38 protein-coding genes, 1 tRNA gene and 2 rRNA genes (2 of these 41 cut by a window edge) are annotated in these 57671 nt (G+C 57.0%); 20 read left to right on the top strand and 21 right to left on the bottom strand.

All coding sequences use genetic code 11. The features are described 5' to 3' along the window. The 4 genes from JYB85_RS01470 to JYB85_RS01455 all read right to left on the bottom strand — a co-directional run. Nucleotides 1-1130 carry the beginning of an alpha-1,6-glucosidase domain-containing protein gene (locus JYB85_RS01470; RefSeq protein ID WP_207380749.1) on the bottom strand. It extends 3208 nt beyond the left edge of the window, so only the first 1130 of its 4338 coding nucleotides appear in the window; it begins with the start codon at nucleotides 1128-1130; its stop codon lies off the left edge, out of view. Between the two features lie 52 nt (nucleotides 1131-1182). Further along, the gene (locus JYB85_RS01465) at nucleotides 1183-4110 is read right to left on the bottom strand and encodes a TonB-dependent receptor (protein ID WP_207380748.1); all 2928 of its coding nucleotides are present in this window, start codon (nucleotides 4108-4110) and stop codon (nucleotides 1183-1185) included. 259 nt (nucleotides 4111-4369) lie between these two features. Continuing rightward, on the bottom strand, nucleotides 4370-5059 hold the full coding sequence (gene yjjG / locus JYB85_RS01460; protein WP_207380747.1) for a pyrimidine 5'-nucleotidase: 690 nt from the start codon (nucleotides 5057-5059) through the stop codon (nucleotides 4370-4372). Nucleotides 5060-5124: 65 nt separating this feature from the next. After that, nucleotides 5125-6558 (bottom strand): alanine/glycine:cation symporter family protein, encoded by a 1434-nt coding sequence (locus JYB85_RS01455; protein ID WP_207380746.1) that lies wholly within the window; start codon nucleotides 6556-6558, stop codon nucleotides 5125-5127. Between the two features lie 333 nt (nucleotides 6559-6891). Here JYB85_RS01455 and JYB85_RS01450 point away from each other — a divergent pair, with 333 nt between their 5' ends. From JYB85_RS01450 to JYB85_RS01440, 3 genes are all read left to right on the top strand, one after another. After that, nucleotides 6892-7506 (top strand): paraquat-inducible protein A, encoded by a 615-nt coding sequence (locus JYB85_RS01450; RefSeq protein WP_207380745.1) that lies wholly within the window; start codon nucleotides 6892-6894, stop codon nucleotides 7504-7506. A gap of 349 nt (nucleotides 7507-7855) precedes the next feature. After that, a complete protein-coding gene (locus tag JYB85_RS01445; protein WP_207380744.1) occupies nucleotides 7856-8653 on the top strand; it encodes a TraB/GumN family protein in 798 nt (265 codons plus the stop codon). A gap of 155 nt (nucleotides 8654-8808) precedes the next feature. Next, nucleotides 8809-9585 (top strand): HNH endonuclease, encoded by a 777-nt coding sequence (locus tag JYB85_RS01440; protein WP_207380743.1) that lies wholly within the window; start codon nucleotides 8809-8811, stop codon nucleotides 9583-9585. 62 nt (nucleotides 9586-9647) lie between these two features. On the opposite strand, the gene JYB85_RS01435 is transcribed toward JYB85_RS01440, so the two are convergent. Further along, a complete protein-coding gene (locus JYB85_RS01435) occupies nucleotides 9648-10151 on the bottom strand; it encodes a lactoylglutathione lyase family protein (protein ID WP_207380742.1) in 504 nt (167 codons plus the stop codon). Nucleotides 10152-10384: 233 nt separating this feature from the next. Here JYB85_RS01435 and JYB85_RS01430 point away from each other — a divergent pair, with 233 nt between their 5' ends. The 3 genes from JYB85_RS01430 to JYB85_RS01420 all read left to right on the top strand — a co-directional run bounded on the left by JYB85_RS01430 (nucleotide 10385) and on the right by JYB85_RS01420 (nucleotide 14703). After that, the gene (locus JYB85_RS01430) at nucleotides 10385-11353 is read left to right on the top strand and encodes a LysR family transcriptional regulator (protein ID WP_207380741.1); all 969 of its coding nucleotides are present in this window, start codon (nucleotides 10385-10387) and stop codon (nucleotides 11351-11353) included. Nucleotides 11354-11359: 6 nt separating this feature from the next. Continuing rightward, nucleotides 11360-12022: a sulfotransferase family protein gene (locus JYB85_RS01425; RefSeq protein WP_207380740.1), complete on the top strand. Its 663-nt coding sequence runs from the start codon at nucleotides 11360-11362 to the stop codon at nucleotides 12020-12022. A 329-nt stretch (nucleotides 12023-12351) separates the two neighbouring features. Beyond that, on the top strand, nucleotides 12352-14703 hold the full coding sequence (locus tag JYB85_RS01420; RefSeq protein ID WP_207380739.1) for a hypothetical protein: 2352 nt from the start codon (nucleotides 12352-12354) through the stop codon (nucleotides 14701-14703). A gap of 151 nt (nucleotides 14704-14854) precedes the next feature. Here JYB85_RS01420 and JYB85_RS01415 read toward each other — a convergent pair whose 3' ends face one another. From JYB85_RS01415 to JYB85_RS01395, 5 genes are all read right to left on the bottom strand, one after another. Beyond that, the gene (locus JYB85_RS01415) at nucleotides 14855-16270 is read right to left on the bottom strand and encodes an MFS transporter (RefSeq protein WP_207380738.1); all 1416 of its coding nucleotides are present in this window, start codon (nucleotides 16268-16270) and stop codon (nucleotides 14855-14857) included. A gap of 107 nt (nucleotides 16271-16377) precedes the next feature. Then, a complete protein-coding gene (gene lgt, locus JYB85_RS01410; protein ID WP_207380737.1) occupies nucleotides 16378-17136 on the bottom strand; it encodes a prolipoprotein diacylglyceryl transferase in 759 nt (252 codons plus the stop codon). Between the two features lie 79 nt (nucleotides 17137-17215). Continuing rightward, complete coding sequence (locus JYB85_RS01405; RefSeq protein WP_207380736.1) at nucleotides 17216-18334, bottom strand: phosphotransferase enzyme family protein; 1119 nt, start codon at nucleotides 18332-18334, stop codon at nucleotides 17216-17218. Beyond that, nucleotides 18327-19193, bottom strand: a complete 867-nt coding sequence (locus JYB85_RS01400; RefSeq protein WP_207380735.1) for an NTP transferase domain-containing protein — start codon at nucleotides 19191-19193, stop codon at nucleotides 18327-18329. The genes JYB85_RS01405 and JYB85_RS01400 overlap by 8 nt, the downstream gene beginning before the upstream one ends. A 265-nt stretch (nucleotides 19194-19458) precedes the next feature. Then, on the bottom strand, nucleotides 19459-25920 hold the full coding sequence (locus JYB85_RS01395; RefSeq protein ID WP_207380734.1) for an Ig-like domain-containing protein: 6462 nt from the start codon (nucleotides 25918-25920) through the stop codon (nucleotides 19459-19461). Nucleotides 25921-26325: 405 nt separating this feature from the next. On the opposite strand from JYB85_RS01395, the gene JYB85_RS01390 reads away from it, so the two are divergent. The 5 genes from JYB85_RS01390 (at nucleotide 26326) to JYB85_RS01370 (ending at nucleotide 33912) form a co-directional block, all read left to right on the top strand. After that, the gene (locus JYB85_RS01390) at nucleotides 26326-29448 is read left to right on the top strand and encodes an ATP-binding protein (RefSeq protein ID WP_207380733.1); all 3123 of its coding nucleotides are present in this window, start codon (nucleotides 26326-26328) and stop codon (nucleotides 29446-29448) included. 28 nt (nucleotides 29449-29476) lie between these two features. Further along, nucleotides 29477-30148, top strand: coding sequence for a response regulator (locus JYB85_RS01385; protein ID WP_207380732.1), 672 nt, complete (start codon nucleotides 29477-29479; stop codon nucleotides 30146-30148). 93 nt (nucleotides 30149-30241) lie between these two features. Beyond that, nucleotides 30242-30517 carry a histidine kinase dimerization/phospho-acceptor domain-containing protein gene (locus tag JYB85_RS01380; RefSeq protein ID WP_207380731.1) on the top strand — a complete coding sequence of 92 codons (276 nt, stop codon included), beginning with the start codon at nucleotides 30242-30244 and terminating at the stop codon, nucleotides 30515-30517. Between the two features lies 1 nt (nucleotide 30518). Then, on the top strand, nucleotides 30519-31109 hold the full coding sequence (locus JYB85_RS01375) for an ECF-type sigma factor (protein WP_207380730.1): 591 nt from the start codon (nucleotides 30519-30521) through the stop codon (nucleotides 31107-31109). Then, nucleotides 31102-33912, top strand: a complete 2811-nt coding sequence (locus tag JYB85_RS01370; RefSeq protein ID WP_207380729.1) for a serine/threonine-protein kinase — start codon at nucleotides 31102-31104, stop codon at nucleotides 33910-33912. The genes JYB85_RS01375 and JYB85_RS01370 overlap by 8 nt, the downstream gene beginning before the upstream one ends. A 57-nt stretch (nucleotides 33913-33969) precedes the next feature. Here the strand turns inward: JYB85_RS01370 and JYB85_RS01365 are convergent, their stop codons facing one another. Further along, nucleotides 33970-35157 carry a hypothetical protein gene (locus JYB85_RS01365; RefSeq protein ID WP_207380728.1) on the bottom strand — a complete coding sequence of 396 codons (1188 nt, stop codon included), beginning with the start codon at nucleotides 35155-35157 and terminating at the stop codon, nucleotides 33970-33972. A gap of 187 nt (nucleotides 35158-35344) precedes the next feature. On the opposite strand from JYB85_RS01365, the gene gmk reads away from it, so the two are divergent. The 5 genes from gmk (at nucleotide 35345) to trmH (ending at nucleotide 39624) form a co-directional block, all read left to right on the top strand. Next, nucleotides 35345-35968, top strand: a complete 624-nt coding sequence (gmk, locus tag JYB85_RS01360; protein ID WP_207325201.1) for a guanylate kinase — start codon at nucleotides 35345-35347, stop codon at nucleotides 35966-35968. 59 nt (nucleotides 35969-36027) lie between these two features. Next, entirely contained in the window at nucleotides 36028-36306 is a 279-nt protein-coding gene (gene rpoZ / locus JYB85_RS01355) for a DNA-directed RNA polymerase subunit omega (protein ID WP_207321667.1), read from the top strand. A gap of 28 nt (nucleotides 36307-36334) precedes the next feature. Continuing rightward, a complete protein-coding gene (gene spoT / locus JYB85_RS01350) occupies nucleotides 36335-38437 on the top strand; it encodes a bifunctional GTP diphosphokinase/guanosine-3',5'-bis pyrophosphate 3'-pyrophosphohydrolase (RefSeq protein WP_207380727.1) in 2103 nt (700 codons plus the stop codon). Nucleotides 38438-38484: 47 nt separating this feature from the next. Next, entirely contained in the window at nucleotides 38485-38868 is a 384-nt protein-coding gene (locus tag JYB85_RS01345) for a RidA family protein (RefSeq protein ID WP_207321665.1), read from the top strand. Nucleotides 38869-38934: 66 nt separating this feature from the next. Further along, complete coding sequence (gene trmH, locus JYB85_RS01340; protein ID WP_207380726.1) at nucleotides 38935-39624, top strand: tRNA (guanosine(18)-2'-O)-methyltransferase TrmH; 690 nt, start codon at nucleotides 38935-38937, stop codon at nucleotides 39622-39624. 73 nt (nucleotides 39625-39697) lie between these two features. Here the strand turns inward: trmH and JYB85_RS01335 are convergent, their stop codons facing one another. Further along, nucleotides 39698-42145 (bottom strand): PKD domain-containing protein, encoded by a 2448-nt coding sequence (locus JYB85_RS01335; RefSeq protein WP_207380725.1) that lies wholly within the window; start codon nucleotides 42143-42145, stop codon nucleotides 39698-39700. Nucleotides 42146-42472: 327 nt separating this feature from the next. On the opposite strand from JYB85_RS01335, the gene JYB85_RS01330 reads away from it, so the two are divergent. After that, nucleotides 42473-44128, top strand: a complete 1656-nt coding sequence (locus JYB85_RS01330) for an AMP-binding protein (protein ID WP_207380724.1) — start codon at nucleotides 42473-42475, stop codon at nucleotides 44126-44128. Between the two features lie 79 nt (nucleotides 44129-44207). Here JYB85_RS01330 and argH read toward each other — a convergent pair whose 3' ends face one another. The 5 genes from argH to argC all read right to left on the bottom strand — a co-directional run bounded on the left by argH (nucleotide 44208) and on the right by argC (nucleotide 49623). Then, nucleotides 44208-45575: an argininosuccinate lyase gene (argH, locus tag JYB85_RS01325; RefSeq protein ID WP_207380723.1), complete on the bottom strand. Its 1368-nt coding sequence runs from the start codon at nucleotides 45573-45575 to the stop codon at nucleotides 44208-44210. Nucleotides 45576-45647: 72 nt separating this feature from the next. Then, the gene (locus JYB85_RS01320) at nucleotides 45648-46871 is read right to left on the bottom strand and encodes an argininosuccinate synthase (protein ID WP_207380722.1); all 1224 of its coding nucleotides are present in this window, start codon (nucleotides 46869-46871) and stop codon (nucleotides 45648-45650) included. A 25-nt stretch (nucleotides 46872-46896) separates the two neighbouring features. After that, nucleotides 46897-47802, bottom strand: coding sequence for an ornithine carbamoyltransferase (locus JYB85_RS01315; RefSeq protein ID WP_207380721.1), 906 nt, complete (start codon nucleotides 47800-47802; stop codon nucleotides 46897-46899). A gap of 22 nt (nucleotides 47803-47824) precedes the next feature. After that, complete coding sequence (argB, locus tag JYB85_RS01310; RefSeq protein ID WP_207380720.1) at nucleotides 47825-48604, bottom strand: acetylglutamate kinase; 780 nt, start codon at nucleotides 48602-48604, stop codon at nucleotides 47825-47827. Nucleotides 48605-48642: 38 nt separating this feature from the next. Further along, nucleotides 48643-49623 (bottom strand): N-acetyl-gamma-glutamyl-phosphate reductase, encoded by a 981-nt coding sequence (argC, locus tag JYB85_RS01305; protein ID WP_207380719.1) that lies wholly within the window; start codon nucleotides 49621-49623, stop codon nucleotides 48643-48645. 267 nt (nucleotides 49624-49890) lie between these two features. Here argC and argE point away from each other — a divergent pair, with 267 nt between their 5' ends. The 3 genes from argE to JYB85_RS01290 all read left to right on the top strand — a co-directional run bounded on the left by argE (nucleotide 49891) and on the right by JYB85_RS01290 (nucleotide 54365). Continuing rightward, nucleotides 49891-51042, top strand: a complete 1152-nt coding sequence (gene argE, locus JYB85_RS01300; RefSeq protein WP_207380718.1) for an acetylornithine deacetylase — start codon at nucleotides 49891-49893, stop codon at nucleotides 51040-51042. 153 nt (nucleotides 51043-51195) lie between these two features. Next, entirely contained in the window at nucleotides 51196-53832 is a 2637-nt protein-coding gene (gene ppc, locus JYB85_RS01295; RefSeq protein ID WP_207381943.1) for a phosphoenolpyruvate carboxylase, read from the top strand. Next, entirely contained in the window at nucleotides 53829-54365 is a 537-nt protein-coding gene (locus tag JYB85_RS01290; protein ID WP_207380717.1) for a DUF1439 domain-containing protein, read from the top strand. Before ppc ends, JYB85_RS01290 begins: the two co-directional genes overlap by 4 nt. 82 nt (nucleotides 54366-54447) lie before the next feature. Here the strand turns inward: JYB85_RS01290 and JYB85_RS01285 are convergent, their stop codons facing one another. The 4 genes from JYB85_RS01285 to JYB85_RS01270 all read right to left on the bottom strand — a co-directional run. Beyond that, nucleotides 54448-55722 carry a CinA family nicotinamide mononucleotide deamidase-related protein gene (locus JYB85_RS01285; protein ID WP_207380716.1) on the bottom strand — a complete coding sequence of 425 codons (1275 nt, stop codon included), beginning with the start codon at nucleotides 55720-55722 and terminating at the stop codon, nucleotides 54448-54450. A gap of 502 nt (nucleotides 55723-56224) precedes the next feature. Continuing rightward, a tRNA-Asp gene (locus JYB85_RS01280) sits at nucleotides 56225-56301 on the bottom strand. A gap of 23 nt (nucleotides 56302-56324) precedes the next feature. Continuing rightward, a 5S ribosomal RNA gene (gene rrf, locus JYB85_RS01275) occupies nucleotides 56325-56440 on the bottom strand. A gap of 130 nt (nucleotides 56441-56570) precedes the next feature. Then, nucleotides 56571-57671, bottom strand: a 23S ribosomal RNA gene (locus JYB85_RS01270) (it continues 1792 nt past the right edge of the window).

Genomic DNA, 57671 nt, shown 5'->3' with positions numbered 1-57671 from the left:
AGGGTCACGGCCTGAGCCGTGGGCGCCCACAGCCTCGCGGTAACCGCATCGCCATCGTAGCTGATCCCCAGGCTCGCCTCATTGGCATCAGCATCTCCCGAGGTATAGAGGTCATCCAGGGCCCGCGCATTTTGCACATAGGTGGCGGCCAGAGGTTTACCGTCAGCATCCAGACCGGCCAGCACCAGTTGCTCCTTCACCAAGGCTCTGGCCTCAGTGTCAGACAGGTTGAGCCGATAGGCCGGCCAGTTTGCCAGCTGGGGCACCAGGGCCTTTTGCGCGTCACTGAGCTCCGTCTGGGTCAGCAACAGCCGGGCGCCACTGATGTTACCGCTCTCATCGACACCAATATCGGCGCCGGGTGAGTGCAGCAGCACAAACTGATTTATACCCTCGGGGCTTTCATTCCACACCAGAGTGTCTTTATCCAGCCAGTGGGCGCTGGCACCCGAGATAGAAAAGCCCACATCCAAAATCGGGAAATCATAGACATCACTCACACCGTGAATGGTGAAATTGACCCGATCGAACCTGGCCTCGGCTGCGGTAGGATCCTCAAAAGGCTTGAGGTTCATCTTAAGATCCCCATCACCCAGGGCCTTACCGCTACCTTCGGTGCCAATGTGCACTATGAAGTTGGCGCAATCGCTGTGCCCTTCCTTGAGATTAAGGATCCAGTAGGCGCCGTAGTTGGGATCGATTCCGTCGAACTCGTGTCCATTGGCCCAGTCGCTGGTATCAAACGGCGCGGCATAGGCGTCACAGGTGTCGTTATTCCAGGTGTGCAGCTTGTAGCCCGGGTAATTGGGATTGGCACTGCTGTTGTCTTTATCCTTGATGCGATTGTAATAGAGCACGGCCTGGTTTTTACCGGCAAAGACCACTGGGTCCGGCAACTCGGGGTTGTAACCTACTATGCAGTTTTCATTTTTTGCATCGGGAAAAGTGGGCGCCTTGCAGACCTTGGGTGGCGGCGCCACACACTGGGTGCCACTGGCGTCGGGTACCATGGGCACATCGCAGGTCAGCAGTACCTGACCGGGTTCGGATGAATCGCTGCCACAGCCCCATAGCAGGCTGGCGCCGAGCACCAGCGCAGACAGTCGGGCAAGATTGGAGATACTCAACATGAGTTTTCCCTCGGTAAAATTGAGTTTATGACCTTTTCGAACGGCCTTGGGATTACATGGCATAGGTCACCCCCAGGAAGAGTTGGCGACCGAAGTACTGCAGGGTGCCTGTCTTGGCCTCTGTGCCGAAATAACTCTTGGTGGGCTCGTCGGTAAGGTTGTTGACCTGGAACAGCACCCCGAGATTGTCATTAATCTGGTAGGAGGCCTGGTAATCGAGCACGGTTTCAGCATCGAAATTCACCACCTGGCTGTTGACGGCCACCTGCTCGGACACGAAGGACGAGCGGTAGCGGGCGCTGACACGGGTCTCAAAACCTTCATAGCCATAGAACAGGGTCAGGTTGGCGACGTGTTTCGACAGACCTTCCAGGGTTTGCGGCACACTGTTGCCTCCAAGATCGGTGAACTTCTGCACCTCGCTCTCGGAATAGGAGTAGCTGGCGTTGAGACCGAGTCCGCTAAATGGACTGGGCAAGGAGGCAAACACCTGGGTGTAGGCCAGTTCCAGACCGCGGATATAGCCGCCTTCGGTATTGTTTACCGCCGTAGTATAGGTGCCGTTGGTGGTGGCGATTTGCTCTCCACTCGGACTCACTATGTAATCGGGCACGTTGAAGCCATTGGCGCGAAAATCAAAGCCAACGATGTCAAATTCGTCGATAAAGGAATCTATGTTCTTGTAGAACAGCGCCGCCACCAGAGCCCCTTCCTCGAAGTAGTGCTCGTAGGACAGGTCATACTGGGTGGCATAAAAGGGCTTCAGGAAGGGGTTGTTGGTGCTGGAGCCGTTAATTATACCATCGTTATTGGTAGTGGCGCTGGCATCCCCCGCCAGGCGGTTGATGGGCGGCCGTGCCATCACCTTGGCGGCGGCAAAACGCAGTTGGCTGTCGTCGGTAAGCTTGAGACTCAGGTTCAGGGATGGCAGGTAGTCGGTATAGGTAACTCCAACCACGGTTGGGGCATAGAACTTGTTGATTATACCAACCTCATCGACAATGTACTGTGCGCCCTGGGCAGGATCACCACCGACGTTCTGCAACAGGGTGGCCGACTGATCCGTATCCACCCGGCGCAGGCCTATGTTGCCCGTCAGCGGCAAACCGCCGATTTCGGTGTCGATATTGAACATCAGGTAGCTCGCCAACACCTTTTCGTACACCTCGCCGCTTTGCTGCACCGACCAGGCATAGTTAGTGGTGTAACCCATGGGATCGATGACACCAATGGCATTACCCCAGGTCTGCACCGGCTGCGGGGTTCCTTCGGGGAACCAGGCACTGAGGGCCTGATCGAGATCGATCGCCAGATAGGAGGGGAAATAGCTGAAGTCACCACTCCAGTCCACCACTGTGACCATGTCCTCTGTCAGTTGCAGCGGCGGCTGGGTGCCGGAGAAGCCACCGTCGTTGCCGAATTCAAATACAGAGCGGTCATTGCTGTAGGTCCTGTCGGACCAACGCACGCCAAACTCCACCGACGCCAGCCAGTCGCTGTCGAGATCGTACTTGAAGTCCAGACGATAGGCTTTGACTTCATCTTCGTTTTCATAGGGATAAATGCCGTACTTGCTCACCATCACCCGGTTGATATCGGAGAAGGCATCGGCCTGGTTAAAGCCCAGATCCGGCAGGTCGAGGCCGTTGAGCTGATAGCTGATGGAGACGTTTTCATCGAACATCGGCTTGTCCGCATTGGCATCCACGGCCACGTTTGACCACAGCAGGCCGTTGCGGAAATCACTCTTGGCCGACGAATAGGACACATCCGCCGCCACATTCAGCCTGTCGGTCACTTGCCAGTCGGCGTTGACCCCGAAGCTGTTGACCTGATCGAAGTCCTGGTTGTCATCGTTGACCAGTTCCACCCGGGTATAGCTGCTTGAGGTACGATTGAAGGTGCCGCCGATGACCGCATTGCCGTCGAGCACCGGGTTGGCCACGACAGCATTGGAACCGCCGAGTTTGACCCTAAAACCGCGGGCGAAGGCCTCGCTGTCAAAGCGCGACAGGAAGGCATCGGCCTTGAGCTTGAAATTGCTGACCGGCGCCCACTCTATGGCGCCCATGTAGCCGTTACGCACCTCAAGCCCACCCAGATGCTGCAACTCAAAGCCTTCGCTGATGTACTCCTCGTCGAGCCCGTCTATCGGACCATTGGTGTCGTCGGCCAGGCCGTCCACATCCTTGCTGTCGTTGTAGGCCAGACCGATAAACTGGGTGGCCACGCTTGGCTGCTCCAGCCTGGCATAGCCCAGGGCCACACCCAGGGTTTCATCGAGGAACTTGCCCTGATAGGAAAAGCTCAGTCTGTGGCCGAATTCCTCGGCGCCATATACTTCGCTGGCCCTGTCGTTGTACATGCCACGGACGTTGACCGTGACATTCAGCTCTTTATCCGCCGCCAGTGGGCTGGCGGTAGCCAGCTCCACCGTGCCCGCCAGACCGCCTTCTATCAGCGATGCCTTGGGCGACTTGTACACGGCGGCGGAGCTGATCAACTCCGAAGGGTATTGATCGAATTCGATGCTGCGGGAGCCACTGGTGGACACCTGCTCACGACCATTGAGGGTGGAAAACACAAAACCGCCGGACATGCCGCGGATATTGATTTCCGCCGCCTGACCGCCGGTGCGCACCGCCGAGATCCCCGGCAGGCGGGTCAGAGCATCAGCCATCGACACGTCGGGCAATGCGCCCAGGTCATCGGCGGACAACTGCTCGGAAACGGTATCGCCAAAGCGTTTGGCATTGAGTGAATCGATAAGGCTGCGGCGGTAACCTGTGACTTCTATGTGTTCCAGGTCTTCCTGATTGATCTTGGTCTGATTGGCGGCCTCCTGCTCTGTTGAGTCAGAAGTTTGCTGTGGCTCTGTCTGCTGCGGCTCAGCAGCAAAAGCCGCCGAATGCAGCATTGCCCCCGGCAGGCCGGCAGCCGCCAACGCCAGAGTCAGGACACTGGGTTTGAGCTTGAACATGGTTTTTCTCCCTGGTCTTGCGACACTTGTTGTTGCCAACACCCGCCTGTACAGCAGACACCAAGGAGCATTGGATCATGTGGGCCCCATACTAAGCCTGGTCAAATTATCAGCTCAATCTTATGCATACGTATTCACAACAATAACTTAACAATTGCAACAATCAGCAAGGTCAGGGGGCAGAAGAAAAACCGCAGGAAAAACAAAGCCGCGAGCGCTGAAACGAATCGCCGCGGCTGGGGGGATAAAGGGGATCGACTCAGGCCAACAAACGGGCCAGCTCGCTGTGACAACGGATTTCCAGGTGCGGCTGGATACCGGGATCAATAGCCTTGGCACCCGGGTTGTACCAGCAGGTCTGCATGCCGGCATTGAGACCACCCAGGATGTCGCTTGCCAGGGTGTCGCCCACCATCAGCACCCTGGCGGGATCGGGATTACCCATGGCATCCAGGGCGTGGTCGAAGATGGCCTTGTCGGGCTTGGCGACACCCACTTCTTCGGAGATCACCAGCACTTCGAAGTGTTCGGCAAAGCCGGTGCGCGCCAGGCGAATGCGCTGCAACTCGGTAAAACCATTGGTGATGATCCCCAAACGATAGCGACCGCGCAGGCCATTGAGGAGTTCGGGAACACCGGGCAGCGGCGCGCAAATGTCGGCCATGGCCGCTAAAAAGCCCGAGTTCAGCTCAGCCGGGGCCACACCCAGGCGCTCACCCCAGAGGGCAAAACGGCTTTCCTGCAGAGTTTTGGCATTGATGCGGCCGTCCTGATACTCGACCCACAGGGGCTTGTTCACTCGCTGGTATTCTTCAAATTCGACGGCACCAAAATCCACCCCAAACCCTGCAAACAGCTGTCTGAGTCCGGCAAAGGCATCGAAATGAAACAAGGTTTCGTCGGCGTCAAACAGCACCCAGTCAAATCCGACCTGATCACAATACGACATTCACACTCCCGTTGAATAAAGTGAAGGCAGTCGATTGTACGCCAACTCACCCTGTCCCCCAAAACTCAACGGCGATTGGCGGGCACATCCTTAGCTCCAGCCGCAGCGTTGGCAACACGCAGGCGGCCGAAATAGTCCTTCGCCGCCGCCCTGACCCTGGGTGCCAACAACAGCGCCGCCGTCATGGTGGGAATGGCCATCAGACCATAGGCACCGTCGATGATATTGACTATGTCGCTGAGGTTATTGGTGGCGGCAAACAAAATCGCCAACAGGTACAGGTACAGATACCAATGCTCGCGCTTGGCGCCGAACAGGAAGGCAAAACACTGGCTGCCGTAAAAGGCCTGGGTGAAGATGGTGGTAATGGCAAAAAAGCTCACGCACACCAGCATCAGATAGGGCCCGACGCCGGGCATGGTTTCAGCAAAGGCGGCGCTCGACAGGCTGATGCCGTTGGCACCGCCGCTCTCCCACACACCGGAAATCAGGATGATCAGCGCCGTGGCCGTGCACACCAGCAGGGTGTCTATGGCCGGGCCCAACATGGCCACCAGCCCTTCCTTCACCGGCTCCGAGGTTTTGGCATTGCCGTGCACCATCACCTCGGTACCTAGGCCCGCCTCGTTGGAAAAGGCGGCGCGCTTAACGCCGGTCAGCATGGTGCCCAGCAATCCACCGGCCACAGACTGCACCGAAAAGGCATCGGTTACAATCCGTGCCAGTTGCATGGGTACATCACCCAGGTGAGTGAGGATCACATACAGGGCGCAGCCGACATAGAGCAGGATCATCAGCGGCACCACCCGGGTCGCCACGGCGGCGATGCGCTTTATCCCACCGAGGATCACCAGGGCCACCAGCACCATGATTGCCAGCCCAAGGCTGAATTCCATCCAGAAATGTTCGCCGCTGCCCACCGCCACACCCGTGCTGCCGGGAGCCAGAAACAGGTATTCCTTGAGGATCTGCACCAGCTGGTTGGTATTGAACAGCGGGAAATTGCCCACCAGGCCCACGGAGCAAAAGAACACCGCCAGCGGTTTCCATTTGCTGCCAAGCCCCTGGGTAATGATGTACATGGGGCCGCCGCGCACCCGTCCGGTTTCATCCTTGCCGCGATACATGATGGCCAGGGTACAGGTAAAGAACTTGGTGGCCATGCCTACCAGGGCGCTGACCCACATCCAGAAAATCGCCCCTGGACCGCCGGCCACTATGGCAATCGCCACGCCGCCGATATTGCCCATGCCCACGGTCCCCGCCATGGCGCTGGATAGTGCCCCCGCGTGGCTGATATTGCCCACCGCATTGGCCTCGGGGTACTTGCCCCGCAGGATATCTATGGCATGTTTCAGGTATCGAAACGGCACCAAGCCGGAGTAGATCAGAAAGAACAAGCCCCCGCCCACCAGCAACACCAGCATGTGTGGCCCCCAGGCAAAGGCAGAAAAATCGGCAGTGGCTTGGGCAAAGGAATAAGACGTCTCTGAACTCATGTGTTGAATCTATGTTAACGGCCATTGAGCTAACTTATCAGTCGCAGGCCCCGATAGAAAGCATGAGCGCCATGCATGAGCAGAATGCATGGAATGAGTGGGAAGCGAGAATGTGTGAATGAGTGGGAAGGGGGAATGGTAAAGCTGCGAGTGAACCTTGTGAGTGAATCATGTGAGTGAATGATGTGAGCGAATACTGGGTGGGGAGAGTGCAAACAGGCGGCATTCAGCAGCCCACCGTGCTAAAGTCGCGCCATTCAGGCGCCGTTCATGCCCCATTAATACACTGGGCATTTCCCTGGTACGGCGGTGACCATACATTCAGGAGACTCCATGACAAAGCGTAACCTTTGGCCCCAACTGCTGGTCATTCTTATCGCCCTCACCCTGCTGATCCCTGGCCTGACCCTGCCAATGCTTAGCCTCGATGGCCAGGCTGATAAGGCCAAGTTTGCCGACACCACCATAGGCATGATGACAGAAGACAGAGAGGTGCGCGGCATTCTCGGCTCCGTATCCGCCCTGCTGGGCTTCAATCGTGTTGAGGGACAGGTGGAAATCTACCAAAAGACCCGCAGCATCTGGGGCACAATCCAGGATCTGGCCGACCACGGCAACCTGCTGGTCGCAGTGCTGATAGCCACCTTCTCCGTCATCATCCCCGGCCTCAAGTTGCTGTGCCAGCTGGGGCTACTGGCACTCAAACCGGCAGACCGGCTCGCCCGCAGCCTGCATCAATTTATTGGCCTTATCGGCAAATGGAGCATGGCCGACGTGTTCGTGGTGGCCATTATAGTCAGCTACCTCGCCGGCAACGCCAAGGGCCAGATGGGCGAGCTCATCACAATGCATGCCCAGCTGGAACCCGGTTTCTGGTGCTTCACCGGCTACTGCCTGTTTTCCATCGCATCAAATGTGATGATGGGGAGGAGGTTACAAGCGGCGTAAAGATATGCGGCAGGGTTAGCCCCTGCCCTAACTGTCGGAAACTTGGATCCTGATGGCATCCGGCGACGGGATTTCCAGATAGTGCTGCCCTCAGACTCAGAAAAGTTGTGCAATTGTGAAAAAGTTACCTGGCCCATCTGTGACTTAGTAAGAAGATTCGTTTATTCCTCACCGATTTAATTTTGGGTGGCTTTAGTCATAGGGACAGAGTATTACGCTACAAGAGTGTGATCCCTGTCCGGTCTTTTTGTCCTCTTATTTAATCACTGTCCACACGTAAGCGATTAGACTGACGACAATTATTCCGCCAGCTGATAGCGTTAGTTCTTTACCGTCAGGATATTTAACTATGCCCAGCCTCTTGCATGTGCTCTCACTTTTCATCTCGTTAATAGTGTTAATATCAACAGCCAAGGCTCAATCTCAAGATGACTGCTCACCCCTGCCAAACGATGTGGCTGAGCTGGTTGACACAAACGACGGAATACTTCTGGTTGGCGAGTTACATGGCACCACGGAATCACCTGGCCGGTTTTTGGATTTGATATGCCACGCAAGCAAAAAGTCTTCTTCAAAGACAATCGTTGCTATCGAATATTTGCCGGGGCAAATTCAGCTGACCGGCGATAATCAACAGCTAAAACAGAGCGTTGAGCAACTCGACAGCTGGCAACAGCAACACGATGGAAAAACTAGTGAGGCCATGTTCTTCCTGCTGACCCTACTAAACCAATTGGTTGCAGAGCATCGTATTGAGGTTGCCTTTTTTGATGCCAGCACCAACGACAGAGAACTTGCCATGGCGCAAAACCTGATGGCATTAAAACGTCCCAACACCCAAGTCATCGCGCTGACGGGTAACAGACACAATAAGATACAACACGGAAATGACTGGGATCCTGACTCAAAGAACATGGGAGCCTACATGCGCGAGTATGGCGCAAACGTCACCAGCCTAAACCTTCTCCATGGTGGCGGCAGTGCTTGGGTCTGTATGGAACAATGTAAAAGCCACAACTTCCCCCCTCCAAAAATCCCTCACACAAAAATCCTGTTCGAAGCCTCAGCTGCCAACGGCTACCAATATCATTGGGCTATCGGACCGATAAGTGCATCAAAACCATATATAGCCACACCTCAACTATGACGGAAAGCGCCCAAGGGGGATTTGGCCTATGGTCATTGAGACCGGCATCACCTCATCGATAGCGAGCTAAATCTAAACGTACCAATCAGTTAGCAGACAAAACACTTACCAATGTCATCAGCATTTTCATACCCTAAATCTTCTAGGAGGCGCCCATGACAACAAGAAAGCCGTGGACAAGAAATGACTTGCTAGTTGCATTTTACCTGTACAACAAAATGCCGTTTGGTCAGATCCGCCATGGGAATAAAGAGATCGCAGCCACCGCCGAATTAATGGGTAGAACCGCCTCGTCACTCTCGATGAAAATGGCGAATATAGCTAGTTGTGACCCAAGCATTATCGAATCTGGTCGCTCTGGCCTTAGCGGCGCATCCAAAGCTGACAGAGATATGTGGCTTGAGATGTCTGGCGACAGGGCAAGCTTCTATCTCGCGGCATCCGAAGCGGTGTTAAAGCTTTATCAGTCACACAACCTAATGCCGCCAGATATAGAGCCACTAACGGAAGACTCAACAGATTATTCTGCAGCTGACAATCTTACGTTAACAAAAGCACGCATAGGCCAAGGCCAATTTCGGCTTGCGGTGCTCAGCGCATATGATTTTAAGTGCTGCATTACCGGCATTGATATTGCTGATTTATTAGTAGCAAGCCACATAGTTCCGTGGCGTTTAGATGCAGCAAATCGCTTAAATCCCAGCAATGGGCTTTGCTTATCCGCGTTGCACGACAAAGCTTTCGACAAGGGCTTAATCACGTTAAATGAACAGCTTGAAGTGATGCTATCGTCACAGCTGCTGCAGCAGAAAAATCGTGCTTTAACCGATAACTTTGAACCTTACGAAAATAGGCAAATATTTCTTCCGAAGAAATTCATGCCCTCACAGCAATTTCTATCCCACCACAGAAACCACATTTTTCAGCCCTAATACGTTAACGCAACAACGCCTGCTAAAAGCAGGCGTTGTTGTCTCGCATCTTATCAACCTTGCTAGCTGTTATAGGCACCACTGGCGTAGTGCAGCTCATAACTGTGGCTGTAGATCTCCAGGATATTGCCGAAGGGATCTTCCATATAAATCATGCGGTAAGGCTTTTCTCCGGGATAATAGTAGCGAGGGGCGAGCATACGTTTTTTGCCGCCGGCGGCAACGATTTTCTCGGCCAGGCCTTCCACATCCGGGTCTTGTACACAGAAATGGAAGATACCGGTTTTCCAGTATTCGAAGTTGTTTTCCGGGTTCTGCTGGTTTTTGAACTCGAACAGCTCAACGCCGATGCGATCGCCGGTAGACAGGTGGGCGATGCGAAAACGCTCCCAGCCGGCACCGAAAACGTCGGTACACATTTCACCTATGGCCGAGTCATCTTCCACAATCTCGGTGGGCGGCATAATGAGGTACCAGCCCAGTACCTCGGTATAAAACGTCACTGCGGCCTCAAGGTCGGGCACAGAGATACCTATGTGGGAAAAGCTGCGTGGATATGTGTTCATGGCTAACCTCGCCTTCCTGTTCATTAATGCGAAGGGAGAAGGACAACAGCCGCAACCCATGTGGTGCACAGCTCCGCCTCCCGATGCACAAAGATTAAGCCCGAGACACACAAATGAATAATTATCATATATTCTTATTTTGATAATTTTTTATTATCACATATGCCCGCCAGTACCCAAGCGGAGCCGCGGCCAGGGCGCACATATCCCTTTCCTTTGCGAGAACTCAGCCCATGCTTAATCCCCTATGGCTTAAGACCTTTGTCACCCTGGTGGACACAGGCCACTTTACCCAAACGGCGAGCAAACTGTTTATGACTCAGCCCGGGGTAAGCCAGCACCTGACTAAGCTGGAGCAGGCCTGTGGCCACCAGCTGCTGGTGCGCAGCCGCAGCGGCATCGAGCTCACTGAAGCTGGCGAGCGGTTGTATCGTTATGCCCTTGAGCAAGCCAAGGCTGAGGCAGCACTGCTCGACAGTCTGGATGAGGACAATCCCTTCAATGGCACATGTCGCCTCGCCTGCTCGGGTGCCCTGGCGCAGCTTTTGTACCCAGAACTGTTGGCACTGCAATCTGCGCATCCGGGGCTTAAGGTACATGTGGAGGCAGCGCCCAATGCGCGCATCATCAACGAGGTGCAGCAGGGAGATAAAGACCTTGGCATTATTACCGCCGCGCCACCGCGGGGGCTGTTTCGGGAGCAGGACATAGGAACTCAGGCACTGTGTCTTATCACGCCTGCGTCGAACTTTTCGATCTCAGAAGCGGCAATACCAACGACTCTTGATTCTCCCCTGCCCCCAATTGACGAATTAAAAGCGCTTGGGCTGATAAGTCACCCGGATGCGGCACATTATTTGTCGCTGTTTTTTGCCCACAGCCAGCATGAGAGTTACCAAAGCGCCTTTGCCGAAGATTTCCCGGTCAGTAGCTACATCAATCAGTTAGGGCAGATTCTACTGCCCGTGTCTTTGGGGCTCGGCTTCACCGTGCTGCCCTTGTCTGTGGTGGAGCAGTTCAGCAACAAAGCCAAACTCAAAGTATTTGTGGGCACAGAGCGAGTGTTCGAGCCCCTGTATCTTATTCACAAACGCCAGCGGCAACTTCCCGCCCGATTTGATACCATAAGGGCCCTTATTCAATCCGTGCTGAATCAAGCTGCTTACTCAGGGAAGCAGCACCTGAGTGACCAAGCTGACTGACACCACATGAGCCTGCCCATCAACAAGATTTTTATCATAGGTTTGCCCCGCACCGGCACCACCAGCGTTTGTGTGGCCTTGCTTGAGGCCGGGTTAAAGGTGGCCCATACGGCTTTTACCAAGGCGTCGTTCGCGGCCGCCGAGGTTATTGCCGATGCTCCCGTGTTCAGTGACTACAGAGAACTGGACAAACTCTTTCCAGGTAGCAAGTTTGTTTACTTAGAGCGAACAATGGTCGACTGGGTAAACTCGATGCAGATGCTGCTGAGCCGGATGGGGCCCCATTTGGATCCTGTGTCCGGGCGCTTTCATCCAATCATGAAGCGCAGCTTCCAACTTTGTTTCGGCGTGGCGCCGCAGTGGCAGGAAGAAGCGAATTTGCACAGTGCCTATGAGCGCCACCGCACCGGGGTACTGGCGTATTTCTCGGGGATGGAAGCAGCCAAGAGGCGCGACGATCTGCTGATACTGGACATCAGCGCCCCCGGTGCCCTGGCAAAATTGCATGAATTTTTGGATCTGCCGCCGGTAGCAGCGGACACGCCCTTCCCTCACCTCAATCGTGGCCGTAACGTGGCCGGCTTCGACGAGTTCAAACACCCCAACAAGATCAGCGCCAACCTTTCCGGCCCCGAGCGGCGGGCCTTTTTCGAATATAAGCCGTATTGATTCCAGGCCGTATGATTTGAAGCCAAAACTGTTTCAAGCCATAACTGTTTCAAGCCATATTGATTTAAGGCTGTAGCGCCTCAGGTTTTCCCGCCTTAAACCTGGAATTCTGTGATAGCCCCGGCTCTGTACTCTCTGCTTGCCACCGCCAGATCCTGATTCGACATCTGATTTCCAACCGCCCACCCAATTTGGCTTCTACACTTTTTGAGTACATTTCACCGCGCCAAAGGAGAAGGCGCGGCGAGGAAGCGCAGGAGCACACAGTCCCCAAGGCACAGGACTCCCGCAATCAGGAACTCAGCCAACAATATCATCGGAGTGATCATATGAATCTCAAACGGCTTTTAATCACCACGGCATTGGCCACAGTGCTCTCGGCCTGTGGCGGCGGCAGCAATAACAATAATCCTGAGCCCCCACCACCGACCACGGTGACCCTGAATGGCAAGGTGGCGGATGGCTATCTGGTGGGCGCCAAGGTGTGCCTGGATTTGAACAGCAATAAGGTCTGCGATACCGGTGAGCCCAGTGCCACTACAGGGGCCGGCGGCAGTTTCAGCCTCAGCGCAGCCACTCAACAACAATTGGACAGCTTCCCACTGTTGGTAGAAGTGGCGGCCGGTACCATGGATGAAGACACAGGCGCAGCCATAGTCAAAGGGTACACACTCACTGCGCCTGCGGGTTACAACTTTGTCAGCCCCCTGAGCACCATGGTACTGGGGGAGATGGATCAGGGCGCGAGCCAGGACGATGCCGAAGCCAGGCTGAAAGCCTTGCTGGGCACCAGCATGGAGCTGTCCGATGACTATGTGGCAGGTCAAAACAACGATAGCCTGACCGAAGAACAAAGGGACGCCTTTGAGCGGCTGCACCAAGTCGCCCAGGTGACAGCCCGGGTGATAGCCAACAACCTGGCGCAAATCCAGGAAGCGGCCGCAGCGGCCGGCATCTCCACCGACGATCTGGTTGCCTTGATTGTGGATACCCTGGTCGAGGCCCTCGACACCATAGTGGCCCAGGTTCAGGCTGCGGTGGAAGCCGGTGGCGAGTTTGATCCCGACGCCGTGGCCGGCTCAGATGAAGTGGAAGGAGCCGCCGGCGTGTCCGGTGAGAATCTGGAAGATCAGGTCGCGCTACTCCACGCCGAAGCCAATGCGGCGGCGGCCAATCTGGTGGCCGAGGTCAGTGGCAACGGCATCTTCTGGTTCGATGGTGAGGTAGAGGAAGCCGAACTGAGCCTCGAATATGGCGGCATTAAGTATGACGCCACCAATCAGACCACCACAGAGACCCGCTACGAACTGCTAAATGGCCAATTCGTCGCCCACAGCAGTGATGAATTTGAATTGGATGACTTCGTGCTCACCGACAACGGTTGGCAGGCCACCACGGAAAAATTCGTCATCAGCGGCTTGAATCAGGACGGTACCATTACCCTGAGCCATCCGGATTTTCCGTCCCTGAGTGAAACCCTGAGCGCCACCGAGTACGCCCTTGCCGGGCTCAATACCAGACTCCTGCTGTCCAAGCAGGAAAACACCTGGGCCTGGCACAAGGTTATGCCTGAGAGTGTGAGTTTCAGTGAAGGTGCCAAGGCCTTTACCATTAAGGCCACCACGGATCACGACCAGTATCGACTGTTTCTGTGGGATGGATGTGGTGACAACGGCACGGTGGAAGGCATGTGCAACAGCGTCTGGGCCCGCATGGCCGATGGCACCGAAGGACCGGCGCTGACCCTGGCCTCCATGGTGTCCGCCACCGCCTCCGATGGCAGTGCCGATCATCTGGTGGGCCCCTACGTTGCCTGGCATGACGATATGAATATATTGGCCGAATTGATTGAAGGCGGCACGGTCAAGTACCACAAACTGTACTGGACAGAGGACGGCATGGGTATGCAGACACGCAGCGCCATGCTCTACACCACCGGCACCTGGCGCACAGTGACCCAATCCGGACAAGCCCTTTTCCTGCTGGCCCTTCCGGACGCGGTGCGCCATTTCGGCGACCATGAGATGGAAGACATGGGGGAAATACTGTTCGCCGAGCTGCAGAATGCCGTTCGTATCGGCGCCTTTATCCCGGCCGGTGCGGGCCACGATGATGATGATGAAATCATCTTCAACCAAACCGCAAAGGACGACATAGTCAACAATCTGGATTTCACCCTGTTCAACGGTGGAATACCGCCGGCAGATTTCGTCTGCGACAATGGCAACACCCAATGGGATGACAGCAGCGGTGGCCCAATAGTCGACACCCTCAAGTCACTGACACAGTACCGCGAGCTGGTGACGGATTGTCGTGGTGACGCCGGAGCCATGGCCTTTACCGCCGGGATGCTGACAGGTTATCAGTTCAAGGAATACGACTCCGAAGGTAACCTGGAGACCCTGATCCTCTTTAATGAAAATGGCGGCAGCTTCACCGACTATATGGTCGATCCCGCGGAAACGACAGACTTCAGCTGGAGCATCAATGATCTCGGCGAGATAGTCGTTGAAGTGAGCGATGGCAACGGCGGTGTGGCCATGAGGGCTTACCTCAGTTTGCTCGGCAAGTATGGCGACTATGTCTCCATCAAGGGCTTCAATGAAGAAAGCGACTGGGCGCCCATGGATGGCAGCGTCGGCGAGGTATGGAGCGACAAGTGGCTGAGGCTGGCCCAATAGGTCCGACTCAATACTGTGCAGATACACAAATAACAGCCCGGCAACCGCCGGGCTGTTTCTATCCGACCTTAATCCTTGCGCTTCTTCACCACGGTAAGAAAATCCAGCGCCACACCGCTGCATTATGCTGAAGCCCAAAATAGCTCTGATTTCAGTCCTTGCGCTTCTTCACTACCGTGAGGAAATCCAGCGCCACACCGCTGATGGCGTTGAAGCCGCGGATGCGGAAGATGAGCTGCAACAGCTGTGGCCTGGGCCGCACCTTGGGTTCCACCGAACGCGGAATAAACCAGGCGGTGACCAGGGTGCGCAGCAGTGTCGACACCAGAAACACCACGAAGATGGGGCTGGCGAGATCCCAGTCGCTCCAGGCGAGGAAGTCCGCCGCGTGGCTGGCGATAAGGCCACCGAACATGGCGCCGACAAATACCAGACCGGCACTGAGGGCCGCCTGCAACGCCGCATAGGTGGCGAAATCGGAGCGGAAGGGGCGGATATCATACAGGTAGTTGGCGGTGCTCAGGGTAAAGCCGCTCCAGGCAAAGCCGGAGAAGGCCTGAATAGCCAGTATGTAACCGTAGTTATCCGAGAACAACCACAGCAGCGGCAGGCTGGGGATCAGGCAGGAGGTGATGATCATCACCAGGCGGTTGCCGTAGAGATCGCTGAAGCGGCCCCAAAATCTCAGGGTGACAAACTGGGTGCAGATGGAGGCCACGCTGGCAAACACAAATTCCAGGTAAGTGAACTTGAGCCCTTCCAGCATATACACAGCAAAGAAAGGTGCCGAGATGGCCACCATGGCCTGCATCCCGGCCACGAACAGGCTGTAGTGGCGGAAGGTTTTATCCTTCCAGGCACCGGCAAAGTTTTTCAGGGTACGAACAAAGACCCCGCGTTCCCGCGGGTATCTGGGCTCGGGATCGTGCATCAGCCACAACAGCCGCGCCGACACAAAACGCCCCATGGCGGCGATGGAGAACAGCAGGCTGAACCCCAGCCAGGCCATACCCGCCGAGTCGGTCAGTGTCAGTATGCCGCCACCGATAAAGAACACCGACAGTGAAGCCCCCATGGTCAGCCGGGTGCGGGCTGCAAAGAAGGCGCCGCGGCGCCGCTCCGGCACTATGGCCCCCATCCAGGCGCGCCAGTGGGGTTGAATGAGGTTGATAAAGCCGTGGTACAGGGCCGCCAGGCCGATAAAGATCCACACGCCCTCGTCAGGTCTGAAAGCCGCCACTGCGCCCATGGCCATGACCACCAGGGCCTGCAAGCCGGCACAGGCGACGATAAATTGCTTGCGGGAGAAGTGACTGGCGAGCCACACGGACAACAGTTGGGAGATGGCGCCGAACAATTGCGGTAAACCGCTGACCCAGGCCATCTGCCCCAAACTGGCGCCGAGGAAAATGGCATAGGCGTTGAAGAAGTTGTCACTGGTGGCCGTCATTGCCGAGGAGGCGGCAGCCTCCTGCTGGGAGCGCTTCAGGGTCAGCCGCAACCAGCTGCAACGCTCGGCACGGCGATTCTGGCAGGGCTCCTGGGACGAAGGATCTGAGCGTGACATTGACCTGACCGCAAAAAGAAAGTCTGCGGCGATTATGAATTAACCCTGTTGCAACTGCCAGTATTGCCGGGAAATATTGCCGCCGACGCTGCCGACGGCTTATTGCCTTAGCTGCGGCGGGCGCGCAGCCACAGCCAGACGCCGGTGAGAATAAAGGGCAGGCTGAGAATTTGCCCCACGGTCAGGGGCAGCACGGGGATATAGCTGGCCTGTTCCGGTTTGACCGTTTCCACCAGCATGCGGATGACAAACACCCCGATAAGGAAGGCGCCGAACAGCCTCCCCTCAAGGGCCAGCAGGCCACGGCGAAAACGCCACAGCAAGAGTGCCAGCAGCAGATACCCCAGGGCTTCATAGAGCTGCGCCGGGTGCCTTGGCAGCATATCAATACGTTCAAACACTATACCCCAGGGCATGTCGGTCACAGTGCCGTAGATTTCCGAGTTCATCATATTGCCGGTACGCACGCAGACGGCGAATGCCAGGGTCGGTAGGGCCAGATAGTCCAGCAGGAACAGCAGCCCTACCTTTTGCCGTTTCGCCACCCACAACACGCCGAGAATCGCGCCCAGACCACCGCCATGGCTGGCGAGGCCGCCCTTCCAGAGGTAGAGGATTTCTATGGGGTGGGCGAGAAAGTAGTCCGGCTCGTAGGCCAGGCAATGCATCAGCCTGGCGCCGACCAGGATGCCGATAAACACCGGCAGAAACAGCTCATCCACCAGCTCAGCATTCTGCTTGCCCTCGACCAAGAGGCGTTTGAGCAGCGACGCTCCGGCCCAGATACCAGTGGCAAACAACAACCCGTACCAATGGAGGCTGATGCTTCCGAGCTGCAACAAAATAGGGTCAACATTCCAGTTCATAGGGACTTCTCTTGGCACTTTGGTATTGGGTAAATGACATCGCCGAGCTCAGGCTATGGCAGCTGTGGCTTGGCGCGGTTCAACTCAAACAAGCCTTCAAACTGTCGGCCTGGGCCAGCAGGCTCAGATAAAGGCTGAACTGGTTGGCGGCGCGGTCGAGGTTATGACCCTCGCGCTGGATATGGAAATACACATCGCCATTGAGGTGATCGGTGAGGAAGCGCACCCCAATCATCAGGCACATGACCCTGGCCCCAAGCCAAAGGCTGTGGCGTTCGGCGTCGGTCAGCACAGATCCGAGCTCGCCGAGGAAACCCTCGCAGATGGCGGCAAACATCTCGGGTCGCACCCGCACCTGGTCGAGGTTGCGAGAATCCTCGGCCTCTGGAGAAGTAAAGGTACGCACCATGTCGCCGAAGTCATACATCAGCTGGCCACGCATACAGGTGTCGAGGTCGATAATGGCCATGGCACTGCCGTCGCGCTTGTCGAACAGCATGTTGTTGATCTTGGTGTCGTTATGGCACACCCGCAGCGGCAAGTTGGGCAGGGTTTGCGCCAGTTCATCCAGCAGGGGCTGCTGTTGCTGCACAAAGCTCAGCCAATCCTGGCATTCAGCCACCCGGCCGGCCTTGTCAGCGGCCACGGCCTGTTGCAGCTGGGCCATACGCCCAGGCAGATGGTGGAAATTTGGGATCACATCGCCAAGCAGCGAGGCATCAAAATCGCTGAGTGCCATGGCAAAATGGCCGAAGGCCGCGGCAGCCTGCCTTGCCTCGGCAACCGAGCCTACCACCTCCAGACTGGTGCTGTGCGGCAAAAAGCGAATGGCGCGCCAGAAACCATCGGTACCCAAATCCAGCGCCAGCTTGCCATCCAGAGTCAGCTTAGGATCTATGCGCTGCAAGCGGAAGCGACCGGCCGCCTGCTGCCGCTGCAGATGGGCATCAATCAGGGCCGCATTGTTCACCAAAGTCCAGGGATCGGGAAACACCTGGGTATTGAGCCTTTGCAGCACCAACTCTGTGCCGCCGGCACGCACCAAAAAAGTGTCGTTAATATGGCCGTTGCCCAGGGGCGAAATCTTAATCTCGCCAGCCATGGTTTCGCTTGCCGTCAGAGCGCCGCTTGCTGCTATCGCGCTGTTAGCGGATATAGAATAGTGAGGCAGCACCCGCTGCCGTATGAGTTCAATCACCCAATAACTCCATCAAAGCTTGTCTGACCCTGGGCGCATCCCCGGGGAAGGTCACCCCCAGCCAAATGTCCCGGGCGGTGGCGAGTCGCACCGGTTGCCCGCTGGCCATGGCCTCTTGTACCACATCCGGCAGGAAACACTCACTGGAGGCTTGCGGCTGCTGCTTGAAAAAGTTCGTCAGCGCCGACTCCAGCCGGGGAAAAATATCCGCCTGAAAACCCCAGCAGGTCATGGACACAGGCATGTCCGCACTCAGTGCCACGCTATTGCCGGCCAGTTTACCCAGCAGCTGACCATCTATAGATTCAATCGCCAGGCACTCGCGGATATCCTGCAACCAGCCATCGGCTTCGCGGCACAGACCACGATTGACCCCGCCATGCTCCGACAGGGTATTGCCGAGGCGATAGGCCACCAACATCCAGTTATCCGAGTTCCTGAGCCCCAAGGCCAATTGCGCGAAGGCATCGGCACCGTAAAAATCATCGGCGGTGATCACCGCCATTGGCCCGCTGACCAGATGGCGCGCACTCCAGAGCGCGTGTGCCGTGCCCCAGGGTTTGCTGCGTTCCAACCAGGGGGCCGAGTCCAGGGTTGCCGGCACATCATCGAGGCGCTGAAAACAGCAATGCAGTTCCAGTTCGTCCGGCAATTGGCCTTGCAGCGAGGCCAACAGCGGCGCCTCCAGTTCGGGGCGGATCACCAACACGGCCCGGCGGAACCCGGCGGCAAAGGCCTGGCGCAGCGACAGCAATAACAGGCTCTCGCCCCTGGGGCCGAGTTCGGCCAACTGCTTGTCACCGCCAAAACGGCTGCCCATACCGGCCGCCAGGATCACCAGTGTCAGGACCTGCGTCATCCGCGCTGTTCTCCGGAACTCATCTGTGTATTCCCATGGCGCTTTTTCAATGAAGCTGGGCCCACCGCAAAAGCGAGCAGTTTACTGCATGGCCCGCAGCCAGGCTACAGTCTGTTAACAGACTGGGGGCAGAATACACGCAAAATGTGGCCCAAGCCCGAGGGATAGACTCCCGCCGTCCCTGCTGACAAAAGAAAAGCCCCCGCATGGCGGAGGCTTTGTTTAAGAGCTTCTGGATATCCAGGCGATGCCGGAAGTCCTCAGATTACTTGACTTTGCGACGTCTCAGCCCCAGCAGACCCAGCAGCACCGACCAGAGTGGCAGTGAGCCGCCCTTGTCGTCCTGCTCGGGCTCTACCACGGGTGCCGGAGTGACTGTCACCTGCAGCTGACCTTCGCTGCTGCCGCCCATGCCATCGCTCACCTGGTAAGTGATGGTGGCGGTGCCGCTGAAGCCCACAGCAGGGATGTAACCCAACTTGTTGTTGAAGGTCACCACGGCGCGGCCCTGATCTGTGCTGGCGCTGACCAGGGTCAGGCTGTCACCGTCCGGATCGCTGTCGTTGGCCAGCACGTCGATAACCAGAGTCTGACCCGCCATGGTGGTGGCCAGGTCATCCACCAATACCGGGGCGCGGTTCTGGGTTTCTGTGCTGATCACACCCGGATCGTCGATGGCACCGTTGGCGCTGAAGTCGGCATCGTTCGGACCACCGTCCTGCAGTACCAGCTGGATACACTGGTCGCCCGCTGTCAGCCCCTGACCATAGGCAGCCGCACCCGGTGCCGGACAGTTGCCGTTGGCATCCAATTGGGCCGAGCCTATCTGGTTGTTGGCATCCTCAACGAAGCTGAACCAGCCCTGGGTGGTGTTGTACTTGCGGTACACAGCCCCTTCCGGCAGCACTACGCCGCTCGGCAGTGGGATGACCACTGACACGGACTGCCCCGCTTCGCTCAGGCCGCTCAGGCTGAAGTCCAGCAGCGGGGTGGCCGCCACATAGTGGCCATCCGTGGTATTGGCCGCAGCCGGGTCATTGGCCAACAGTGCAGCCAATTGCTCGTTGCTCAGGGCGGCACCGCTGCCGGCGCTGCCATTGGCGGCACTCACCAGGGAGCCCAGAGACAACTGGATACCCGGGGTGGTTTGCATCGGCTCGGTGTTGTCACCCAGAGGCAGGCGGGCGGTGTTGCTGTCGTTATCCAGGTAATCGGCGATGCCGTCACCGTCGCTGTCACCGTAACCTTCGAGGTTATCGGCGATGCCGTCACCGTCGCTGTCGCTGTCGGTCAGTGGTGCCAGGGTTTGCACCACAAAGTTCAGCCGGCGTTTGCTGCTGAGCGGCTCGGCGCGGTTGCTCTCGGTGACTGTCACCTCAATGGCATAGCTGCCATCGGCAAGTTCACTTGGGTCAAACTCAAAGCCCAGACCGTCCTGGGTCACAGTGCCGCCGAAGGCCTGGTTCAACACCTGGAAGCTGACGCTGTGGCTGTCGCCCTGGTTCACATCGCTGATGGCCACATTCAGCACCACTGTGCCATTGGCCGGGTCAACCAGACTGCCCACGACTTCTTGCTGGGACAGTTGCAGTGTCATCGACGGCGCCAGGTTTTGCTCTATCACAGCCAGTTTGCTCGCCGTTGCTTCAGGCGCAAAGGCATGGCTGACCTCGTCTATGTTGAGGCTGACGGCCGAGTTCACCCCAACGGTGGTCGGTACTGTGACAGGCAGTTTGCCGTCTGTGCCACTGGCTATGCCGGCATTGCCCTGGCTGATCAGAGCGCCGTCCACCGACAGGCTGTAGCTGATGTCCACAGGATAGGCCGGCGCCAACCCGCTCAGGCTCACGGGCACCTGGTAGTCGCCACCGGCTTCTACCGGCAGGCTCGCCACCAGTTCCAGTATCGGCAGTATGCTGACCTCAAGCTGGGTGGTCGCCACATTGCCTGAGCTGTCGCTGGCCTTCAGCTCAAGTTGATGCAGACCGGACACCAGTTGCTTGTCACCGACAATCTCGGCGCTCACTTCACCGTCCACCAGGTCGTCGGCCATGATGGCCGAAGTACCGGCAAGAGTACCGGTCAGGGCAGCAGCGACATCGGTCAGACGACCGGTTGCGTTCAGCTCCAGCGGTTGCAGCTCGGCAAACACAGGGGCCGTGGTGTCGACTATGGTCACGCTCTGTTCGGCGGTGCTTTGGTTGCCGGCATAGTCGGTAGCGGTCCAGGTGATGATGTGCTCACCCAGTGACAAGCCGCCCTGCAGATCGGAACTGACGCTCGGGGCATGGCTGTTGTTGTCTGTCACCACGGGCACTGGCAGGGTCACCACGGTAGTGGGGCCTTCGGCCTCAAACACCAGCGGCTCCAGCGCGGCAAACACAGGCGCCAGGCTGTCACCGACCTTGGGATCCAGCGGTGCGCTGTCATCCACGTCCGGGATACCATCGTTGTCATCATCTGTGTCGGCGTTGTTACCTATGCCGTCACCGTCTGTGTCGACCGACTCGCCGGCATCCAGCGGGAAGGCATCTTCGGTGTCGGTCACGCCGTCGTTGTCGTCGTCGGTGTCGGCGTTGTTGCCTATGCCGTCATGGTCGGTATCGACAGTTTCGGTCGGATCCAGCGGCAGCGCATCTTCGCTGTCCGGCACGCCGTCGTTATCATCGTCGGTGTCGGCGTTGTTGCCTGTGCCGTCGTTGTCGGTATCAAGGCTTTCTGCCGCATCCAGCGGGAAGGCGTCGTTGACGTCGAGCACGCCGTCGTTGTCATCGTCGGTATCGGCGTTGTTGCCTATGCCGTCATTATCGGTATCGACAGACTCGCTGGCATCCAGCGGGAAGGCGTCGTTAACGTCGAGCACACCGTCGTTGTCATCGTCGCTGTCAGCGTTGTTGCCTATGCCGTCGTTATCGGTATCGACAGTCTCGGTCGCATCCAGCGGGAAGGCATCGTTGATGTCGAGCACGCCGTCGTTGTCATCGTCGGTATCGGCGTTGTTGCCTATGCCGTCGTTATCGGTATCGACAGACTCGGTTGCATCCAGCGGGAAGGCATCGTTGACGTCGAGCACACCATCGTTGTCATCGTCGGTGTCGGCGTTGTTGCCTGTGCCGTCGTTATCTGTGTCGACAGACTCGGTCGCATCCAGTGGGAAGGCGTCATTGATGTCGAGCACACCATCGTTGTCGTCATCGGTATCGGCGTTGTTGCCTATGCCGTCATTGTCTGTGTCTACCGATTCGCTGGCATCCAGCGGGAAGGCGTCGTTGACGTCGAGCACACCGTCGTTGTCGTCATCGGTGTCGGCGTTGTTGCCTGTGCCGTCCAGGTCTGTATCGACGCTTTCTGATGCATCCAGCGGGAAGGCGTCATTGACGTCGAGCACACCATCGTTGTCATCGTCGGTATCGGCGTTGTTGCCTATGCCGTCATGGTCGGTATCGACAGTTTCGGTTGGATCCAGCGGCAGCGCATCTTCGTTGTCCGGCACACCGTCGTTGTCGTCATCGGTGTCGGCGTTATTGCCTGTGCCGTCGTTATCGGTATCGACAGATTCATTGATATCCAGCGGGAAGGCGTCGACATCATCGTTTACGCCGTCGCCGTCACTGTCGGCCTTGGTGTAATCTGTGCCCAGGGCCAGTTCTTCGGCGTTGCTGAGATTATCGCCATCGGCGTCGGCATTGAAGAAATCGGCGGTGGCGCTGGTAACGGCGCTGGTCACTGACTCGGCGGTGCCATACCCATCCGTGTAATCGGCGCGGACGCTGATATCCTGATCCTTGTCGGCGAGCACCAGGTTGTACTCGCTGCCAGTGGCTATGGCCTGACCGGCACGCAGCCAGGTGTAGCTCACCACGCCCATGCCATCGAGGTCCACCAGACTGTTGCCTGCCACCAGGGTCTGGCCATTGGGGCTGCCGGCAGCAATAGTGACGCTGCCGGTGGGGGCGTCGTTGACGTTGACCACAGTGATGTCAAACGCAGACATACTGGTGGTGTACTTGCCATCAGTAACCGAAATCACTATGCCGCTAAAGTTGCCGACATCCGCATAACCCGGAGTGCCGGACAGCTCGCCGGTTGTGGTATCGAAGCTCGCCCAGCTCGGTTTGTTGGCAATGCTGAATGTCAGGGTGTCCTGATTCTGGTCGCTGCCCGCAGGCGTAAAGCTGTAGGCCACGTCCTGGTTCACTTGCGTTGCCGGGGTGCCGGAAATGGTCGGTGCATCGTTCTCGGTGAGGTGCACCAGAATGCCGCGATCACCGTTTACCATGTAATAACCCGCCGCCACCAGCTCGCCGTTGGGCTTGACGGCCAGGGATTCAAAGTCGACACCGGTGCCGAAATCAAAGGTTTGCACGCCGCCGGCAGCAAAGCTTTCATCCGGCGTGCCGTCGGCATTGAGGCGCTGCACATAGGCCAGATCGTAGTTGGAAGCGCTGACCCAACCGGTAAACAGCAAGCGTCCGGCGCTGTCCTTTTGCATATCCGTCACAGCGAGCGACTGGCTGGAACTCATCGGCACCGGATTGCCGCCGTTAAAGCTGGTGTCGACGGCGCCTGTTGCATCGAGGCGCAGCAGATAGTTGCGGTTACCACCGGAATCAACCACCAACCACAGGCTGTCACCCTCAACCTTTGCCTGTTCATAATAGGCATGACCCAGCGGCATAATTTCGGTCGGCAGGGCGTAGGTCGTCACGCCGTCGGTGCCGTAGCTGGTGTCCAGAGTGCCGTCGGCATTGACCCGCATCACCATGCTATTGTACAACGTGCGGCCCGCCAACAGGATACGACCCTGGCTGTCTTCGCCTGCGTACCACGAATAGTCGTTGCCGCCAAGGCCCGCGGCGGCGAAGATGCCGTTGTTGCCGAAGCTGGTATCCAGGCTGCCGTCGGCATTGAGGCGCACCAGGTTATATTTGTCGCCGGCAACCAGCATGCTGCCGTCGGCGTGCAAGATAAGCGCCGCCGGTTTTACGGTATCCGGCATGTCAAGCAGGCCAGCTGTGCCAAAGCCCGCGTCCGGCTGGCCGCCGGCATTGAGCTTCATCAGGTAAAAACCCGTGGCGCTCCACGCCGAGTAACCGAGCAACCAGATATTGCCGTCGGCGTCTATCTGCAGGTCCTTCGGATAGTCGCCGCTGCCGACATGCAGCTGGTAAGTACCGCCACTGGCAAAACTGGTGTCCAGACTGCCGTCGACATTATAGCGGCGCAGAATAAGGTCGTCCCCCGTGGTCTTAGTGCTATCCGTGACTGTGCCCGCCACCAGGGTGCGGCCCTCGGCATCGACCCGTACAAAGTAGTAATCTTCATAATCGTCAAACGGCAGGGTCAGGTCGGCGGCGCCTTCCATCGCCGCGCCGTCTTTGGCGAACGGCCTGGTGGCGTGGCCGTCGCCGTCAACCCTGCTCCAGCCGAGGTCGTTGCCTTCATAGCCGCTCTGGTGAGAGAAGATATCCAGGTTGCCGGTCGCATCCTGATGGATCAGCACGGGATCGCTGTTGGCGTTGCCCGGCTCCAGGTAGTAACGGCCGATGCCGCTCTCGCCAAAACTGGTGTCCAACACGCCGGTCGCGCTCAGGCGCAGCAGCGCCATATGTGATGCGTTGCCGTTATAGATCTTACCGCCGAGCAGAATACGGCCCTGGCTGTCGATTTTGATATTGGTCGAGGTATTGCTGCCGCTGGTTCCCTGTCCGTTGACATCCAGGCCAAACCAGCCGTTGTCGGCAAAAGAGGTGTCCAGGGTGCCGTCGCTGTTGTAGCGGTACAGGTTATAGATTTCCGTGGCATCGGCGTCGCTGGCCTTTTCTGTGGTGGTGACCAGGATCTTGCCGCCGGCGTCGACGGTCAGATCGTAAGACTGGTTGGATTGCGTCGCCGAGCGGCTCACCGTCACTTGGCCGCTACCGCCGAAGTTGGCATCGAAGGTGCCGTCTTCGCTAAAGCGGAACAGAGTCGACTTAAATGCGATATGGCCGGACGCAAGCAGGGCGCCATCGGAGGCAAGGGCCAGTGCATTGATGCGATCATCATTGCCTGTCTCGCCGAGCAGTTGATACCCGGTGCCGTTAAATGTGGTATCCGGGTTGCCGAGCGCGTCGAAGCGGGCGACAAAGGCATCCCAGCCCGACTGATAAATCCGACCGCCCAGGTAGATTCTGCCCTGGCCGTCGCTGAGAATGCTGGTCGCTTGCGGGGCCTGGCCGTTAATGGCAAAAATGGTTTCGCCGCCCTCGCCGAAACTGGGATCCAGGGTGCCGTCCGCCAGCAGGCGATACAGGCGCAGTTCCTTATTGCTGCTGTAGCCGGCCACCAGAATGCGGCCCTGGTTGTCGACGGAGATCACCAATCCATTCAATCTGTAGTTAGCGTCGCCGACTTGCACCTTGCCGCCGTTGCCAAAGCTGGGATCCAGGCTGTTGTCGCTTAAGCGCCGTTCGATATAGATCGAATCGTTCAGTTCAACGCCCGGCGATGTGGTGCCGACCATCAGCACCCGGCCTTCGGCATCGACCGCCACCCGGTCGGACACCTCGAAGGTGCTGTCAAACCAGCCATCACCGCTGTTCAGCGAAACCATTTTAAAAGACGCTGCCTCGCCCATGGTGGTATCGAGCTGGACCTGCGCCAGTGCGGCGGGGCTGCTCAATGCACCGACCATTGCGGCGGTTACCAATCCCGCCAATTTATTGATTTTGAACTGCTTGCTCATCAAGCCATCTCCTCGGTTTTTATATACGGCAACAACCCAAACACCTGGCGGCCTCGTTTGTTACTCGGTTTTTCGTGGGCGCTGCATCGCGCTGCGGCATTCTGTATTTGCCGGCCCCGTCGCCCGTGCAGAGAGCCCACTACATCAGTTACGAATTCCTGAGACCAAACCCGCCACATTTTTTTAAAAGCGTTCTTGCTTACCCGGAGACTGAAAATGCGAATTGTGCACTGAGTTTGCAGACTGCCCCGGCTGGAGAGAAAAGTGGTGCAAGTCTGAAGATCCAGGCACGGCGGTTTAGCGCTGGCACTCCCGGTGCCGCTGTGACAGAATTTCCACCATAGCAAGCACAAATAAACAGCGGATATGCCCTCATTCCGAACCAGAATCATCCTTGGTTTTCTTTTGACTTTCAGTTGCCTGTGCCAGGCAGCCACCAGCTATGATCCCAGGCTGTTTTCACCGCTGCTGTTTGCGGCCGAGGCCGATGGCAAGCTGGCCAACAAGGAAATTTTGAAACTGGCCCAGGATGACAGGGGCTTTATCTGGGTCGGCACCCAGAAGGGCCTGTTCCGCTTTGACGGCTATGAAAACCTGAAAATGACCTCTGAGGGCATGCCCTTCGATGTGTCCGGCATTTATGTACGATCCTTGCTTGCCGATGGAGATGTGCTGTGGATAGGCACTATGACCAGCGGCCTGCTGCGGCTGGATCTGCGCACCTATGAGTTCAGCCACTTCAGTCACGATGACGGCGATCCGGCCTCATTGGGCGGTAACCAGGTCAACGCCATCAAGAAGGACGCCGAGGGTCGGCTGTGGCTGGCCCACAGCTTTGGTCTCGACCGCCTGGACCTGACGACGCGGAAATTCAGTCATTTCAATTCGGCCGACAATGCCAGGGAGCGGTTCTTCAACTATTTGCTGGATTTGGAAGTCGACGGTGACGGCACATTGTGGCTGTCCACCGCCAAGGGACTGGCCACTATGGCGCCCGGGGGCCGGCAGTTTGCCTTGGTCAAAGAACCTGGCCTGCTGAATGGCGTGGTGATAAGGCGGCTGCACCTGGCACAGGATGGGCGTATCTGGCTCGCCACCCAAAAGCAGGGCACCTATATACTGAATCGTGATCGCCGAACCGCCATCAAGCTGGATTCTCCGGATTCCCGGGCCGATGCCGCCAACACCGCCATTGTCGAAAGCGGCGACGGCCAGGTGTGGCTGTCGGGTACCCTGGGGCTGGAGATCCGCGATGCAAACACTGGGCAATTGCAAAAGGAGTTGCGGGGCAATCTGCTCGACAAACATGGCCTGCGCGGCGACTTTGCCTATCCCCTGCTCAGAACCAAGGACGGACTGCTATGGATTGGGGTGTCCAACTTCGGGCTGCAGTTTTTTAATCCGCAAACCCAGCGCTTCCATTACTTTGATCGCTTCTCGCCTCAGCTTGAGGATACCTTCAGTTCTTACCTGGCCAACCTTATCAAGGTCAGCGAGTCGCAACTCATTATCTTCAATCAGCACCAGCCCATAGAACTCGACCTGAGCACGGGGAAAACCGAACCCCTGCTCAAGGATCCCAGCCTGAGCAAGCAATCGTTTTTCTCGGGTATCAGAGAGACAGAGAACATTTACTGGCTCGGCGGGGGCAATGGCAATATTTTCAGGCTTGATCGCAAGCAGGGCACGGCAGAGGAATTCCGCCTGCCACTGGCCAAGACCGAGGGGGTATACGTGCGCCATTTGGCGCTCGGTAAACAGGGGGAACTCTGGGTGGGGTCGGATCGCGGCCTGGCCAGACTGGATTTGGCCAGTCGCAGTTTCACAGTTCCTCACAATACCGATGGAAGCCCGGTCATCAACTACGTGCGCCGCTTGATGGTCGATGATCACAACCGGCTGTGGATAGCGACCACCAGCGGTTTTGGCCTGATAGACAGTGGCCGGCAACAGATGCGGCTCTACACAGGAAAACAAGGCACAGACGGCACCCTGAGGCATGACTTTATCGTGCAATTCCTGCAAAACCGCCGCGGCGAGATCCTGGTGTACCACAATGCCGGCATAGACAGGCTGGTGTCCGAGCACGACGGCATGCTGCACTTCGAGCCCTTTGCCACCGAAGCCATAGGTCAAATCGACAACGAAGATGGTCTGTTGCAGCTGGAAAATGGCCACTATTGGCTCGGCACCCGCCTCCTGTTGAACGAGGATGGCAAGCTGCTGCAGGCGCTGAACGAGGCCGATGGCGCCCTTGCGACGGGACACAGCAATTATTTTCAGCGGTTAAACGACGGCCAGTTGCTGCACGCCTCCCGCGATGCCCTGGTGCTGATTGACCAGGACCCGGGCATCAAAGGCCAGGACAGGGCTCCCCTGGTGGTGACCGAACTCATGGTCGGCAATCAAAAGCTGAACTTTGATTACCGCCAGCCCAAGATTAAGGTGCCCAGCACGGCCAATCAGTTTTCGCTGCGTTTTGCCGCACTCGATTTTTCCGATCCCAGAGCCAATCAATACAGATACAAGCTGGAAGGCTACGACAGCGACTGGGTGTCCACGCCGGCGGACTTACGCCAGGCCAAGTACACGTCCTTGCCTCCGGGTCAGTATCGGTTGTTTGTGGAAGGCAGCAATCGCGCAGGCAATTGGAGTGGCTCCCCCCTGGTGTTGGAAGTGGATATAGAGCCCAAGTTTTTCCAGACCCTGTGGTTCCGCCTGCTGAGTCTGCTGCTGCTGGGTCTGATGTTGTACTGGCTGTTCCGCTGGCGCCTGGCGGTGGCCAAGGCCAAGCAGAGGGAAGTCTTCGAGAAGCGCGATGCCCTGCGCAAGGCCGAGATGATGAGCGAACTCATGGAGCAGAAAAACCAGATGTTGGCCGAGGTGACCCATGATTTGCGTACCCCACTGGCCATGGTCAAGATACAGCTGGAAGCCCTGCAGGATGGGGTATTGCAGCCCGATGACAGCTCCTATGAACTGCTGCAAAAGCGCATCGCCAACCTCAACCATCTGGTGGGCGATATTTACCAGTTGTCACTGATGGACTCGGGGGCGCTGATATTAAACCGCCAACCAACCCAGATCAGCGAGCTGCTGGCATCCAGCGTTGAATCCTTCAGGCCCATGATGCAACAAAAAGCCATCCAGCTGGCCTTAACGGATGAGACCTCCCATCAACTTGAGCCCTTACTGGATCAGGGCCGAATGATGCAGTTGATGAATAACCTGCTGAAAAACTGCTACAGGTACACGGATGATTGGGGTCAGGCCCGGGTCGTCCTGAGCCAAGACGACAACTGGCTGGTGATTGAGGTAGAAGACAGCAAGCCCGCCATCACGACCGAGGAGCTGGCGCGGATATTCGAGCGTTTGTACCGCGCCGGCTCCACCAAAGACAGGAGCCAATCCGGCTCGGGGCTGGGACTGTGGATCTGCAAGTCCATAGTCGAGGCCCATGGGGGCGAGATTTCCGCCAGCGCTTCCTCTCTGGGCGGTTTGGCCATTAGAATACGGCTCCCGCTTTAAGGTTTTGGAGCCTATGACAGATACTCCCATGACAGCCACAGTAGTGCTGGTCGAAGACGACCAGGAAATCGCCGACATTGTGCTGATGTACCTGCACGCGGCGGGCCTGAAAACCCAACACTTTGCCGATGGTGTCGGTGTGGCCGGGTGGGTGCAGGCCCATTCCCCGGCCTTGGTACTGCTGGATCTCGACCTGCCTACCAAGCAAGGTCTGGAGGTGTGCCGGGAAATTCGCGCCTTTTCCAATTTGCCAATCATAATGACCACGGCCAAGGTGGAAGAAGTCGATCGCTTGGTAGGTTTGGAGATAGGTGCCGACGACTATGTCTGCAAACCCTTCTCGGTCAAGGAATTGGTGGCTCGGGTCAAGGTGCAGTTACGGCGCCTCAATCGTGAGACCATGGTGGACAGCGGTTTAAAGGTGGATGCCGACAGCTTTAATCTGTCAATGGGAGCGGCCGTGGTGGAACTGACGGCCATTGAGTTCAAGCTGTTCCATTTGTTGTACTCCAACCCCAACCGCATTTACTCCCGGGCCCAGATTTTGGATCTGGTGTATCAGGATTACCGCCATGTGTCCGATCGCACCGTCGACAGTCACATCCGCAACGTCCGTAAAAAACTGGCCTCCCTGGGGATAGAGCAAGAACTGATCCGCTCCATCTACGGTGCAGGTTACAAATTCGAACCTCTGGCCTGATTAAAAACTCCGGCGCCGTGGTTTCTGCATACTCACTGCATAATCTTCTGCTCTAATTCTGCACCTATAGTTATTGCCAGGGTGCCAGAGATAATGAAACAGCCTTTAACGCAACGGCCAAAAAATATCGACAGTTTTGCCGCAGTCGACAGGCCCCTGACCGACGCCGAATGTCAGGCGCGAAAGGCCGAGTTTTTGGCCATGCTGTCACACGAACTGCGCACCCCCCTTTCGGTAATTAAGCTTTATGTGGAAGCCATACAGGATGGCATGTACGACAACCAGGATCTGGCATTTGCCCGGCTGGATGCCAAGTTTGAGGAATTTGAGCACCTGATGGAAGAGCTGTTACAGCGGGGCAAGGAATAATATGAAGCTGCCCCCTTCCGATATGGCTTACACCACAGCAGAGGCCGCCACCTTGACCGGCCAACTGACCCCAGCCGAACTCATGATCAATCCCCTGCTCTATCAGGAGCTCAAGGCCTGTGCCAACCGCATTCTGGCCCGGCACGCAGGTAACATCACGTTGCAGACTACAGAAGTGGTCCACGAAGCCTGCGTCAAACTCATAGAGGCTGACGGCCAATATCAAAGCAAGGAACACCTGTTTCGCACCGCCGCCAAGGCAATGCGTCATCTGCTGATTGACTATGCCCGCGCCAAGACCGCCGACAAGCGCGGTGGCAAGGCCATCAAGACCCGCTGGCTGGACGATTTACTCAGCCAAGAGGACGAAAACGAGGGCCTGATTGCCGTCGAGCAATGCATCAGCCAGATGAGCAGCCTGGGTGACAGAATGGAGGCCATAGTCGAGCTGCATTATTTCGCCGGATTCAGCCAACAGCAGGTCGCCGAAACCCTGCAGCTCAGCCTGCGCACAGTGGAGCGGGAACTGACCTTTGCCCGCGCCTTTATATTCGATCGCCTGAGCCAGCACGGCGAGGCCTGCCATGGCTGAACTTAAACGCATTAAGGCCCTGTTTGACTCCTGTATCGAGCTTCCTCCCCATGAGCGCCTGGAATTCCTGAATCACAGCGACTGCTGCGACACCGAACGTAGGGAGGTGTTGCGTTTGCTTGAGCATGTGGACGTCTCATCCACCACTGTGCTCACCGGCCAGGCCAGGAACCTGATCGGCAGTCAGCTGCGGGAATTGGGGTCACAACTGACAGAGGGTCAGCAGCTCGGACCATACAGGATCATCGAAAAAATTGGCACAGGTGGCATGGGGGTGGTGTTTCTTGCCGAGCGTGCCGATGGCCAATACGAGCAAAAGGTCGCCATCAAGCTGGCGCCGGCCATGGTGGCCGGTGAGGATCAGCAACATTTCACCACCGAGCGCCAGTTGCTGGCCAAGCTGCAACATCCCCATATAGCCATGCTGCTGGACGGCGGTCTGACCGAGGATGCCCGGCCCTTTCTGGTGATGGAGTTCGTCGAAGGTCAGAACCTCAAGGAATATTGTCTCGGGAAAAAGCTGCCCCTGACCGAACGGCTGGGGCTGTTCCTGCGGGTGTGTGATGCGGTCAGTTTTGCCCACAGCCATTTGATCATTCATTGCGATCTGAAACCGGAAAACGTACTGGTCAATCACAATGGCCTGGTGAAGCTGCTGGATTTCGGCACCAGTCGCATGCTCAATCAGGGACAGGATCAGGACAGCGCGGCCCGCATGCTGGCCATGACCCTAAGCTGTGCCAGCCCGGAACAGGTTCGCGGTGATCAGCCCACCACGGCCACGGACGTTTATGGTCTGGGCAGTCTGCTATACCAGTTGCTGACGGGTGAGGCTCCGCTGCCGGTGGACCGAGACAATATGTGCGCGACTCTGGAGCATATAGCCAACAGCAAACCCAAGGCGCCGGGAGCCCTGCTGCGCCCCAATGCCTCGGGCCTGAAGCGGTTCCCCAGAGACTTGGACAATATAGTACTCAAGGCACTGGAAAAGCGTCCCGAGGACAGATATGCCTCTGTGGGTGAACTGGCATGGGACATCAAGCGCTTTCTCAAGGGCCAGACCGTTTCAGCCACCAGGCACACGCCGGGTTACCGCTTTGGCAAACTGCTGGGGCGGCACCCGCTCGCCTCCCTGCTCACCGGGGGGCTGCTGATCAGTTTGCTTGGCGGCCTTGGCGTCAGCCTGCACCTGACCCATAAACTGGGGCAGGAAGTCGCCACCTCCAATCAGGTTATTCAGCTGCTTACCGAGACCTTTGAAGAAGCCTCGCCGGAAAAGGCCCAGGGGCACCCCGTAGATATCCAGCAGTTTGTGAAGACCATGGTAAGGCAAACCACGGACGCCCTGAACGACAGCCCCGAGGTCAAGATCCGCCTGCTGCAATCCCTGGTGGCCGTGACCCAAGCCGTGGGGCAGGATCAGGAAGCGGCAAGGCTGCAGCAGGCCGTGCTCGAGCTGAAACTTAACCATGGTATCAGTGAGGGTTTGGCGTTCGATCGGGCAAAACTCGGCAATATCTACCTGAAAACCAACAGGGTCGACGAAGGCCGGCTCTTGCTGCAACAAGCACATGGAGAATTGACCGCCACGACCGGCAACAACAGCCAGTTGGCCATGGTGAAGGCCTTCCTGAGCCGCGACGCCATAAATCAGGGCAAGCTGGATGAGGCGCTGACCTTGGTGAGCCAGGCTCTGGCCCTCTATAAAAGCCTGCCCCAGAAGGACTACCTGCAGCTTAAGGGGCTGCAATTGGATCTCACCGCCGCCTATTACCACAACGACAGATTTAAAGAAGCGGCACAAACGGCCCGGGAGCTGGTGACGGATATGGCAACCACCTTAGGTGCCGGGCATCCCTTTCTGGTCAATGCCTATGCCGATGCCGGTCTGTATTCCTTTACCGAAGATCCCGCTCTCGCCCTGCAATTGACGGAAAAAGGCTACCGCCTGGCGCAGGAGACACTGGAGCCCAACAACAGCGCCCGCATTAACGCTGTTAGCCGCCATGCAGATGTGCTCAAAAAAAGCGGCGATGTCATCGCGGCCATAGCCGTGTTGGAGCAGGAACTGTCCCCCGCACTCAATGAAGACAATGTGTCACTGCTGCTGCGCCAAAGGGCCCCCGGTTATATGCTGCTTGGTTACTATGACAAGGCCCTGGCGGATTTACAGCGGGTTTATGATATCAACGCCAAAAAATTCCCGCCGGAGTCAGCCAGGGTGTTCCCCTTGATTGGCATGCGCGGCATAGCAACGGCCATCCTGGGGCAGCCCGCCCTCGGCCGGGAATTGATCAACCAGGCGATCAAATACAACAGCATCAGCTATGGCAAAGACAACCCCGGGGTGGCCACCAGTGAGATGTATCTCGCCCATGTGGCTATGATGCAGCAAGAGTACCAAGAGGCTGAATCCCTGTTGCAAGGGGCCGAGAAAATATTCTCTACCGTAGTGGCACCGGATGCCTTCATTTTCGGCCAAACAGCATCCGTGTATGTGCTCAGTTATATGGCTCAGAGCAAATGGCAGGAAGCCAAACCCTATGCCGAGAAAAGCGTCGCCATCTTCCATAAAAGCTATCCGCCCGGCACCCCTACCACGGCTCAGGCCGAGTCACGTCTGGGGGAGATACTCTGGCATCTGGGTGAGCAGAAACAAGGGGCCGAGCTGATTGAGCAGAGTTTTGCCAAGGTGCAGCCCTTGGGGAATGAATCGACCATTTACCTTGAGCTGGAGCAGCGGAGGCAATGGCTCCAAACCGCTCAAAAGCAGGAGCCGGGCAGCGACGAGACCGGCGAGTAGCTTGATAAAAAGAAGGCACCCCTGAGGGTGCCTTCTTTTTATCGGATGCGTCTGTATTCAGGGCAGGTATTCGGCAAAGAGGGCTTGTTGCTCCAGCACCGCCTGACTGCCACGGAGACTGAACTGGTAACCGCAGAGGCTGACGCTGCCGCGCAGGGCCATATCGCGGATTATGTCGCGGCTGTCCAGCGGCGAGAAGCGCGCCTCGGTGTCGGTGGACGCCACCACCCGCACCTCCAAAGGCCTGTACTGGCTGCCGTTATTGAATTCCAATACCCGGCAGGTGGCATCGCCCTTGGCCGTGGCCTGGGACCAAACCAGTCCCTCCTGGGTACGCTCCCCTTTCCAGATAAGCAGCAGTACTTCTTCTTCCAGCGCCAGGTTAAGGCCATCGGGCAATTTCACCTGTTCGCGGCTGTGGGCCTGCGCTTGCCCGTTTTGGCTCTGGGCCGCCTCATCCTGGCCCTCTGGCCACAGCAGCACGGCCATAGCAACCACGGCCAGCCCACCCACCAGCGCGACAAGCGGACGCCACCAGCGCTGCAATACAACCAAGATTTGCTGCATCAGCTCGGTCAGGGAGCCCGTGGTATCCGGTTCACTCTCTTCTTCCCTTGCTTGCCAACCCGCGCTCTCATCCCAGGCTTCCGGTCCATTGGCGTCGGCTTGCCATGGGGCGCCTATGGCGCTGTCTTCCGGCAGCTGATCTTGTGCCCGGTAACCTGAGTGGGCCAGCTGTTCCGGCAACACTTCGGCTATCCCCTCCATGGCCCGCTCATGAATGGCCTGAGCTTGCATGGCCTGGCCGCCCATGGAAAGAGACGGCTCAATACGGCCCCCCACTGAGGGTTCAGGAACAGGCATGTCCATGTGCCAATAACCGTCCCGGTAATGTTTGCGGGGATGGGATGGGAACGCCGCCAGCAATCCCAGCATGGCGCCCGCCAGGGCCAGCAGTCCCAGGCTGGCGGCCACAGGCGCCGCCAGGGTCAGCATTAACAGCCACAACAACATCAAGGCCACCAGCGCCATGGCCCAGAACCCCGGCCGGGAACTGTCGCGACAACGGCGCTTGGCCGACAACCACGACACCAGTATCAAAGGCAGTCCAAGTGCCCATAACCAGTGACCGGCGCCAAACAGCAGGGCGCCCAAGCCGGGCAGCAACAGGCCAACCAGGCCTATGGCCACCAGCCGTGGTCCATTGTCACATCCGTCACTGGTCACTAAGGTTCGATACTGCAAAATTGACTCCCGTTGCGATTTTTAAGCACTCATTCTGGGAGGCAGCGTAGCGGATTTCCCCGCAAATGTCAGCGGTCAGCCCTGCCCCGCTGGCGTTTTATGCCCCACGGCAGATATAATGGCCAGCTCTTTGATTTTCGCCCCTAAGCCAAGGCGCACGGGGCCAACCCGATTGGATGGCATCAGCATGAGTGCTCGTGGAAACCTGTTTATCGTATCGGCCCCCAGCGGCGCCGGAAAATCCTCCTTAATCGCGGCCTTGCTGCAGGACAAGCCGGCGGATATGCAGGTGTCTGTGTCACATACCACCCGCGCGCCGCGCCCAGGCGAAACCAACGGACAGCATTATCACTTTGTCAGCGTTGACCAGTTCAAGGGTCTGATCGCCGAAGGGGCCTTCTTCGAATGGGCCGAGGTGTTCGGCAATTATTACGGCACCTCCCGTCATGCGGTGGAAGACACCCTGGCCAGGGGCATTGATGTGTTCCTCGATATCGATTGGCAGGGCGCTCAGCAGGTACGCAAACTGATGCCGGAGGCCATAGGCGTCTTTATTCTGCCGCCATCCAAGACCGAACTGGAGCGGCGCCTCACCGGCCGTGGTCAGGACAGCGCCGAGGTCATTGCCAGCCGTATGGCCAAGGCCGTGTCCGAGATGTCCCACTACAACGAATATGACTATGTGATAGTCAACGATGACTTTGATTCCGCCCTGGCGGATCTGCGGGCGATCATTCGCGCCGCCCGGCTAAGCTGTGCTGGTCAAGCCCGCACCCACAGTGATATGCTTAACGATCTGTTGGCAGAGTAATTGCCTTCGTGTACAATTTTGCGTCATTTTTTCCCTCTCGATAACTGGAGTTCCATCACATGGCTCGCGTAACAGTAGAAGATGCCGTCAAGCAAATCGGCAACCGTTTTGACATGATCCTGGTTGCGGCGCGTCGTGCCCGTCAGATCGCCGTGCAGGGTAAAGACCCCATGGTTGAAGAGCAAAACGACAAGCCAACGGTTATCGCCCTGCGTGAAATCGAAAGCGGTCTGGTTAATTCCACCACTCTGGATGCCGACGAGCGTCAGAGCGTGCGTGAGCGCGAAGCAGCCGAAATCGCTGCGGTTGCCGCCATCGCCGAAGGCCGTACATTCTAAGGAATGACAATATAGGGAGACGCGCCACTTGTATCTGTTTGAAGGTCTTAAAGAATCTGCTTCCGCCTACTTGGATAGCGGGCAGATGGCTTTACTCAAACAGGCATATCAGGTAGCGCGCGATGCCCACGAAGGGCAGATGCGCACCAGTGGCGAACCCTATATCACCCATCCCGTGGCGGTGGCCCGGATCCTGGCGGACATGCGTCTGGATCACGAAACCCTGATGGCCGCCCTGCTGCACGACACCATAGAAGACACCCACGTCACCAAGGACGATCTGGCCGAGCTGTTTGGCCCCTCGGTGGCCGAGTTGGTGGAAGGTGTCTCCAAGCTCGACAAGCTCAAGTTCCGCGACAAAAAAGAGGCCCAGGCGGAGAACTTCCGCAAGATGATGATGGCCATGACCCAGGATATCCGGGTGATCCTCATCAAGCTGGCCGACCGCACCCACAATATGCGCACCCTCGGCGCGCTGCGGCCAGACAAACGCCGCCGCATCGCCCGGGAAACACTGGAAATCTACGCCCCCATAGCCAACCGTCTCGGTATCCACAATATCAAGACCGAGTTGGAGGATCTGGGTTTCCACGCCTATTACCCCATGCGCTACCGGGTGCTCAAAGAGGTGGTCAAATCCGCCCGTGGCAACCGCAAGGAACTGATCCAGAACATAGAATCCGCCATTGCCGCCCGCCTTGAAGATGCGGGGATCCCCGGCAAGGTCAAGGGCCGGGAAAAGAATCTCTACTCCATCTACAACAAGATGCAGAGCAAGGAATTGCAATTCCAGGAAGTGATGGACATCTATGCCTTCCGGGTCATAGTCGACAACATAGATACCTGTTACCGGGTACTGGGTGCCATGCACGGCCTGTACAAGCCGCGCCCCGGCCGTTTCAAGGACTATATCGCCATTCCCAAGGCCAACGGTTACCAATCCTTGCACACCTCGCTGTTCGGCCCCCACGGCGTCCCCGTGGAAATCCAGATCCGCACCGAGGACATGGATCAGATGGCCGACAAGGGTGTGGCGGCCCACTGGATGTACAAGGGTGGCAGTGACGGCGGTGGCACCACCACCCAGGTGCGTGCCCGCAAGTGGATGCAAAGCCTGTTGGAGCTGCAGCAGAGTGCCAGTTCTTCCTTTGAATTTGTCGAGAACGTTAAAACCGAGCTGTTCCCGGAAGAGATTTACGTCTTTACCCCCGAGGGTCGCATCCTCGAACTGCCTGTGGGTGCCACGGCGGTGGACTTCGCCTACGAAGTGCATACGGACGTGGGCAACACCTGCGTCGGTGCCCGGGTCAACCGCCAAGCCTATCCGCTCAGCCAGCCGCTGATCTCGGGCCAAACGGTGGAAATCATTACCGCCAAGGGGGCCAGACCCAACGCCGCCTGGCTTAACTTTGTGGTCACGGGCAAGGCCCGCGCCAAGATCCGTCAGGTGCTCAAGAGCCTCAAACAGGATGACGCCATTGCCCTCGGCAAACGCCTGCTCAACCATGCGCTGGGCGAGACCCGCCTTGAAACCATAGCGCTGGAGCAGATTGACAAGGTCATTCGCGACACCAAGCACACCAGTCTCGACAGCCTGCTGGCCGATATAGGCCTTGGCAACGCCATGAGCATAGTCATAGCCCAACGCCTGCTGGGCGATAACATCGACAGCAGCGCCGGTGGTGAGACCCATCTGATGCCTATCCGCGGTGCCGAAGGCATGCTGGTGTCCTTTGCCAAGTGCTGTCGCCCCATCCCCGGTGATGCCATCATAGCCCACGTGAGCCCAGGTAAGGGCTTGGTGGTGCACATGGAAAACTGTGCCAATATCCGCGGTTACCAGGGTGAGCCCGACAAGTACATTCCGGTACAGTGGGACAAGGTCGACGGCGTTGAATACCAGGCCAACCTGAGGGTGGAGATAGTTAACCACCAGGGCGCCCTGGCCAAGATCACCTCGATCATTGCCGGCGAAGGTTCGAACATTCACAACCTCAGCACCGAAGAGCGCGACGGTCGGGTGTATCTGATCAACCTGCGGATTTCGGTACGGGATCGTATCCATCTGGCCAACGTGATGCGGCGCATCAGGGTACTGCCCGAGGTGCTCAGAACCTCAAGAAACAGATAACGCTCCACAAGAACATCAACAAGATCAACAACCAGAGAGAGAGTGCTATGGCTGAAAAAATTATCATCGCCACCGACAAGGCGCCGGCTGCGATTGGAACCTATTCCCAGGCTGTAAAAGTAGGCGCCACCGTCTACCTGTCCGGCCAAATTCCCCTGGTACCGGCCACCATGACCCTGGTGGGTGAGGATTTCGAAGCCCAGGTGGTGCAGGTGTTCGACAACCTGAAGGCCGTGTGCGAAGCCGCCGGCGGTTCCCTGGCCGATATAGCCAAGCTCAACATCTTCCTCACCGATCTGTCCCACTTCGCCAAGGTGAACGAGATCATGGGCCGCTACTTCCAGCAACCCTATCCGGCCCGCGCCGCCATCGGCGTGAAAGAGCTGCCCAAGGGTGCCCAGGTTGAGATGGACGGAGTGATGGAACTTTAAGTTCCGGTTGTTTGCAGGGCGCTTCGGCGCCCTTTTGTTTTTGTAAGTCAGAACAGATTTTTAGCTATGAGCCCAGAACGTTTCGCCCGCATCAATGCCATGCTGGACAATCGCCAGGTGGACCTCACCCTGTGCCTCGATCAGGTGCACAAGACCAACAATATCGCTGCCGTGCTGCGCAGCGCCGATGCCGTGGGCGTCCATGAAATCCACGCCATCTGGCCCGAGCCGGATATGAAGGTGTCGGGCAATACCGCCTCAGGCAGCCAGCAGTGGGTCAAAACGGTCAAGCATCCGGATGTAAGCTCGGCCATCGCCGGCTTCAAGGCCCGTGGCATGCAGGTGGTGGCCACCAACTTCGCGCCAGAAGCGGTGGATTTTCGCGAACTGGATTACACTCGTCCCACCGCCATCATACTGGGGCATGAGAAAAACGGCGTCAGTGCCGAGGCCATAGCCCACGCCGATCATCAGGTGATCATTCCTATGATAGGTATGGTGCAATCCCTCAATGTTTCGGTGGCCGCCGCACTGATCCTGTTTGAGGCCGAACGCCAGCGCAAGCTGGCCGGCATGTATGGCGAGCGCAAGCTGGATGACGCCTATTGCCAGAAGCTGCTGTTCGAACAGGGGCACCCCATCTACGCCAAGGCTTGCCGTCGCAAGGAACTGCCTTACCCGCGCATCGATGACAATGGCCAGATAGAGGCCCCCGCCGACTGGTGGGACAAGATGCGTGCTGCTGCACAAGAGTAAAAATCCACCTGTATGGGAGGTGGATATTGGTGACAATAAAAAAGCCGGCATAGCGGGCTTTTTTCGATATAAATCAATGGCGGCGTTCGAGTATCGCCTCGCTAGTGGCTTCTCGTCGCGCCAACTCCTCAGTACTCCAGGGACCCACAGCGCTCTTGACCAAAGACGCTGCTGCAGGAGCCAATTGAGCAGCGGTAAGTCCTTGCCTGGCCATGACCGCTGGCGGCAGCGTGAGCGGCCTTTCGCTTACCTTGGTCCAGATTCGGTTTTCCAAGTATCCCTGGTACATAATGTGCGCGAATTGTTGATAGTCCTCAGGCAGATATGCACTGCCGCGGAAGTCATCAAAGTACTTCGACGTCTGACGAACAAAGTGACGATTCGCATCGACTTGATACAGATCCCACACCCTGTCGTTATAGAGCTGGCAATCATCACCCCAGTCAGTATCCCAAGCCTGCGGCAGGCAGTAAGCCGTATTACCGGTAAGATCTCTATTGTGCCTGTAGCGACGAACACTCAAAGTACCGTCTTCATTAAGCTGCCAACGGCTCGGCATCAAGTAATACTCGCCTTCCTGCAACTGACCATCTTCACTGAAATCGGCGGTAAACACTGTCAATGCAGAGCCATCGGCATTGAGCTCCAACCATAAATAGTCCAGGGGATAGCTCATATTCCAGCCAAGATCATAGATACCCGGCACCATGTCAGCCGTCCAGCGCTGCATATCCTTCCTGAAGATGTAACCGCTACTTACGGAGTTCCCACCATCCTGCATCAGGACATTGGTTGTCATTGGCGTGGTCGATGCCAGCATGGCATAGTCCAGAGACAGACTTTTACCGCCATCCTGTGCCGCTATCTTCAGATGGCCATCATCGCCATAGCTGTAACTGGCAGCCAGTTGCTGCGTGGCCACAGTCCCATCCAGGTGCATGCTAGAAAGACTGAGAATCGCCGAGCTATTACTGCTCAAGGTCAGACCGACTGTAGCTCGAGTCCAAGTGTCTTCTGATGGCTCTGCATCTGCCACATCGGCGTAGGCCTCCGGCACATTTGCTGAGTAGGCCACATCGGTGGTCATCAAGGATTGAGCATTGACAACACCACCGCCCCTGGTGGCTTGATTCGCCACAAAGGCCGTATCACCGGTTTGCACGTCGCCAAATTCGCCATTGGGGAAATGGTAGTAATGCGTGTCCTTGATAATGAGTTGGGCGGCAGAATCAGATAAGGACAACCAGTTAACCAGGGATTTGGAGATCATGTCATTGAAAAACACCAACCTGCCCAAGCCGTTGACAGTCATCCATTCTGAAGTCTGATAATTCAACAATCCTTGCCCAGTATAGGTCAGAACCACCCCCTCCTCCGTCTGTTCCCAGGTGAGAGAACAGGAGCTTTTCAGGCGGTACATGTAACCGCTGCCATCTTGGTTAAGCACCAGGCGATCGCCACCCAGGACGCCACCGACCTTGTGGAAATAGTAACTTCCCGCGACCGAAACATCGCTCGTCCTGGCCACCAGCTCGGGATCGGCAATCACTTCATTCATGGCCTGTTGGTATAAATCGGGCAGTGCCTGTTGTGTCTGCAGCAGGTAATCCCGTACCGATTCGAGTTGTTCTACCAACTGTGCCGTGTCGTTAATCCCCTCGGGGAGGGCCAATTCGGTATGCTCAGCGGAATAGTCGATAGCCAGTTTGAGTGCGGTCGCAATGCTCAACACTTCGGTAGAGTCATAATTCTTCAGGGCCGCTTCTAAGCTTGCCTTGGAGTCAATTTCCTGTCCCTGATTGGCAGCCCGCAGCAACGCATAGGAAGCGGTGGTGACGTTGGTCACATTGACCCCAAAGGCTTCATCTTTGGTCAGTACGGCATCACTGCCGGCGGCAGCCATCATGTCTCCCAGGCTGCCGGGAAGAGAAATAAGTTTGGTTTTGCTTTCTGCTTCGGGGCCTGTGGCAATCAGCAGCAGCAAATCGTCTTCATAAGCATCATCGACACTGATGTCTATCGAGTAGTCCCCTTGAGCATTGGCCGTGGCGGCAAAGGCCTGATCACCCACCACGACAACCACCTTGGCATTGGCAATTGGACCATCGGTGATCTTGCCTTGCATGGTCAGTTCCAGCATTTTGGCGGTCACTGTCACTGTCACATCTTTGGCGGCGGTAGCGCCCTTGTCATCCGTCACTGTGACGGTGAACACCAGGGTCTCATCTTCGGTCACAGCAGGGGCGGTAAAGCTGATGGAAGCGGTATTTGCGCCACTCAGGGTCACGCTGGTACCCGATTTTTGACTCCAGCTATAACTACTGATGCTGCCATCGCTGTCGCTGGCAACGGCACTCAGGTTAATGGTTGCGCCTTCCAGGATGCTGCCATCGGTTACAGAAATCGTGGGAGCCTGGTTAACCGGTGTTGGTGTAGTCTTATCATTGCCACCACCACAGGCAGACAGGGATGCGGCAATCAAAGAAGCAATGATGGTCTTTTTATAACTTAGGATTATCAAGACAATAATCTCCTGGGTCGCAAGAATTGCTCTTGCAGCACGGTATCTTCCCGATACCTGTCCTTGGGCTAGCAATACCACCAGCTTTACTTTTTTGTCGCCGATAAATGTACTACCGCATTTCTCGCCGCAATGTTATTGAATTTGCATTATCATGTAAAACCAAAGTTATCCATAAGGCTTCAATGAATAATGTCCTGTGCAGTAATGAAGATATCTCTGCAGAATTAAACTGTTTGCCCACTGCAGTTAAAGTCGACATACTGGAACTTAAACGTGCGTTTGAAGCAGCACGCAAAATAACAATAATCGTGGATGGATAAACCGATGGAAACCCAAAACAAGACCCCGATAGAAATGTTGACCCATTGGGTGGAGACCCGGGGCGACGAAGTCTACTTACGCCAACCCATTAACGGTCAATACCGGGATTTCAGCTGGCGTCAGGTGCAGCAGCAAATGCAGCAATTGGCCGGAGGTTTGCGTCATCTTGGTCTGGTGCCGGGTGACAAGATTGCCGTGCTGTCAAAGAACTGCGCCGAGTGGTTTATCAGCGATCTGGCCTTGATGTACGGCGGTTACATCAGCGTGCCCATCTACCCCACTGCCAATGCCGATACCATTCGTTATGTACTGGAGCACAGTGGTGCCAAGGCCATCATCATAGGCAAGCTGGATCACTGGGCCGAGCAGGAAGCCGGTCTCGGCGGCAGCATTTTGCGTCTGGCCATGCCCTACGACACCATGCCGACCCAGTATGGCTGGCAACAGCTGCTGACCATGGGCCAACCCCTGCAGGAAGCCCCCCTGCCGAAGCTGGATGACACCATGACCCTGATCTACACCTCAGGGTCAACGGGTAAACCCAAGGGCGCCATCCAGACCTTTGGCAGTTATGCCTGGACCTGCAGCGCCGTGGTGCGCGATCTCAAGACCAGTGGCGAAGACCGTCTCTTGTCTTACCTGCCGCTGGCACACATCACTGAGCGGGTGGCGATTGAGGGCTCTTCTTTCTACTCCGGCAGTCCGGTCGCCTTTGTCGAGAACCTGGACACCTTTGTCGCCGATGTGCAGCGCATGCGCCCCACGGTATTTTTCTCGGTACCCCGTTTATGGACCCTGTTCCAGAAGAACATTATCGACAAGATTGGCTACAACAAGCTGCAGTTGCTGCTGAAGATCCCCCTCATCGGTTATCTGGTTAAGCGCAAGATCCACAAGGGACTGGGCCTCGACCAATGCCGTTTGCTGGGCTCGGGCTCGGCGCCCATACCGGCATCGCTTATCCAGTGGTATCACAGCATAGGTCTGGACATATGTGAGGCCTGGGGCATGACGGAAAACAGTGCCTATTCGATCATCAATTATCCCTTCGATGCCAAAAAGATAGGCACGGTTGGCAAGCCCATAGTCGGCTGCGATGTGCGCCGCGGCGAGGATGGCGAACTGCTGGTGAAGAGTCCGGGACTGATGAGCGGTTACTACCTGCAACCCGAGGCCACAGAGGCCGCCTTCGATGGCGATGGTTTCTTCCATACCGGTGACCTGTGCACCATAGATGAAGATGGCTGTATCAGCATTACGGGCCGGGTGAAGGACAACTTCAAAACCTCGAAAGGTAAGTATGTGGCTCCGGTGCCCATTGAGCGCAAGCTGGCCCAGGATCCCCATATAGAACTTATCTGCGTCATAGGTTCCGGCCTGCCACACCCCATAGCCCTGGTGCAATTGTCCGAGGGTGCCAAGTTGCAGCCAAGGGAAGAAGTGCGGGTGTCCATCAAGGCAACCCTGGATGCCATCAACCCCAATCTGGAATCCCATGAAACCGTGGATGCCGTGGTGGTGGTGACGGATCCCTGGACCATAGAAAACGATGTGCTGACTCCAACACTGAAGATCAAACGTCATGTGCTGGAAGCGCGTTTCAGCGCCAAGGTGAACGGGGTCCGTGGTGCCAAGGTGGTGTGGGAAGAGGAAATCTAATCTGACGCCTGCGAAAAGGCTCGCCATTGGCGAGCCTTTTTCTTTGGTTGTTTTCCGGAACTGTTATCGCCGCAGCGGCTCAGTCGCCTTGCTTGACCTTGAGGGCCGCCTGCACCCGGTTGATGGCAGTGCCGCCCAATACATCACGCTTGCCGAGGCAGGCTTCGATACTCAGGTGCGGAAACACGTCATCCTGGATGACGGACGCGCTCTGCTGTAACAGCTCCAGCGGCAATTGCTCCAGCGGCAAGCCCAAGCCTATGGCCTTGACCACCAGCTCACCCACCACATGGTGTGCCTCACGGAACGGCATGCCCTTGGCCACCAGATAATCCGCCAATTCGGTGGCGTTGGCATAGCCCTGCTGGGCCGCCGTCAGCGCATTGCCACGGTTGACCTTAAGGCCCTCCAGCACCAGCGCCGCCATGTCGAGACAAATGCCCCAGGAGTCCAGAGTATCAAACAGGCCTTCCTTGTCTTCCTGCATGTCCTTGTTATAGGCCAGTGGCAAGGCTTTCATGGTGGTCAGAATGCCCATCAGGTTGCCGTAAACACGTCCTGTCTTGCCACGGATCAGCTCCAGTGCATCGGGGTTTTTCTTCTGTGGCATCAGGGAAGAGCCCGAGGTGACATTATCCGCCAACTCGATAAAGGCGGCCTCGCCTGAGTTGAAGAAGATCAGATCTTCGGCCATGCGCGACAGGTGCAGCATCGACAGGGACGCAGCGGAACACAGTTCCACCACGTGATCCCGGTCGGACACAGCATCCAGACTGTTGAGTGTCGGGCCATTGAACCCCAGGGACAGAGCCAGCTTTTGCCTGTCGATGGCATAGGCGGTACCGGCCAGAGCGCCCGAGCCCAAGGGGCAGGTATCCAGGCGTTTCAGGGCATCATTGAGCCGGGACAAATCCCGCTCGAACATTTCCACATAGGCCAGGCACCAATGACCAAAGGTCACAGGCTGGGCTCTTTGCAGATGGGTATAACCTGGCATGACCGCATCCAGCTCCCGCTCACACAGCGCCAGCAGAGCGCCAACCAAGGCGTGCAGCTTATGCTGCAATTCGGCAACCGTGGCCTTGCACCAGAGCTTGAGATCCGTGGCCACCTGATCGTTACGGGAACGACCTGTGTGCAGCTTTTTGCCGAGATCCCCGACCTTGGCAATGAGGCGCTGCTCAACAAAGCTGTGAATATCCTCGGCGCCACTGGCAATAATGGCATTGCCATCCTCACCCACTTCGGTCAGCAATTCGTTCAGGGCCTGCTTGAGTCGTTGGCATTCATCGGCACTCAGGATACCGACACTGGCAATGGCATCGGCCCAGGCAATGGAACCTTCCACATCCTGCTGGAACAGGCGATAGTCCACCGGCAAAGAATCATTGAAGAGTTGAAACAGGGCGCTGCTCGGCCCCTGAAATCTGCCACCCCATAGGGCCATGTGTCACTCCTTTGCGCCAAGCCGGCGCCGGTCACGGATGAGAATCAAAGGGCCCCGCAGGGCCCTGAACTGTTACTTGCTGCCGAGAGCGCGAATGCGGCTCGCCAGCGAGTACAGGCGGATAAAGCCTTCGGCATGCTTTTGATCGTAAACCGAATCTTCACCAAAGGTGGCAAAGGCTTCCGAGTACAGGCTGTTGGGAGAACGCTTCTTCACCGCCACGGCCTGGCCCTTGTAAAGCCTGACCACCACTTCACCGTTGACGTCCTTGGCCAGCGACTCGGACGCCGCCAGCAGGGAGTCACACAGAGGCGTGAACCAGCGACCGTCATAGACCAGGTGCGCCATGCGGGCGGCGATCTGTTCACGCCACTCGCGGCTGCTCTTGTCCAGCACCAGCTCCTCGACCGCACGCAGCGCGGCAAACATTACGGTGCCACCGGGGGTTTCATAGCAACCGCGGGACTTCATGCCCACCAGACGGTTCTCGGTAATATCGATGCGACCGACACCGTGTGGTGCGGCAATGGCATTAAGCTTCATCAGCGCCTGATAGGGGCTCAGGGCCTCAGCGTTGACTTCGGTAATACGGGCATTGGCTATCTTGAGGCTGACGTACTCAGGCTCATTGGGCGCATCCAGCGGATCGGCGGTCAGGGTCCAAACGCCCTTGCTTGGCTCGTTCCAGGGATCTTCCAGCTCACCACCCTCGTGGGAGATGTGCCAGGCGTTGGCATCACGGCTGTAGATCTTGGTGGTCGAGGCCGAAGTCTTGATGTTGCGCTCCGCCAGGTAAGCCAGCAGATCTTCACGGCTTTGCATCTCCCATTCACGCCAGGGAGCAATCACCTTGAGATCCGGCGCCAGGGCGGCGAAGCAACCCTCGAAACGTACCTGATCGTTGCCCTTGCCGGTACAACCATGGCACAGGGCATCTGCACCGACTTTGCGGGCCACTTCCACCTGGGCCTTGGCAATAATGGGCCGCGCCATGGAGGTACCCAGCAGGTAGGTACCTTCGTAGATAGCACCCGTGGCTATGGTGGGATAGATATAGTCTTTAACGAATTCTTCCTTGAGGTCCACTATGTGGCACTCGCTGGCGCCCGAGGCCAGGGCCTTCTCGGTCAGGCCCACCAGCTCTTCTTCACCCTGGCCCACATCGGCACAGAAGGCGACGATTTCGCAGTTGTCATAGTTTTCTTTCAGCCAGGGAATGATGGCCGAGGTATCCAGGCCGCCGGAATAAGCCAGCACCACCTTTTTAACGCCTGTGTTGTTGTTTGCAATTGCCATAAGAAAATCCTGAACTTAATTAAAATTATCCGAGCAGCGTCACCAACACTGCATTTTGAGCATGCATACGATTCTCGGCCTGGTCGAGGATCAAGGAACCCTCGCCATCCATCACCTCGTCGGTCACTTCCACACCACGGTGTGCCGGCAGGCAATGCATGAAATACTTGGCGCCGGCCTGGGCCATCAGGGCGCCGTTGACCTGGTACGGGGCAAACTTGGCGCGGATATCCGTCAGCGCCGTGTTATCCCCCATGGAAATCCAGGTATCAGTGTAGATGGCATCGTGGCTCTGCACCGCATTCACATCCGTGGTCAGCACTATCTCACCGCCATGTTGTTTGGCAATGCGCTGAGCCTCGGTAACCTCATGGCCGTCGGGAAAATGACCGGCCGGGCAAATGACAGTCATGCGCGCCCCCAGCAGGGCGGCACCGTACATCAGCGACTGACTGACGTTGTTGCCATCGCCAATGTAAACCAGCTTAAGCTTGGACAGATCATCCAGCTGCTCCGCCAGGCTGAGGAAGTCCGCCAGCGCCTGACAGGGATGGTAGAGATCCGACAGGGCATTGATCACAGGCACAGAGCCATACTTGGCCAACTGCTCTATGGTGCCGTGGGAAAAGGTCCGCGCCACTATGGCATCGGCCCAGCAGGACAGATTGGTGGCAAAGTCCTGCACCGACTCGCGCTTGCCCAGGGCACCGTTCTGCTGGTCGAGGTAGAGGCAGTGTCCACCAAGCTTATTGATCCCGATATCGAAACTGACGCGGGTACGCAGAGAGGGCTTTTCGAACAACATCACCACACTCTTGCCCTTGAGCGCCTGGCTGTACTCCTGGGGCTTGGCCTTAATCTTACGGGCCAGCGCCAGCAGATCCAGCAGCTGCTGTTGCGTGAGTTCCTTTATCGACAAAAAATGCTTCATAGACACACTCCACTTCTCACTTCTAAGGTTGTATTTGAGTTCCGATGGCCTCACCCCTGACCAGGGCGGCCAGCTGCTGTGCATCACGCCAGGAGGCCACCTGCACCGGCCGTCCCAACCATTGGGCCACTTCCAGAGCGGCCTCGACCTTGACCTTCATGCCTTTCTCGATCACTCCCTGTTGCACCAGCTCACTGATACTTTGGCTGTCGAGGCTTTCAATTAGCTTGCCCTTGCCGTCGAGTACCCCGGACACGTCCGACAGCAGTACCAACTTGGCTCCCACCAGCTTGGCCAGCACACTGGCGGCCTGATCGGCATTGACGTTAAGCAGTTCGCCCTCGTCTGACAAAGCGATGGAACTGATAATCGGCAGCCAGCCCTGGGACATGGCAAAGTGCAGCAGTGCCGCATCCTGGGGGCTCACTTCGCCCACCATGCCCAGGCGCTCGTCCTTGATAACGGCGCTGACCAGGTTGCCGTCACACAGGCTCATGCCGACACTGCGCACACCGGCCTTGCGGGCGGCACCCTGCAGCAATTTGTTCGAGGTACCCGCCAGGGCACCCGCGATAATGGGCATCTGCTCGGCCGGAGTGACCCGCAGGCCATCGAGCTTGACCGTGTCCATACCATTGACCTTGAGCTGCTCATCCACCAGATAGCCACCGCCGTGGACCAGAATCACCTGCTGACCACTTTCAAGCAGTTGCTTGGCGGTATTCATCAGCCGCTCCATGCCCATCTCGCACTGCAACAGGGCGCCGCCCACCTTCAAAACCAAAACATTGTTTGCTGACATCTGTATTTCTCTCTCATCCGGGATCTGCCTGGGCAGGATCACAGGCCAAAATGAATCTTTATGCATTGCAGCGCCTGACTGGCGGCGCCTTTCATCAGGTTGTCTATGGCGCTGGATACCACCAGGTAGCCACTGAGCTCATCAAACTTCCAACCAATGTGGCAGTTGGGGGTATGGACCACGTCATCCACCTTGGGGAACTGGTTCTGCTTCACCGTCACCAAAGGTGCGTCGTCATACACGCTGTAAGCCTGGGCCACGTCGCGGCTAAGGGTACCGGGTTTCAATTGCACAGTGATGGTGGCCAGAATGCCGCGCTTGAAGTTGCCAAGGTGCGGGGTAAAGACGACTTCCTGCCCCAGCTGGGACGCAATTTCCGGCTGATGCCTGTGGCCCAGCACCCCATAGGGCGTCAGGCTGACCTCGCAAAAACTGGTGTGCAGCTGAGCCTTGCGGCCGGCACCTGTCACGCCACTGACGGCATTGATTACCGGCCAGGCGTCGGTCAGCAGATGCTTGAGCGGCTTGAGAGCACACAGGGATGCCGTGGGATAACAACCGGGTACGGCGATCATCCGGGTCTTGGCTATGGCCTCGGCATTCCACTCAGCCAGACCATAGACGGCTTCCGCCAGCACCTGGGGATGGGCATGTTCAAAACCGTACCACTTGGGATATTGGGCAGTATCGGCAAAGCGATAGGCGCCACTGAGGTCAAACACCGCCAGGCCCTGGGCATAAAACCAGGCCGCCAGATGCAGACTGACCGAATGCTCGGTTGCCAGCACTACGGCATCGGCATCCTGTACTATCTGATGCTTGGCCTCTTCGGTCAGGGGCGACAGGCACAAATCTATGTGGCTGTATACCGGGTAAAGTTCCGCCAGGGGCTTGCCCTTGTCGGCACTGCCTTCAGACACATACAGCCCCTGAATACTCAGTTGGGCTTCGGAATGGATAAGGGCGGTAATTTGGGCACCCGTGTAACCACTGGCGCCGATAATAGCGATACTTTTCATTGTCTCTCTGGTCTAGGTCGCAAAACAGGAATTAGAAGTATGGTCTAAAAACCATAGTGAGTGGCAGCCTCTGGCCACCATTGGCACGGGACTATCGTCGCACTAACGGAAAAGACGTGCCACTGTGGCAAGAAGGATGAAAACCAACCATATTTTCTCTCATTCCCGAGGCCTGCTCTATGGTGCCTGATTCAAGTGTTTGCTAGACTAGCATAAACATTTATTTATGCAATATATGTGAATACTTATTTTTACGGTTGACTGCGAATGAACAAAATTCCTGAACTTAAAGCCCGATTTTCTAAGCTGATTGCTGCACCTTCAATCAGCGCACTCACCCCAGAGCAAGATCTGAGTAACCATGCAGTTATTGCCTTGCTGCACCAATGGTTCAGCGACCTGGGTTTTCAATGCCACAGCAGCGAGGTCAGCGACTCCCGCAACAAGCACAATTTGCTCGCCCAGATTGGCAGCGGTCAAGGCGGCCTGCTGCTGGCGGGCCACACGGATACAGTGCCTTTCGATGAGGGTCGCTGGACCCAAAGCCCCTTCACCCTGACGGAGAAAGACAATCGCTGGTATGGCCTTGGCAGCTGCGACATGAAGGGCTTTTTTGCTTTGGTGCTGGAAGCGGTCAAGGACTTCAGCCCGGCCCAGTTCAAGCGGCCCCTGTATGTGTTTGCCAGTGCCGATGAGGAAACCACCATGAGCGGCGCCAAGGCCTTCGCCGAGCACAGCGGTATCCGCCCCGAGTATGCCCTGATAGGCGAGCCCACCAATCTGCGCCCCGTATACATGCACAAGGGCCACCTGGCCCAGGGGATCCGGGTCACCGGCCGCAGTGGTCACTCCTCGGATCCAGTCCGCGGTCTGAACGCCATTGAGATCATGCACCTGGTGATAGGCCAACTGCTGAAACTCAAGCAGCACCTGGCGGATAATTTCCACGAGGACGCCTTCAGCGTGCCCTACCCCACCATGAATTTCGGTCATATACACGGTGGCGATGCCGCCAACCGAATCTGCGGCTGCTGCGATCTGCATCTGGATATTCGCCCCTTGCCGGGGCTGTCGTTGGCTGATCTCGAGCTGATGGTGGCCAACTACCTGCAGGACATCAGTTTGCGTTACCCCGGCGCCATCAGCATCACTACCTTGTACCCCGGCGCCGAATCCTTTGCCGGCAGCCGTGACAATCCCTGGACCCAATTGGTGGAGGCCCTGTCAGGCAATGAGGCCCAGGTGGTGAACTACTCCACCGAAGCCCCCTATATCCAGCGTCTGGGTTGTCAAACCCTGGTGCTTGGCCCCGGCAGCATAGAGCAGGCACATCAACCGGATGAATATTTGGCAATGGATCAACTCAAACCTACGGTCGAATTATTGAAAAAATTAATTCATAGGGCCTGCATTCAATAAACCACAACACCTTGGCATGAATCCCAAAATTGGTCAGTCCAATTTACCGCAGGCAGTTGACCACGAGGCCACGGCTGTTTATTGTGCTTTAACGACCAAGCCTGCCCAGGCAGCCGAACTGTGACTGGAGACAAGATGAAGGTAAGTGAAAATCTGGCTGACGTGTACGCCCCGCTGCGAGCCAATGTCGGCATGATGGGACAAATTCTCGGCGACACCATGCGTGAACATTTGGGTGAAGCCTTCCTCGACAAGGTCGAACAAATCCGCCAGCTGGCCAAGCAAAGTCGTCGCGGCGATGAGAGTGCCCGCGAGCAAATGCTGGCCCTGTTGACCGCACTTCCGGACGAAGAGCTGGCCCCCTTCGCCAAGGCCTTCAACCAATTCCTTAACCTGGCCAACATCGCCGAACAATTTCATACCATCAGCCGCAACTGCGATGAGCTGGTGTGCGTTCCCGATCCGGTAGAGCAGTTGCTGGGACGCATTCTTGGCGGCAAGGTGGATGCCGATGCCATGCTGGAGACCCTGCAGACCCTCGACATAGATCTGGTGCTGACGGCCCATCCCACGGAGATTTCCCGCCGCACCCTGATCCAGAAATACTCCGCCGTGGTCGATTGCCTGCAGGAAATGGAAAATCCTCTGCTGACCGAGCAGGAGCACAAGAGCGTCATGCTCAGATTAAGGCAGCTGATCGCCCAAATCTGGCATACCAATGAAATTCGTGCCGAACGCCCCACGCCGGTAGACGAAGCCCGCTGGGGCCTGTCCACCATAGAAACCTCCCTGTGGCAGGCCATTCCCGACTTTCTGCGTCAGCTTAACGACAAGGTCGAAGAACGCACCGGCGTCCAGCTGGCCACAGACATAGCCCCGGTACGCTTTTCCAGCTGGATGGGGGGCGATCGCGACGGCAACCCCTTTGTCACCGCCAAAGTCACCGCCGAGGTGCTGGACAGAAACCGCCATGCCGCCGCCCGCCTGTACCTCAAGGACATAGTCGAACTGGTCAACGAGCTGTCGATGGAGCAAGCCAATGCCGAACTTATGGCCCTCAATCCCGACAGTCGCGAACCCTATCGCGACGTGCTCAGGGGCCTGCGGCAGAAGCTGCGCAACACCATAGACTATCTCAATGCCCGTATTGAAGGGCATCAACCCGAGGTCAGCCGCGACAGCATCATCTGGGAAGACGCCGACATCCGTGAGCCACTGCAGCTGCTATATCGCAGCCTGTGCGATTGTGGTATGCGCCTGATTGCCAACGGACTGCTGCTGGATATATTGCGGCGCCTGGCCTGTTTCGGCATTCATATGCTCAGGCTCGACATACGCCAGGATGCCGGCCGTCACTGCGATGTCATCGCCGAGCTGACCCGTTATCTGGGCATGGGAGACTATGCCCATTGGGAAGAACACGAAAAGCAAGCCTTCCTGCTGCGGGAACTGGCCAATCGCCGACCACTGATCCCTGTCAGTTGGCAGCCATCGGATGAAGTAGCCGAGGTACTGAAAACCTGCCGTCTGGTGGCATCCCAGCCACAGCAGGCCCTGGGCTCCTATGTCATCTCCATGGCCAGTCATCCCTCGGATGTGCTGGCGGTGCTCTTGCTGCTCAAAGAAAGCGGCTGCAGCTATCCCATCAGGGTCGTGCCTTTGTTTGAAACCCTGGACGATCTCAACCAAGCGGCGAGCTGCATCCAGGCGTTGCTGGATATCGACTGGTATCGTGGTTACACCAAGGGCATGCAGGAAGTCATGATCGGTTACTCGGATTCCGCCAAGGATGCCGGGGTGATGGCCGCTGCCTGGGCCCAATACTGCGCCCAGGAACAACTGGTGAAGGTCTGCCGCAAGGCGGGAGTCAAACTGAATCTGTTCCATGGCCGCGGCGGTACCATAGGCCGCGGCGGCGGTCCGGCTCACCAGGCGATCCTGTCACAGCCCCCGGGCTCTGTGGATGGCCGCATCCGGGTGACGGAACAAGGTGAGATGATCCGCTTTAAGTTCGGCCTGCCCAAACTGGCGGTACAATCCCTGGCGCTATATACCTCGGCAGTGCTTGAAGCCACACTACTGCCACCGCCGGAGCCCAAACAGGCCTGGCGTGAATGCATGCAACGATTGGCCGAGGACTCGGTGCTTGCCTACCGCGGCATAGTCAGGGAAGAACCTCAGTTTGTTCCCTATTTCCGCTCTGCCACGCCGGAAGTGGAACTGGGCAAACTGCCGCTGGGCAGCCGGCCGGCCAAGCGCCGGGTCGACGGTGGTATCGAAAGCCTGCGGGCCATTCCCTGGATCTTTGCCTGGTCCCAGAACCGTTTGATGCTGCCGGCATGGCTCGGCGCCGGCGAGGCCCTCAAGGCGGCTGCAGATCGCGGCGACATGCCGTTACTTAAAGAAATGGAGCGAGATTGGCCCTTCTTCAATACCCGGATTTCCATGCTGGAGATGGTGTACAGCAAGGCCGAGCCCAATCTGGCGAGCTACTATGAACAGTGCCTGGTACCCAGCGAGTTACACGGCCTGGGTAAAAAGCTGCGCCAACGCCTGGCGCTCGGCATTGAAGCCGTGCTGGAACTGACCGGCAGTGACAGCCTGATGGCACACACACCCTGGAATCGGGAGTCGGTGCGGCTGCGCAATCCTTACATAGACCCGTTGAACTTCCTGCAAACCGAGCTGCTGGCCCGGACACGTAAGGAAGAAACGCCATCGGCACCTGTGCAGCTGGCCCTGATGCTGACCATCGCCGGGGTTGCGGCGGGCATGAGGAACACGGGATGAACAGGCTTTGGCTGCCACTGTTGCTGGTCGGCTTGCTCGGTGGCTGCGTCAGTCAATACAGCATCAGCGAAAATCAGATTGAGTCCTTCCTCGACGGTCGCTTGGGCCGGGACATACATAAGGACAAGATCCTGCGCAGCGCTGACATCAGGGTCAATCAGGTGGAGGTTCGATTGGGCCACAAACCCGACACCATGGCGGTGAAGGCCACCTCGGTGCTGGAGCTCAAGGCGCTGTTCGTGCCATTGCGTGCCAGCCTTACGGCCGAGTTTGAGGCCAAGCCCTGGTATGACAGTGAGCGCCACGCCGTGTATTTGCGCGATCTGGAATTACTGCAAGTGGAATCCAGCCCCAAAGAACTTGGCCGCGCTCTGCAAAGCATCAGTCCTCAGCTGATGCTGTTTTTGCGAACCTATCTTGAAAGCGAGCCAGTGTATGTACTGGATGTTAAAGAGAGTCAGCAGGCGCTGATGGCTGAAATGACCAGGCGCATCAGGGTTCAACCGGGTAAGCTGGTGTTGGAATTCAAATAGCAGTCCTGAAAGTCACTGCCCCAAAAGCAGAAAACGCAGCCCCAAGGCTGCGTTTTTTTATGGCTGCTTGCTACTTATATTGTTACTTGCTGTACCTGCCTATGGAGCCGTAATCCACTATCACGGCCTCACCCAGCAGTTCGCGACGCAGCATATCCAGGGCCACTGCCGCGCTCAGGCTGCGTACCAGATCCCGCGAGCGCCGCGGTAATTTAATCATCTGGCTATAGACCCCACCCCGGGTTGCCAATGCCAAAGCTACTGTGCCCACGGGCTTTTCCTCCGAGCCGCCATCGGGCCCGGCGATACCACTGGTGGCCAGGGCAAAGTCGCTGTCGAGTAAACGACGGGCGCCCACGGCCATTTCTTCCACCGTGGCGATGGAGACGGCACCGTGATCATCCAAAGTTTGGGGCGACACCCCAAGCACCTTCACCTTGGATTCGTTGCTGTAGGTCACCAGCCCATGGTGCAGATAGGATGAACTGCCGGGAAAGGTCACCAAATCGCTGGCAATCAATCCGCCGGTGCAGGATTCTGCCAACGCCAGGCTGAAACCGGATTGGTTGAGTCTGGCATGAATTTCTTCCGCCAGACTTTGCCTGTCTTCCGCCACCACAGCCGTACCCAGTACCTGACGCACATGGTTGGTCACTCTGGGCAACAGGCCGATAGCCTTGTCACCTCGGGCAAATATCTTGATTTCTATGTGGGGCATGCTGGAGCGATAGCCCAGGGTAATCCCTTCCGGCAGCTCAAGGGTCTCCAGTTTGTCCGCCAGTGCGGATTCACCGTGGCCTATGGTCAGCAGCTTTTTGACCGCCACCTTGGCACCGGCACCGAACTCCTGCTGCAGGAAAGGAATAAACTGGCCCTTCACCATTTCCTTCAGCTCGAAAGGAACACCTGGTGTAAAGAACAACCAGGCGCGATTGAGTTTGACCCTGAATCCGCAGGCGGTGCCAACCGGGTTGTCCACCATCACCGCCGATTGCGGCAACAACGCTTGCTTGAGATTACTCAGCGGCATTTCCCTGCCATTGCGGGTAAACCAGTCTTCCAGGCGCTGGCGCCAGACAAGGTTTTCCACCAGGGGTTCACCCTTGGCCTTGGCCATGGCTTCGGCGGATAAATCGTCACTGGTGGGTCCAAGACCACCATTTACCAAAATCACATCCGCATGCAAACTGCGCTCCTGGAACACAGCTATCAGATCCTCAAGCCTGTCACCTACGGTGATCCGCCGCTGCACCTCAATACCCTGTTCCATCATGACATTGGCAAACCAGGCCGCATTGGTATCCACAATCTGGCCCGACAGCACCTCTTCCCCGGTGCAGATCATCTCAAGCTTCATCTCAACATCCCTTGGTTGCAAGTTGGCTATAAGGTAAGTAAGGGAAGCCCCAATAGCAAGACAGATACAGGATAGTTAACTGCCGGAGTGTAAAGTTGGCAACACTCTGTATTTATTCGGCTTAAAGGCCCGCGTAAATAAAGAGGTCGGAAAGAGTCGCTAATGGCTTGCCTTTAGACCAGGGTGGATTTTCTTTAGTCCCATAACGAAAAAAGCCTCTGCACTTCTTTTACAAGAATGCAGGGGCTTTCGTCTTTATGTTGGCGAGTGAAATATCGCGCAGCGATGAGCTCATGAGCGAGAGGCATGGTGAGCTTGGCGAAAGCCATAGCTTGCGAACGAGAGGCAAGGATTGCCGAATTGGCTCTTGTATAAGGATATATATTGCCGAACTGGGCTGTTAAGCAAGGATGCTGTTGGACGGGACTGTCGCGACAATAGAAATAGATAAAGTCCAGATACGAAAAAGCCCTAACATTACTGTTAGGGCTTATCGAAATGTTGGCGGAGCGGACGGGACTCGAACCCGCGACCCCCGGCGTGACAGGCCGGTATTCTAACCAACTGAACTACCGCTCCTTTGGGCTAGGCCCAAATTAGGCGTCTGGCGATGACCTACTCTCACATGGGGAGACCCCACACTACCATCGGCGCGATTGCGTTTCACTTCTGAGTTCGGAATGGGATCAGGTGGGACCACAATGCTATTGTCACCAGACAAATTTGTTCTGACCGGCTAAAGGAAGCCAATCAGGTAATTTGGAAAGCTGCTGCTCTTACGAGCCTTGAGTCTCGACTTCAATCAAGTTTGGGTACTTCAAGCAAAACGTAAAACCCATCTGGGTTGTATGGTTAAGCCTCTCGAGTCATTAGTATCAGTTAGCTCAACGCCTCACAACGCTTACACACCTGACCTATCAACGTCCTGGTCTCGAACGGCTCTTATGTGGACTCTAGGTCCAAGGGATGACTCATCTTGGGGCTCGCTTCCCGCTTAGATGCTTTCAGCGGTTATCGATTCCGAACGTAGCTACCGGGCAATGCCATTGGCATGACAACCCGAACACCAGCGGTTCGTTCACTCCGGTCCTCTCGTACTAGGAGCAACTCCCCTCAATCATCCAACGCCCACGGCAGATAGGGACCGAACTGTCTCACGACGTTCTGAACCCAGCTCGCGTACCACTTTAAATGGCGAACAGCCATACCCTTGGGACCGACTTCAGCCCCAGGATGTGATGAGCCGACATCGAGGTGCCAAACACCGCCGTCGATATGAACTCTTGGGCGGTATCAGCCTGTTATCCCCGGAGTACCTTTTATCCGTTGAGCGATGGCCCTTCCATTCAGAACCACCGGATCACTATGACCTACTTTCGTACCTGCTCGACGTGTCTGTCTCGCAGTTAAGCTGGCTTATGCCATTGCACTAACCGTACGATGTCCGACCGTACTTAGCCAACCTTCGTGCTCCTCCGTTACTCTTTGGGAGGAGACCGCCCCAGTCAAACTACCCACCAGGCACTGTCCCTAACCCCGATTAGGGGCCCAGGTTAGAACATCAACACTACAAGGGTGGTATTTCAAGGACGACTCCACGAGAACTGGCGTTCCCGCTTCAAAGTCTCCCACCTATCCTACACATGTAGGGTCAATGTTCAGTGCCAAGCTATAGTAAAGGTTCACGGGGTCTTTCCGTCTAGCCGCGGGTATACGGCATCTTCACCGCAATTTCAACTTCACTGAGTCTCGGCTGGAGACAGCGTGGCCATCATTACGCCATTCGTGCAGGTCGGAACTTACCCGACAAGGAATTTCGCTACCTTAGGACCGTTATAGTTACGGCCGCCGTTTACCGGGGCTTCGATCATGAGCTTCTCTTGCGATAACCCAATCAATTAACCTTCCGGCACCGGGCAGGCGTCACACCGTATACTTCCTCTTGCGAG

Origin of the sequence: Shewanella sedimentimangrovi, assembly GCF_017354965.1 — a bacterium.
GTDB lineage: Bacteria > Pseudomonadota > Gammaproteobacteria > Enterobacterales > Shewanellaceae > Shewanella > Shewanella cyperi.
Note: the sequence above shows the minus strand (reverse complement) of the source record. Positions and strands in the feature narration are given on the sequence as shown.

Bases quoted from the DNA above. Each gene is read 5' to 3' on its own strand.
- JYB85_RS01285 (WP_207380716.1), bottom strand. From the start codon at position 55,722: ATGAAGCTTGAGATGATCTGCACCGGGGAAGAGGTGCTGTCGGGCCAG.
- argE (WP_207380718.1), top strand. From the start codon at position 49,891: ATGAACAAAATTCCTGAACTTAAAGCCCGATTTTCTAAGCTGATTGCT.
- JYB85_RS01425 (WP_207380740.1), top strand. From the start codon at position 11,360: ATGAGCCTGCCCATCAACAAGATTTTTATCATAGGTTTGCCCCGCACC.
- argB (WP_207380720.1), bottom strand. From the start codon at position 48,604: ATGTCAGCAAACAATGTTTTGGTTTTGAAGGTGGGCGGCGCCCTGTTG.
- JYB85_RS01455 (WP_207380746.1), bottom strand. From the start codon at position 6,558: ATGAGTTCAGAGACGTCTTATTCCTTTGCCCAAGCCACTGCCGATTTT.
- argH (WP_207380723.1), bottom strand. From the start codon at position 45,575: ATGGCCCTATGGGGTGGCAGATTTCAGGGGCCGAGCAGCGCCCTGTTT.
- JYB85_RS01430 (WP_207380741.1), top strand. From the start codon at position 10,385: ATGCTTAATCCCCTATGGCTTAAGACCTTTGTCACCCTGGTGGACACA.
- JYB85_RS01440 (WP_207380743.1), top strand. From the start codon at position 8,809: ATGACAACAAGAAAGCCGTGGACAAGAAATGACTTGCTAGTTGCATTT.
- JYB85_RS01345 (WP_207321665.1), top strand. From the start codon at position 38,485: ATGGCTGAAAAAATTATCATCGCCACCGACAAGGCGCCGGCTGCGATT.
- JYB85_RS01385 (WP_207380732.1), top strand. From the start codon at position 29,477: ATGACAGCCACAGTAGTGCTGGTCGAAGACGACCAGGAAATCGCCGAC.
- JYB85_RS01375 (WP_207380730.1), top strand. From the start codon at position 30,519: ATGAAGCTGCCCCCTTCCGATATGGCTTACACCACAGCAGAGGCCGCC.
- JYB85_RS01450 (WP_207380745.1), top strand. From the start codon at position 6,892: ATGACAAAGCGTAACCTTTGGCCCCAACTGCTGGTCATTCTTATCGCC.
- JYB85_RS01320 (WP_207380722.1), bottom strand. From the start codon at position 46,871: ATGGCAATTGCAAACAACAACACAGGCGTTAAAAAGGTGGTGCTGGCT.
- JYB85_RS01370 (WP_207380729.1), top strand. From the start codon at position 31,102: ATGGCTGAACTTAAACGCATTAAGGCCCTGTTTGACTCCTGTATCGAG.
- gmk (WP_207325201.1), top strand. From the start codon at position 35,345: ATGAGTGCTCGTGGAAACCTGTTTATCGTATCGGCCCCCAGCGGCGCC.
- rpoZ (WP_207321667.1), top strand. From the start codon at position 36,028: ATGGCTCGCGTAACAGTAGAAGATGCCGTCAAGCAAATCGGCAACCGT.
- lgt (WP_207380737.1), bottom strand. From the start codon at position 17,136: ATGAACTGGAATGTTGACCCTATTTTGTTGCAGCTCGGAAGCATCAGC.
- JYB85_RS01420 (WP_207380739.1), top strand. From the start codon at position 12,352: ATGAATCTCAAACGGCTTTTAATCACCACGGCATTGGCCACAGTGCTC.
- trmH (WP_207380726.1), top strand. From the start codon at position 38,935: ATGAGCCCAGAACGTTTCGCCCGCATCAATGCCATGCTGGACAATCGC.
- JYB85_RS01400 (WP_207380735.1), bottom strand. From the start codon at position 19,193: ATGACGCAGGTCCTGACACTGGTGATCCTGGCGGCCGGTATGGGCAGC.
- JYB85_RS01465 (WP_207380748.1), bottom strand. From the start codon at position 4,110: ATGTTCAAGCTCAAACCCAGTGTCCTGACTCTGGCGTTGGCGGCTGCC.
- JYB85_RS01415 (WP_207380738.1), bottom strand. From the start codon at position 16,270: ATGTCACGCTCAGATCCTTCGTCCCAGGAGCCCTGCCAGAATCGCCGT.
- yjjG (WP_207380747.1), bottom strand. From the start codon at position 5,059: ATGTCGTATTGTGATCAGGTCGGATTTGACTGGGTGCTGTTTGACGCC.
- JYB85_RS01290 (WP_207380717.1), top strand. From the start codon at position 53,829: ATGAACAGGCTTTGGCTGCCACTGTTGCTGGTCGGCTTGCTCGGTGGC.
- JYB85_RS01395 (WP_207380734.1), bottom strand. From the start codon at position 25,920: ATGAGCAAGCAGTTCAAAATCAATAAATTGGCGGGATTGGTAACCGCC.
- argC (WP_207380719.1), bottom strand. From the start codon at position 49,623: ATGAAAAGTATCGCTATTATCGGCGCCAGTGGTTACACGGGTGCCCAA.
- JYB85_RS01380 (WP_207380731.1), top strand. From the start codon at position 30,242: ATGAAACAGCCTTTAACGCAACGGCCAAAAAATATCGACAGTTTTGCC.
- JYB85_RS01315 (WP_207380721.1), bottom strand. From the start codon at position 47,802: ATGAAGCATTTTTTGTCGATAAAGGAACTCACGCAACAGCAGCTGCTG.
- JYB85_RS01330 (WP_207380724.1), top strand. From the start codon at position 42,473: ATGGAAACCCAAAACAAGACCCCGATAGAAATGTTGACCCATTGGGTG.
- JYB85_RS01435 (WP_207380742.1), bottom strand. From the start codon at position 10,151: ATGAACACATATCCACGCAGCTTTTCCCACATAGGTATCTCTGTGCCC.
- JYB85_RS01445 (WP_207380744.1), top strand. From the start codon at position 7,856: ATGCCCAGCCTCTTGCATGTGCTCTCACTTTTCATCTCGTTAATAGTG.